Here is a 57,472-nt window from a genome sequence, read left to right on the forward strand (position 1 = left end):
CGATGGTAGTTGGGGGCTTCCCCCTGTTAGAGTAGGACGTTGCCGGGCAAAAATTAAGCACTGTTGAGAAATCAGCGGTGCTTTTTTGTTTTGTCCAAAGATGAAAATGACGTGATATGGAAGTAAATCGTGTCGGACCGCAACTAAATTCCCGATCACCGCAACTAAATCATGTCGAAGCGCAAGTAAGAGAGGCCAACCCGCAACTAAATCAGGTCGAACCGCAAGTATCCTAGCCACCAGGGGATCAGCAGAGCCTCAAATCCTCGAACCCTCCCGCGTTCCAGCTTTGCCCTCACCAAAAAACCCCTAATTAGTCCTTTTTCTTTCCAAGTATCTTCTCCAAAGAGAGTAAACGGACCACAAAAGAGCATCAACTTAATAAAAAACCCCCTAATTAGTCTCCTTATTTTTTAAAAACCCACTAAAATGGGAGGCAAAGTTGCCCCATCGTCTCTTGTATATATTCAATTTTCTTTTTGGTTAATAAGCTGTATAATCATAGAGGCGGAGGCGAAAGAAACCCTTATTTATCAAGGGATAGGGAGATATCCTCATTAAATGAATGGGTTTGTCGAATTACATACTATATGATAGTATAAGCATGAAAGCGCTTTAATTTGAAAGCAGGGAGGACAACATGAAATGAAGCAAAAAGAGGAACTTCATCGTGGATTGGAATCAAGACATATTACGCTAATGTCACTGGGCGCCGCAATTGGTGTCGGGTTATTTTTGGGTTCAGCCAGTGCGATTAAGCTCGCTGGTCCGGCCATTCTTGTAGCCTATACCATTGCAGGAGCCGTTATGTTTCTTATTATGCGTGCACTTGGGGAGATGGCAATTCACAACCCGGTTGCCGGTTCTTTCAGCCGATATGCGAAGGATCACCTCGGGCCGCTCTCCGGCTATATCACCGGGTGGAATTACTGGTTCCTATGGGTCGTTACCTGTATGGCCGAGATTACGGCTGTGGGGATCTATATGGAGAAGTGGTTCCCGAACGTGCCGAATTGGATTTGGGCACTTGCAGCCCTCGTTATTATGGCTGCGGTAAACTTAATTACCGCCAAAGCATATGGTGAATTTGAATTCTGGTTTGCCATGATTAAGATTGTTGCCATTATCGCTTTGATTATTTCTGGTTTGGGTATTATTTTCTTTGGGTTTGGAAATCACGGAATTGCGACTGGAATCAGCAACCTCTGGTCACATGGAGGTTTTGCGCCAAACGGCTTTAAAGGTATCTTGATGTCCATGCAAATGGTCATGTTCGCCTTCCTGGGAATTGAGATGATCGGTGTAACCGCCGGGGAAGTCAAGAATCCGAAAAAGGTATTGGCACGGGCCATTAACACCGTGTTCTGGAGAATTTTATTATTCTACGTGGGTGCTTTGTTTGTCATCATGTCCATTTATCCATGGAATGAAATTGGGACAACAGGAAGCCCGTTTGTGCTTACATTTGAGAAAATTGGTATCGCTCAAGCAGCAGGTATTATCAACTTTGTAGTGTTAACAGCCGCCCTCTCCAGCTGTAACAGCGGTATTTTCAGTACGGGACGCATGCTGTTTAACCTGGCACAGCAGGAGCAGGCACCTAAAGGGCTGAAAAAGATCAGCTCCAAAGGTGTTCCATCAAAGGCCATTTTGCTTTCCGCAGGGGCTTTGCTCATTGGGGTAGTGCTTAACTACTTGTTCCCGGGTTCAGCCGTTTTTGTATGGATCACAAGTATCTCTACATTCGGTGCAATCTGGACATGGGGAACGATTCTTCTTTCTCAAATGAAGTTCAGAAGGTCATTGTCAGCGGACGAGCTTAAGGAATTGAAGTTCAAGACGCCATTCTGGCCTTACGGTTCGTATATTGCTTTAGCCTTCTTGCTGATGGTACTCGGAATCATGGGATATTTCAAAGATACACGTATTGCGCTCATCGTCGGTCCAATTTGGATCTTGGGGCTTGTAGCCTTTTATTATGGAAAAGGGCTTCATAAAAAGAATAAAGATGAGACGAAAGTGGCATAATAAGAATCAGTTGTATGCCAGCGATTACGCTGGCGTGCAACTTCCTTAAAAAAAGGGAAAAAAGGGTTGCATGAAAACGAATTCCATGATATAGTTATTATTGTCGACTCGGACATACAAATGAATTACTTTTTATCATCGCGGGGTGGAGCAGTCTGGTAGCTCGTTGGGCTCATAACCCAAAGGTCGCAGGTTCAAATCCTGTCCCCGCAACCAATTTTAATTTCTGGCATCACAGTCAAGAAATATAGCCAATGGACTCGTGGTGTAGCGGTTAACATGCCTGCCTGTCACGCAGGAGATCGCCGGTTCGATCCCGGTCGGGTCCGCCATCTTTTAAACGTAAACGAAACAATTTGTTTCGTGTTTTTTTATGTAAAAATAGGTTTTTTCGGTGAAATAAGATAAACTAATAAAAGACACATAACCCTTAGGATCTCAGATGCCTAGGGTTTTTTCATAAGTTAAAAATGTTCAAATCAAATTCGCAAAGGAAAGGTACATACGATGCGGGATGAGTTTGAGTGGATTAAAACAATCAGTCCGGCTGGCCACCGCCAGTCGTCTGTCATACAGGGAATCGGCGATGATGCGGCCCTTGTTCAAGGTTCATCGTGGGATCAGATTGTATGCCTGGACACGATGGTGGAAGGTATCCATTTCACGAGTGAGACGATGACCCCTTATCATGTGGGCTATAAGTCACTGGCTGCCAACATCAGTGATATTGCGGCCATGGGCGGTGTTCCGCTCTACTATCTGGTTTCCATTGCGATTCCGTCTAGCTGGGAGGAAGAGGACCTTTCTCAGGTTTATAAAGGGATGGCTGACTTAGCAGAAGCCTACGATATGGACCTGATTGGCGGGGACACGGTTTCGACCAAAGGGCCGCTTGTTTTGTCGGTTACCATCATGGGGCAAGTGGAGCCCGGCAGAAAACTGCTGAGAAGCAATGCCAGGCCGGGTGACGTGGTGTTTTTATCCGGGCCTGTCGGTGATTCGGCAGGCGGCCTGGATCTGTTGTTGAAACGGTCGTTAACAGGTCCCTTTACCGCGGAAGAAAAACAACTCGTAAAAGCGCACCAGCTTCCCGAGCCGCATGTGGGGCAGGGACGGATCTTGGCTGCCTCCGACAAACGGGTGTCGCTGAATGACATTAGTGACGGTGTGGCAAGCGAGGCGAATGAGATTGCCGAAGCGAGCGGTGCAGTTCTTACCCTCTTTCATGACAAGCTTCCCAGGAGTCCGGTTCTCCAGATGTACCCCGAGGATCAACAGGATCAATGGATCTTTTTCGGCGGAGAGGACTATAAGCTGATTGGGACGATGTCTCCAAACGACTTTGCACAGGCAGAAGCTGCTTGTAAGAAGGGGGGATATACGTTAACCGTCATCGGCGAGGTTTCCAGCGGGGAGCCCGGTGTGCGGCTTAAAAAGGGATCACACGTGGAACCACTATTGAAGGCGGGATACAATCATTTTTCGTAATAGAGGTGCATCACATGGAACAGTTAATAATAAGTACAACCTCTCCTGAAGAGACGGCGGAACTGGCGGAAAAGCTCGGAACCCTGCTTCAGGCCGGTGATGTTCTGACACTCGAAGGAGATTTGGGTGCGGGCAAAACGACCTTTACCAAGGGTTTGGCCAAGGGTCTCGGAGTTAAACGGGTCGTCAATTCGCCAACCTTCACGATCATTAAAGAATACAATGGGCGCGTGCCTTTTTATCATATGGATGTGTACCGGCTGGAAGACAGTGACGAGGATCTCGGATTTGAGGAGTATTTTGAAGGCGAAGGAGTAACGGTGGTCGAGTGGGCACAGTTCATTGCCGACCGTCTTCCGGAAGAACGATTAACTATTGATATCCGGCGTACGGGAGATGAGACAAGGGAATTAAAGTTTACTCCTGACGGTGAACGGTTTATTAAGGTATGTAAGGAGTTAGAAGAATGAAAGCTCTGGCGATCGACACCTCCAACCTCGTAATGGGAATTGCGGTGCTGGATGGCGAAAAAGTGATCGGTGAATATATTACTAATTTAAAAAAAAATCATTCTGTTCGGGTGATGCCGGCGATTCATGACGTCATGAAAGAAGCCAACGTAAAGCCGGCCGAGCTGGACCGGATTATTACAGCGAAAGGGCCGGGCTCCTATACCGGTGTAAGAATCGGGGTAACCATCGCCAAAACGATGGCCTGGACGCTGAAAAAAGAACTAGTCGGGGTCTCAAGCCTGGAAGTGGTCGCGCAAAACGGCAAGTATTTTGGCGGGTATGTCTGTCCGCTGTTTGATGCCAGACGCGCCCAGCTGTATACAGGGCTGTATGGCAAAAAAGACGGACAGTTCCAAACGGTAAAGGAGGATCGTCTGGTGTTGCGGGAGAACTGGTTAAACGAGCTGAAAAAGCTGGATCAGCCGGTTCTGTTTTTAGGGAATGACCTTGATCTACACAAGGAACGGATTTCCGAGGAGCTTGGCGAACAGGCGGTGTTTGGAAGCGCTGCGGACCACAATCCACGCCCGTCCGAATTGGGTAGAATCGGTATGGAACGCGAGCCGGAACCGGTTCATCATTTTGTGCCGAGTTACCTTCAGCTTGCAGAAGCGGAAGCCAATTGGCTGGCAGCTCAGAAAAAGTAGGTGCGAAACATGGAGGAGACGTTCACATACAGGTTGGCAACGGTTCATGATCTTCAGGATATTATAGAGATTGAACATGCTTCCTTTACGCTGCCCTGGACGCAGGAGGCGTTTTACAACGAGATTGTGCATAATCAATTTGCCTATTATCTTTTGATCGAGGCAGACGGCAGGACGGTTGGTTACTGCGGTGTCTGGGTGATCATTGATGATGCGCATATCACCAATGTGGCGATCCGTCCCGAATACCGGGGCAGAAAGCTCGGAGAAGCGATTATGCGCCAGGCGATGCATCTGGCCGGAAGGTATGGTGCAGCAAGGCTGAGCCTTGAGGTTAGAGTGACCAATTATGTGGCACAGAATTTATACCGCAAGCTCGGTTTCCAGGATGGCGGTATCCGAAAAAATTATTACAGCGACAACGGGGAAGACGCGTTAGTCATGTGGGTGATGCTTTAATGAAACTAGATGAAATCATATTATCAATTGAAACGAGCTGTGACGAAACAGCTGTGGCACTGATCAAAAACGGCACCGAGATTCTCGCAAATGTTGTGGCTTCACAGATTGAAAGCCATAAACGGTTCGGCGGGGTGGTTCCGGAAATAGCTTCACGCCATCATGTGGAACAGATGACGGTCGTGACGGAGGAAGCATTACAGCAGGCAGGGCTGACGATGGACGACGTGACCGCTGTGGCGGTAACGGAAGGTCCGGGGCTTGTCGGAGCGCTTTTGATCGGAGTGAACGCAGCCAAGGCGCTGGCGTTTGCTCATGGTCTGCCGCTGGTGCCGGTGCATCATATTGCGGGTCATATCTATGCTAACCGCCTGATCACTGAAATGAAGTTTCCACTCTTGGCCCTTGTAGTTTCAGGAGGGCATACCGAACTTGTTCTGATGAAAGAGCACGGATCATTTGAGGTGATTGGCGAGACGCGGGACGACGCAGCGGGAGAAGCCTATGACAAAGTAGCTCGTACGCTCAACCTTCCGTATCCGGGAGGTCCGCATATCGATAAGCTCGCACAAAACGGGGAACCGGTGCTGAAGCTTCCTCGGGCCTGGCTTGAGCCGGATTCGTATGACTTCAGCTTCAGCGGACTTAAATCGGCTGTGATCAATACGGTTCATAATGCCGCCCAGCGCGGAGAAACTATCCGACCAGAAGACCTGGCCGCAAGTTTCCAGGCTTCCGTCGTCGAAGTGCTTGTGGAAAAAACCGCACGTGCCGCACGGGAATATGACGTCAAGCAAGTGTTGCTGGCTGGTGGTGTAGCGGCGAACCAGGGACTGCGCAAGGCGCTGGCAGAGCGTTTCTCGGATCTTCCACAGGAGCTTGTCGTTCCGCCGCTTTACTTATGCACAGATAACGCAGCGATGATTGGTGCTGCGGGCAGTGTAGCTTATCAAAAAGGCAAAAGAGCCGACTGGGCGCTCAATGGCGTGCCGGGCCTGGATCTGGAAGCTCAATAAATCGAGAAAATCCCTTCTTATCAACAGGTAAGAAGGGATTTTATTGTTCTTTGCTCCTCATTGTGGATGTGGACAAACTTATCCACAGGTCAGACGAATTTGTGTGTAAATAAAATGAAAGCAGAAAAACCACGAATTCCAGCTGTGTATAAAATTCTGTGGATAACTATCAATCGACCTGTGGATAATGTGCATAAGTGTGTGAATTGTGGATTTTTCTCCTGTTTTTATGTGTATAAGTATGTGGATACTGTGAATTGTTTAAAAAATAAAACAATGGCACTTGGCCATTGTTTTAATTCTCTTCTTGAAGTTGTTCCCATTCTTCCATCAACTGTTCCATCTCGGCGCTCAGTGCCTCGATCTGCTCATTGTGATCCTGCGTTTTTTCATAGTCCTGAAAGATCTCAGGATCGCACAAGGCTTCTTCGTGCTCGGCCTGGCGTGCTTCAAGGGTTTCAAGAAGGCCTTCAATTTCTTCAATCCTTCTCAGGCGTTTCCGGTCTTCCCGTTTGGCGGCTTTATCCTGACGATAGCTGCCGATGGGTGGTTCATCTGTTTTGGCGGAAGGGGCAGAGGCTTCCTGGCTTTTTTTCAGGTATTCTTCCCGTTCTCTCGTTTCTGTTTTCTTATCCACATAATAATCGTAGTCACCGAGATAGTTTGTGATTTGGGTGCGCGACAGTTCGGCGACCTTTGTTGCGATCCTGTTGATAAAGTAACGGTCATGGGAAACAAAGACGATCGTTCCCGGATAATTGATCAATGCCTGCTCGAGGACTTCCTTGCTGTCGAGGTCCAGGTGGTTCGTCGGTTCGTCCAGAAGAAGCAGATTCGCTTTTTGCATCATCAGCTTGGCAAGAGCGAGCCGTGCTTTTTGGCCGCCGCTCAGCTCGTTGACAAGCTTTAGTACATCGTCACCGCTAAACAGAAAGTTTCCGAGAACGGTGCGAATCTCTTTTTCCGTTTTGTCCGGATATTCATCCCACAGCTCGTTCAGCAGGGTTTTCCGGGAGTTCAGGTTGGCCTGCTCCTGCTCGTAATGGCCGATCTTCACATTGGCTCCGTACCGGATGGTGCCGTCAAGGAGTGGCAGCTGTTTTAAAACGGCCTTCAGCAGGGTGGACTTGCCGATACCGTTCGGCCCGACAAGCGCTACCGCATCCTGACGGGATACATCGTAATTGATGTTGGTGATGAGCGGCACTCCGTCCTCATAGCCCGTGGCCACATGTTCAAGCTTCAGCACGTCATTCCCGCTCTGCCGCTCAATATCAAACATGAAGGAAGCCGACTTCTCATCACCGAGCGGCCTGTCCATCACTTCCATACGCTCGAGCTGTTTTCTTCGGCTTTGCGCACGTTTGGTGGTGGAGGCACGAACCAGGTTTTTCTGGACAAAGTCCTGCAGCTTGGCGATTTCGTCCTGCTGCTTTTCGTACGCCTTCATGTCGAGCGCGAGCCGCTCGGCCTTCTGCTCCAGAAACTGCGTGTAGTTTCCTTTGTATTTGAAGGAGCGATGCCGGGTAATTTCATAGACCGTCGTTACGATTTTGTCCAGGAAATAACGGTCATGGGATACGAGCAGAATGGCGCCCGGATAGGACTGCAGGTATTGCTCCAGCCAGGAAAGCGTCTCGATGTCCAGATGGTTGGTCGGCTCATCAAGGATCAAAAGATCCGGCTTGGTAAGGAGCAGCTTGGCCAGGGCCAGCCGTGTTTTCTGTCCGCCGCTTAAGGTTGCGACAGGTGTTGCAGGGTCAAAGTCTGCGAACTGAAACCCGTGGAGGACGGTCCGCATTTCCGCTTCGTACTGATAGCCTCCCGCTTCTTTAAATGTGATCTGCAGCTCGTCATACTCCTTTAGGAGTTTATTGTAGCTGTTTTCGTCTTCAATCAGCGCAGGGTCGCCCATGCGGCTTTCCATGCTGCGCAGCTGTCTTTCCATTTTACGAAGCGGTTCAAACACACTCAGCATCTCATCCCAGATAGAGAGGCTTGATTCAAGGCCGGTGTGCTGTGCGAGATAGCCCACCTTGACTCCTTTTGGCATAATAAGCTGTCCGGAGTCATAGGACAGGTCGCCCGTTATGATCTTCAACAGCGTGGATTTGCCCGCTCCGTTTCTTCCAACAAGCGCGATTCTGTCGCGTGTTTGGACTTCGAGCTTAATATTCGATAAAATAGGGTCAGCCCCAAACGATTTTGTTAAGTCATTCACTTGCAAAATAATCACTGTACGTCACCTCAAATTCCTGTCAACAAAACATCAGGAAACAGACGGGGTGCAAACGACAAAAAATGCACGGGGTTACGCCTGTTTTGCTGTAATCTGTCTACTCTTAGTGTAGCCTACAAAAGCAAAGCCGGGCAACTAATCAATGTTCAACATATTGTTATATATTGAGAGAAGAAGCAACTGCCATTCTATAATAAGATCGTGTATATTTTAGGAAGAAGGAGTAGGATATGGGATCTTTTACGCATTTTAACGAACAGGGACGAGCAAAAATGGTGGATATTTCGGACAAGGATGTGACGGTCCGCACCGCTGTGGCCCACAGCTCGATTTTTGTGAATCCGGAAATCTACACAAAGATCACCGAAGGTTCCTTCAAAAAAGGAGATGTGCTCGCTGTGGCACAGGTGGCCGGCATCATGGCGGCCAAAAAAACCTCCGACTGGATTCCGATGTGCCATCCGCTCGCTCTTACGGGTGTGGATATTTCCTTTCAGTGGGAAAAAGAGGACGAGGGATACCGGCTGCATATTGAAGCAGCGGTGAAAACAAAGGGCAATACCGGGGTTGAAATGGAAGCCTTGACGGCGGCAAGTGCTGCTGCTCTGACCGTTTATGATATGTGCAAGGCGGTTGATAAAGGAATGGTCATTGGACCGACTTATCTTCAGAGTAAAACCGGGGGAAAAAACGGGGATTTTCAACGTTCCAAGTAAAAAATATGATAAACTATAGATAAGCTTTCTGAATTGTGGAGGCTACAAAATGACTCAAGAACAGATAAAGATACCGCAAGCAACCGCGAAGAGACTGCCGCTGTATTACCGCTTTTTAAAGAACCTTTCCATTTCCGGAAAGCAGCGTGTATCCTCGGCAGAGCTAAGCGAAGCAGTAAAAGTAGATTCAGCAACCATCCGAAGGGATTTTTCCTATTTTGGCGCACTTGGAAAAAAAGGATATGGCTATAACGTGAATTACCTGTTATCCTTTTTCCGGAAAACGCTTAATCAGGATGAAGTGACGAAGGTTGCCTTGATTGGCGTCGGGAATTTAGGTACCGCTTTCCTTCACTATAACTTTATTAAAAACAACAATACGGTCATCCAGGTCGCATTTGACGTGGATCCGGACAAGGTTGGTAAGGAAGTAGCGGGAGTTCCGGTTCATTCGATCGACAATATGGTCGATGAGCTCCGGGAAAGTGATGTGGAGGTGGCCATTTTGACCGTACCGGTCGGTGTTGCCCAGCATACGGCGGACAAGCTGGCTGATGCGGGGATTAAAGGCCTGTTAAATTTCACGCCGGCGCGCCTGACCTTGCCTCCTGAAATCAGGGTGCACCATATTGACCTGGCTGTGGAATTACAGTCATTGATTTATTTTATGAAGCATTATCCGTCAGATGAAATATAGAAGTTCAAATTACTTGAAGGAGGAACTGGGATGATTGGAACAGGCAGTGCAATTGTGATTGCAGCGGCAGCATTAGTCATGTTTGGACCGAAAAAGCTTCCGGAACTCGGACGTGCAGCAGGAAGAACGCTAAGAGAGTTCAAGAATGCCACACAAGGGCTCATGGACGATGATGATAAGAAAGAGAAAGAGTCTTCTAAAACGCACGAACAGAAGTAGCAGTTAGGATGAACATCATGACAGAAAAAAACATGTCGGTCTATGATCATCTGGGAGAATTAAGAAACCGCATCATCATCACGGCGGCTTTCTTTTTTATCTTTATGGTTGTAGGTCTCTTTTTTGCCAAACCCGTCATTGTATACTTGCAAAGTGATCCTGTGGCACAAGACATTCAAATGAACGCCTTCAATCTAACGGACCCGCTGAAAGTGTATTTTGATTTTTCATTTATCATTGCACTTCTGCTCACACTTCCTGTAGGGCTCTACCAAATCTGGGCCTTCATTAGCCCGGGTCTATTTGAGAATGAAAGAAAGGTCACGCTCTCGTACATTCCTATTTCGTTCCTATTGTTCGCGGCCGGCCTGTCTTTTGCCTATTTCATTCTTTTCCCGATGGTGGTTCACTTCATGTCGAACATTGCCGATTCCCTGAACGTCGAAGGGGAGTACGGGATCAACGAATACTTTTCTTTTTTATTTGGGCTTATCCTGCCGTTCGGGCTGCTGTTTCAGTTCCCGGTCCTCATCATGTTCCTGACGAGGCTCGGTCTGATCACCCCACAGTTCCTGAGGAAGATCAGGAAGTTTTCGTATTTCGGCATTCTTGTTATTGCCGGGATCATCAGCCCGCCTGAATTGATTTCACATTTAACCATTACCGTTCCACTGATCATTCTGTACGAAATCAGCATCATGATCTCAGCCAACGCCTACAAAAAGAGGCTGAGAGCGGAAGAAGAAGCCAGACTTGATTTGGAGCTGAATGAAACACATCCCGACTAAAGGGTGTGTTTTTTTGTTTTGGTGATCATTGGTGCCTTTGAGGGTAGTTGATATCCGTGGGCGGGCGCTGAGCCTTACCGGCGTAAACGCCTCCCTTACCGGCGTAAACGCCTCCCTTACCGGCGTAAACGCCTCCCTTACCGGCGTAAACGCCTACCTTACCGGCGTAAACGCCTACCTTACCGGCGTAAACGCCTACCTTACCGGCGTAAACGCCTACCTGGTCTCATCTGTACCGTTTTTACTGCTGGACAAGGAACGCCTCGGCAGCGATCCATCGCACGAAGAAAATGTGGTGTTCATTTTCGAGGAGTCTCGCACCTTGCACTTCAATCAACCGCATGGGGGCATTTTACCAATCCAAAACTCCTCGCTGTAAAATAGGATAGAGAAGTGAACGTGTCGATCATGGTCGAAAAGGGAATACTTAGAAAATAGCCCTTATAAATGGACACCTAGAGCGGGTTTACTGATAATGAAAGATAAATCAGAAGAAGAGAAGGAGATAGGATGACACAAGAAAAAGTAAATGCAGTCGGGTGGAAGTTGGAAAATACTTACGCTGAATTGCCGAAAGCATTTTTCTCCATCATCAAGGTAAAACCGGTGGATTCACCTGAGATGGTTGTTTTGAACCACTCGCTGGCGGAGTCTCTCGGTTTAAACGCCAAGGTGGTTGAGGGCGAGGAAGGGGTTCAGGTATTTGCCGGAAATGAGGTTCCAGAAGGATCAGTGCCGCTGGCTCAAGCTTATGCCGGGCATCAGTTTGGGAATTTTACGATGCTTGGGGACGGACGGGCTCTCCTGATCGGAGAACAAATGACGCCAGACGGGAAGCGATATGATATCCAGCTGAAGGGTTCCGGACGGACGCCCTACTCCCGGGGAGGCGATGGACGGGCCGCGCTTGGGCCGATGCTTCGTGAATATATCATTTCGGAAGCGATGCACGGGCTTGGCATCCCGACGACCCGCAGTTTGGCGGTTGTTACGTCGGGAGAGCCGATTTACCGTGAAAGCCAATTGACCGGAGCGATTATGACCCGCGTAGCAGCATCTCATCTTCGGGTAGGAACGTTCGAATACGGTGCGAATTTTGCCGAAAAGGAAGATTTGAAAGCGTTGGCCGATTATGCGATTGAACGGCACTATCCGGAAATCAAAAAAGATAAAAATCCGTATGTGTCTCTGCTTCGTGAAGTGCAGAAGCGCCAAGCGGCACTCATCGCCAAATGGCAGATGATCGGATTTATTCACGGGGTGATGAATACCGATAACATGACGATCAGCGGGGAGACGATTGATTACGGCCCATGCGCGTTTATGGATACGTATAATCCGGCAACCGTCTTCAGTTCAATCGATGTGCAGGGCCGCTACGCGTACGGCAATCAGCCGCCGATCGCCGGTTGGAACATTACCCGCTTTGCGGAAGCTCTTTTGCCGTTGTTCCACGACAACCAGGAGAAGGCGATTCAGCTCGCACAGGACGTGCTTTCGGAATATCCTCTCGCGTTTAATACCGCTTGGGTGAAGGGGATGAGGTGCAAGCTTGGTTTGTTTAATGAAGAGGAAGCGGATGAAGCTTTGATTCTCGATCTGCTGAAAATCATGCACAAAGAAAAGGCAGATTATACGAACACATTCCGCGCCCTTACTCTTGATGACCGAAAGTTCTCTCTGTTTGTGTACCAGGACTTTCAGGAATGGGAGAAGCGCTGGCAAGAGCGGCGCAAAAGGCAGCCGGAATCCCAAAAAGAATCGAAAGACCTGATGTGCAAGCATAACCCTGCCATCATTCCACGAAATCATAGGGTGGAAGAGGCGCTTAAAGCGGCAGAAGAAGGAAATCTGAGTGTAATGGAGAAATTAGTATCTGTACTGAAAGATCCGTATGCTTATTCGAAAGAGCAGGAAGAATACAGTGCACCGCCGCCTCCATCCGAGGCCATGAGTTACCAAACGTTTTGCGGAACATGAAGATAAAAAAATCCGGCTGAGAAATGAACGTCCAGCCGGATTTCTTTTTACTTCTTGTATTTTTTTATGTGACGGTGCAGCCGGTAGTATTTGATCGCGTTGGCGAAATCAAATGTGGCCACGAGCATGGTAATGAGTGTCCAGATTCCGGTGACGCCGTATTCCGACGAATAGTGGATGGCGAGCCAGGTGAATAGGACACCCATAACCGTGTACAACCCGCTCATAAAAAATGGTGATGTTCTCATTAGAAAAGTCCCCCAATAATCATCTGCATTTTCTCGGCCTTATCCTGTAAGTCATTGATCTTGTCAGCGAATATCACCTGCACAAGCATCACGAGTGTATTCATGGAGACATGGGCGACAATGGGAACAAGCAACCGTTTTGTTTTTACATACAAAAAAGCAAAGACAAAGCCCATGGCTGTATAAACGAGCAGGTGGGTAAAGTCGAAGTGAACAGCTGCGAAAATTAGGGAGCTAATGATAGCAGCAATGACAAAGTTAAACCGTCTATACAGACTGCCAAAAATAATCTTACGGAAAATAATTTCTTCCAAAATCGGTCCAGCAATGGACGTTACGATCATAAAGTAGGGAGTCGCCTTGGCAATCTTGACAAGCATCTCGGTGTTCTCCGATCCCTGCTTGATGCCAAACACATTGATTTCAATGATGCCGGCAACAATCTGTGCGCCGTAGGCGAGGAAAATCCCCCCGATGGCCCACCCGACTGCTGATGCCCCTGAAACGCGGCCGCCCCGAAGCGCCGGGTCTTTCATGTCAGGAATGAGCAGCAAGAGCACAATTACGAGGGCAACGAGAAAGCTGATGGTTCCCCAAAGGCCGGCCCAGTGTTCCCGCGGAACGTTCAGCGAGTTTAAGATCGGGTAGCCGACGTAGCCCGAAAGCTGCATCAGGATATAAGTCAGTACGATCCATAAATAGCGCTTCGTCAATGTAGAATTTCTCCTTTAATCAAGTTCAGTTGGGTCATGTTTTCAGCATGCCCATGTATCTCTTTATTCTAACATAGATTGCTTGAAAACATGGCATGATACCCCTTTCAGAAAATTTTCGAGAATTTTTAAGGTCATGCTTGCAAAGTGGAAAAAAATTATTTAATATAGGAAATGGAGTTAGCACTCAGTAAATCAGAGTGCTAATAATAATAAAACTTTCTAATATTTTGAGGAGGGTGTTTCACTTGTTAAAGCCACTAGGTGATCGCATTGTGATTGAGCTTGTAGAAGGTGAAGAAAAGACTGCAAGCGGGATCGTACTACCAGACTCTGCAAAGGAAAAGCCGCAAGAAGGCAAAGTTGTTGCAGTAGGTACAGGCCGCGTAACTGAGCAAGGAGAACGCGTAGCACTAGAAGTCTCTCAAGGAGATTCTATCATCTTTTCAAAATACGCAGGAACTGAAGTGAAGTATCAAGGTAAAGAGTACCTTATCCTTCGTGAAACGGATGTATTGGCTGTAATCGGCTAATACCGGCATAACAACAGAACAGCTACATAGGTAGCTTTTAAAAATTCAACTATTTATAGGAGGGTTTAACTCATGGCTAAAGACATTAAGTTCAGTGAAGACGCTCGCCGCGCAATGCTTCGCGGTGTAGACGCACTTGCAAACGCAGTTAAAGTAACGCTTGGACCAAAAGGACGCAACGTCGTTCTTGAGAAGAAATTCGGTTCACCTCTTATTACTAACGATGGTGTAACGATCGCAAAAGAAATCGAGCTTGAAGATGCATTCGAAAACATGGGTGCAAAGCTTGTTGCTGAAGTAGCAAGCAAAACAAACGATGTTGCCGGTGACGGAACTACAACAGCGACTGTTCTTGCTCAGGCAATGATCCGTGAAGGATTGAAAAACGTAACTTCCGGTGCAAACCCAATGGTTCTTCGCAAAGGAATCGAAAAAGCAACTGCAGTTGCTGTTCAAGAGCTTCAAAAGATCTCCAAGCCGATCGAAGGCAAAGAGTCCATCGCTCAAGTTGCTGCAATCTCTGCTGCTGACGATGAAGTTGGCCAATTGATTGCTGAAGCTATGGAGCGCGTAGGTAACGACGGCGTTATCACGATCGAAGAATCCAAAGGATTCACAACTGAGCTTGAAGTGGTTGAAGGTATGCAGTTCGACCGTGGGTATGCATCTCCATACATGGTAACCAACTCTGACAAGATGGAAGCGGTTCTTGAAAATCCTTACATCTTGATCACGGACAAGAAGATCACTAACATCCAGGAAATCCTTCCTGTACTAGAGCAAGTGGTTCAACAAGGCAAGCCATTGCTTCTCGTAGCTGAAGATGTTGAAGGTGAAGCTCTTGCTACATTAGTAGTAAACAAACTTCGCGGAACATTCAACGCTGTAGCTGTTAAAGCTCCAGGATTCGGTGACCGTCGTAAAGCTATGCTTGAAGACATCGCGATCCTTACTGGCGGTGAAGTCATCACTGAAGAACTAGGTCTTGACCTTAAGACGGCAAACATTGGACAGCTTGGAACAGCTTCTAAAGTGGTTGTTACTAAAGAAAACACAACCATCGTTGAAGGTGCTGGCGAGTCTGACAAAATTGCAGGCCGCGTAACTCAAATCCGTGCTCAATTGGAAGAAACAACTTCCGAGTTCGATAAAGAAAAACTTCAAGAGCGTCTTGCTAAGCTTGCTGGCGGCGTAGCGGTCATCAAAGTTGGTGCAGCTACTGAAACTGAGCTTAAAGAGCGCAAGCTTCGCATTGAAGATGCCCTTAACTCTACGCGTGCAGCAGTAGAAGAAGGAATCGTATCCGGTGGTGGTACTGCCCTAGTAAACGTGGTTCGTGCCCTTTCTTCTCTTGAAGCAGCTGGAGACGAAAAAACTGGTGTGAAACTTGTACTTCGTGCACTTGAAGAGCCAATTCGTCAAATCGCACACAACGCTGGTCTTGAAGGATCTGTTGTGGTTGAGCGCTTGAAAAACGAAGAAATCGGCATTGGTTTCAACGCGGCAACTGGCGAATGGGTAAACATGTTCGAAGCGGGTATCGTTGACCCAACTAAAGTAACTCGTTCTGCACTTCAAAACGCAGCATCCGTATCAGCTATGTTCCTAACAACAGAAGCTGTTATCGCTGACAAGCCAGAAGAAAACGCTGGCGGCGCAGGCATGCCTGACATGGGCGGCATGGGCATGGGCGGAATGGGCGGCATGATGTAATAAACATCTTAAAGCCCTGATATTTGAGGGGTTTGAAGGTGTTAAATTGCAAATGCTCATACTTTTGCTCATAGCAGCATGAATACAAAGTTTTTAGAGAAGGTCTTTCATCAGTTTGCTAAACTGGTGGGAGGCCTTTTCTTCCATATTAGAGGTCATATGGGCGTAAATATTCATTGTGGTGTTTATATCGGTATGCCCTAAGCGATTTTGAATCTCCTTTACTCCGACACCAGCTTCAATTAATAATGAAGTATGTGTGTGTCTAAATGAGTGAGGAGTGATATTTTTTGTGATGCCTGCTTTTTTTAATAAACGCTTTAACCGAATTTCCACAACTTTTCTAAGTTGAGGATGACCGTCATTTCGTGCAAATATAAATTGATTATCAACATATACGGAGCCATATTGTAATTTCATTTCTTTTTGTTGGATTTCATGGCGTTTAAGCATTTTTACGAGTCGATCATCAATCCGAATTGTACGAATTGAACCTACCGTTTTGGGCGAAAGTAATTGATATTTAGTTATATTATTACTCGGATTATATAGTGTTTTGGTTACTCGAAGGGCTCCTTTTTCATAATTAACATCATTCCATTTTAAAGCAAGCAATTCGCTTATACGTAATCCTGTTTAGGAGAGGGTGGTAAATATTAAAGAATCCAAATCCAAACCTTCCATATCACAAAGGCGCAGGAACAGCGCAAGTTCTTCTTTCTCTAAAAACTTCATCTCTTTTTCTTGATTCTCAATTTCCTCTACTTCTATACGCTGCTTTGGTAACTGAATATTTTCTGTAGGATTAATCTTGATAAATTCTAACGCAACAGCATGCTTAAATATCAAACGGCCGCACGCATGGATGCCACTTAAATAATTTTTGCTGTACTGCTCGGAAAGTTCGATTATCCGTTTTTGATAATCCCTTCTTGTTATCTTGTTAAGCGGATATGGCCCCCATACTGAAGTGAAGTGCTTCAATTCTTTACTGCGTGCTCTTACGCTGCTTACTTTGGCATTTTGACCATAAGCCTTTATCCAATCATCAGTAAAAGATTGAAACGTCATTTTTGATTCCTTTATATATGTTCCAGCCTCTACCTCCGCTTCCAAAGCCCGTGCAGCAGAGACTGCTTCCTTTTTGGTGGGAAATCCTGATTTTGTCTTCTGTTTTTGAACTTTGGTCAATGGATCGATACCGAGGGAAATCGTATATGACCACTTGCCGTTACTACTTTTTCGAAAATATGCCATGCTATTTATCTCCTTTTTTCCGTTTTTCTTTCTTTAACCTATTATTATATGCCATCTCACAACTAGAACGTTTACGACCTGGGAGGGCTGAACAAAAACGCTGTCTCTGATGGGTGACTTCAAAGGGATGACCATAATTTTCGCAAATTTTCATCTCCGCTTTATTCTCCATGAATAGATTTAAATAAAAATAAGCTGCATCAAATAAATCCATAAATACTGTTATAGGAATGTTGCTTTTCATCTTATAGGAGAAGAGCGATTTTTCTTCTGTTTTTTCATGCAACATTCGTCTTGCATGGTCATCCACAAATTCTCCCTTTCTGGGAGCCGTTGGTAGTGTCGAATAATCATCTGTAAGAAGCGCTTTTAGGTAAGAAAATACTTTTTGAAACTGGTGGACTTCGTGAAAAAAATCTTGAAGGGACATCCACATGATATTGATATCTACCTTTTGTGGTTTTTCCTCCAAGATAGATTGAGTTATTCCAGTCGGAAGACCCCACGTATTACAAAAGTTCATTATATCTGAGAAAGTTGAAAAAGGGTTTTTTGCTAACTCTGTGTAAAGCGTTCTTCCATATGACTTCAAATCATATTCTGTAGTCAATAATCCATTGGAGAAAATTTGCTTATTGAAATCTTCGGTTGTTTTTAATTTTGATACTGCCTTTTTTGCAACTATAAAAGACGCTTTGTTTTTAAAGACTTTTAGATTATCCTCAGCGTTAATCTTTTCAATTAGTCCATTTTTATTTTCACCGTACAACGCTTTACTATTAAAGAAAGTATGATCCTTTAAAAGTGGAATTATGATTTCATTAGAAAAGCTACTGGAACAACTTTTGTGGCCATCACTGGTGAAGTAGTAAAAAATCATTTGTTCCCACTCCCTCCACTCGCTGAACAAAGACGAATTGTGGAGAAGATTGAACAATTATTACCTTATACAAAACAATTGGTAAAAAAGGTGACCGCGTCCGGGTAACACGTGAAAAATCGCATAATTCGATAGGGGGGTACCCCTAAAATGCCCAAATAAAGCCGCATAGCCTTGTAAACCTTGATATTTAAGGGTTTGCGGGTTGTGTGGCTATTTTTATTTTGTCTAAAAGTATAGGTTTTTGATATAAATATCATTTTAAATTTTTATCTATAGAAAATGACAAAATTTATTCATTTTTTCAAGCAATCAGAGAGGAACGTTTTGAGAACTGGAATTCAACATTAATAATCTAATTAGATCAATCAGTAATACAATGATATGTCTAAATGAGTGTCATGAGAGTGTAGTAATTTTTTAGTCTAAATTTGAAAAAACAACAGACTTACTATATGAATGGTATAATTAGGAATAAATAAGGAGGATTATATGGTTAACTTTAAAAAGCGACTTACTAAACAAAAAATTGAAAAGAAAATCCGTCCTGATGAAATTTATTCTACTCTTGATAGATCTAGCGATAAAGGGCCATTACGTCCAGTACAGGAAAAAATACTTGACAAGTGGTTTACGGATTTTCAAGGCAAAAAAGATGTTATATTGAAGTTACATACAGGTCAAGGTAAAACGTTAGTTGGGTTACTTATGCTTCAATCAAAGTTAAATCAAGAAAAAGGTCCTGCTTTATACCTTTGCCATAATAATCAATTAGTAGAACAAACTTGTAAACAGGCTGAAAGTTTTGGAATTGGTTATACAACTGTTGATAGGGAAATTCCTGATGAATTCATAGATGGAAAGACTATTTTAATAACATCAGTTCAAAAGCTTTTCAATGGTGAAACCAAATTTGGTCTGGGTAACAAATCAATCTCTGTCTCTACTGTATTAATGGATGATGCACATGCATGTATAGAGGTAATAAAAAATGCCTGTAAAATTGTATTAAAGCAAGACTCGCATGCTTATCATGAAATTTTCTCATTGTTTTCCACGGAATTACAGAACCAAGGGGCGGGAACATATGCTGATATTACTCGAAAAAGTTATGATTCACTAACAGCTGTCCCTTATTGGGTTTGGCAAGATATGCATACAGAGGTATCTGACATATTGTCAAAATACAGTAACCAAAAAGATATTAGGTTTACATGGCCGATAATTAAGGACATGATTAAAGATTGCCAATGTATTATTTCAGGACAAAGCTTGGAAATTATTCCTTATGTAACTCCACTATATATGTTCGGGTCTTACCATAAAGCTGAACATAGAATTTTTATGTCTGCAACAATTACCGATGATTCTTTCTTTATTAAAGGGCTAGGAATATCATCAGATACAATTCGTAATCCTTTGGTATTACCAGACGAAGGGTGGTCTGGTGAGAAAATGATATTAATTCCATCTTTAATTGATTCCTCATTAAATAGAACGGAGATAGTCAACATTTTTGCAAAACCATCAAAGAAGAGAAAATTCGGGGTTGTAGCCTTAGTACCAAGTTTTAATTCAACTAAAGACTGGAAGGAATACGGAGCTACCATAGCTACAAGAGAGATTATTGTTGATGAAATAGGAAAGCTCAAAGAAAAGAATTTCGAAAAAACCTTAGTAATAGCTAATAGATACGATGGAATTGATTTACCTGACAGTTCCTGCAGAGTGTTAGTGTTTGATTCAAGGCCATATTTTGAGTCGTTATATGACAGGTATCTTGAGGAATGCCGTGGAAATAGTGATATTGTTTCAATAAAGCTTGCTCAGACAATTGAACAAGGACTTGGTAGAGCTGTCAGAGGAGAAAAGGATTATTGTGCAATAATTATTACTGGTACTGAGTTAGTTCGTGCAATTCGTAGTAAGAAATCAAGGGGATATTTTTCACTACAAACAAGGACACAAATAGAAATCGGCCTCGAAATAGCTGAATTTTCCAAAGAAGAGATAAGAGAAGGTGATGAGCCTAAAAAATCATTTTTAGGACTTTTAAAACAGTCACTGGGACGAGATGAAGGGTGGAAGGAATTTTATACTGAAAAAATGGATGAGATTCAACCTGATAGTAAAACCTCTAATATGTTAGAAATAATAGAGTTTGAAAATTTAGCTGAAGAAAAATATTCAAGAGGAGATTTCCAAGGGGCTGTTCAAACAATCCAGAAATTAATCGATAACCATGTTACAACCGATGAGGAAAGAGGATGGTATTTACAAGAAATGGCTAGACTTATATACCCTTCTTCAAAAATGACTTCAAATAAATTTCAAGTTAGTGCGCACAGGAAAAATACATTTCTTTTAAAACCAAAGGAAGGTATGGAGGTTCAAAAAATATCATCCATTAGTTTAAAGAGAATAGAAAATATATCTCAATGGATTCACTCATTTGATAATTTTGATGAACTTTATCTGGAATTGGATGATATTCTAAGTAAATTGAAATTTGGAGTGAATGCCGATCGGTTTGAGCAGGCATTTGATGAGCTTGCAAAAGTCTTGGGATTTCCAAGTCAAAGGCCTGACAAAGAATGGAAAGAAGGACCAGATAATATATGGAAAACAGGGGATAACAAATACCTTCTGGTCGAATGTAAGAATAATGTGGACGTAACAAGAAATGAAATTAATAAAGATGAAACGGGACAAATTAACAATGCTTGTGCATGGTTTGAAAAGGTATATGGGGACGTACTTGTTAAAAATATTATTATAATTTCGACTAAAAACGTTTCTAAGGCTGCGGGATTCAATAAATCAGTACAAGTGATGAGAGAAAATAAATTAAGATTATTAACCGATAATGTTAGGAAGTTTTACCTAGAATTTAAGGGACTAGACCTAGATAATTTATCTGAAAAGAGAATTCAGGAATTATTGGTTAGGTTTAAATTGACAAGTGATGATTTAATGTCCGATGTATATTCAGAGGAGCCAAGACTACATTAAACAATCATATTAGAACCGGCTGCTTATGCAGCCTTTTTTTACTATTTTAGGAAATTTGGAGATGGTTACATGGAATCAACAATCTATTCCCCATTTGAAGATTTGCACTTTGATTATGATAAATGTTTTCTGTGTGGAGGAGAACCAGATTCACAAGAGCATGTTTATCCAAAATGGCTGCAGAGAAAGTATGATCTTTGGAATAAAAGAATTTATTTCCGAAATAGAACTAGTATACAATATAAAGATTTAAAAATCCCTTGTTGTAAAAACTGCAATAATAAATCTTTATCTCAATTAGAAAATAAAATTAATGAAGCAGTTAATGGAGGATATGAAAAGTTTAAGAACTTAGACGAATTAACAATAATGCAATGGGTTTCGAAAGTATACTACGGAAAGTTATTTAAAAAGTTGAATCTATTAATTGACAGAAAAAATAAAGACTTTGGGACAATGGTAAATAAAGAACAAATTTTTTCTTATAGGGGCTTACATGAATTTTTACAATCATTACGTAAGCCAATAGAATTTACTGGCGATATTCCTTGGTCTGTACAGGTTTTTCAAGTACATAATGACTCCAGACTTGAAGATTATGAATATATAGATACGATTTTTATAACAGGCTGTATTCGTATAGGGGATATTGGAATTGTATATAGTTTTGGAGACTGGGGATATGCAAAGTTAGGTAATAGTAAAATACTAAATGACTTCATAGATTTAATAATTCATCCTATACAGCTACAAGAAATAGCGGCAAGGTTTTCATATGCTCGTTCAAAGGTGAATTTTGAAAATCTTTCCCTCATAGTTATGGATGAATCAAGACTCACATATATTGGAACAAAACCAAATATACAACTTACATTCAATCATAAAGAGTATTTTATGTTTTTGCAATTTTTCTTTGTTAATTTCGGAAATTCTGTGAAATTGATTTATGATGAAACACAAGAGTCTATAACTAGTTTTCTCTTTGAAAATAACCAAGCAAGAGTATTAGATGAAAATGGCCAGCTAAAATGTTACAAAAGAACATAATCTGATAAACATTTAATTCCACTTTTCACTAAACGATTAGAAGTGTTGTAAATTAATAAATAAAATGATTTAGAGGATAAAGGATGAATAGTGCAATTCTAGTTGCTAATGATACTAAGGCAGTTTATTGTAATAATTGGCCTTTTTCCATATTCTAAAAAATAGTTCTCGCTTAATTTATCCATCGGATATATAATAAATATGCTCGTGGTGTAATGGCAGCATTCTCGACTACGAATTGAGAGGTGACGGTTCGAATCCGTTCGGGTCCACTCAAGGTGGTAAAAAGCACAGTCACTGACTGGGCTTTTTTTATGCAAAATACTTTTTTTTTGAATACAACCATGTGGATCTCCTTTATTAAGGCTATTTTTGTTAGATGTTTGTCCTCCTGATATTTTCTTTTTATTAGAAATTATTAATGTCAAACTAAAAAAGTATCGGTATTGTACTCATTATTGGATTGCTTCTCGGGGGATCAAGGTAAAAAGGTCAAATCTGTTTGAAAAGGTATGTAGAGGGATAAGAATTGGTCTTTTTCAACAGTGAAGGAGTTCATTTGCGGGAGAAGAGGGGCGACGAGAGGAAGTTGTGATTCATTAAAATGCTCATAATTTTGCTCATTGAATTTTTTTGTTTGGTTAAGGATTATTTTAGAAGAACGCTATGAACCCTTCTTATCAAGGCTTTTTATGATGCTATCTTTGCCCATTTCATCTCCTGATGAATGGGCGGCATGATGTAATTTAACGCTCGAAAACCTTGTTATATCAGGGCTTAAGCGTGTTACATTAGGTCTTTCACCTAAAAAAATCACATTTTAATAACATTTATTTTGAATTCCCCATTTTGAGGATGTTTCCGAAAGTCTGATGGACTTTTTGAGAAGCATCCTCTTTCATTTTATCTGTTACATGGGTGTAAATCTTCATGGTCGTTTTCATGTCATCGTGACCAACTCTTCTCATGATGGTGGTAATGTCGACTCCAGCTTCAGCTAACATACTTATATGTGTGTGTCTGAATATATGAGGTGTTGCATGTTTCTTTATGGATGTCTTCTCTAAAAGGATTGATAAAGTAATTAATCAAGAAATAAAGCATACTAAAGATGAAGGTATGAGTACAGAAGCTATGACTAGAGATAATGCTATCATACGAGTTTATGATGGTGGGAAGTATATTCAATTGGCTTTTTATATGGATGATCCAGATCGTGAACTTACTCCATATTATTATTATGAAAAGTTTGGAGATTCGTATGAAGAAATGAGTGGGATGCCAGGAAGTGGAGAAGGTGATCGTTTGGGATTTTATAAGAAAGCACCAGATTATGAAGAAGTTAAGGGAAAAGAAACAAAGTTAAAAGAGTAGACCAAATGTTGTCTACTCTCTTATTGTTTTTATGCTGTTAAATGATAATAAAGTTAATTAAAATCGCAAACACACTCAATTGTCAAGGATGGTTGTAAAGCACGATCTCTGTTATGACCATAAGAAGACTTTTCTTGAAATCAAATAGCCATCACAAACCTTTTTCAACATTATTCTTTATCGGAGGCATCCAGTTAACAGTGGCAAATAATGAATACCGTTTTAGATATTTGATTATTAAACGCTAATCTTGCGATTAAATGTGTGAAGTCAAGGGTTTGGCTTATTGTCTTGTTTCCCCAGCACTGTTTTGAATTAAATCCTGCTTTTTAATAAGGTAATTCTTATATTTAAAATAAGGGCTATTAATTTGGGGAGATTCTGGAGCTTTTTCTTGTTCTCGAATTAGGATAATAGAAACTAAATAAGACATTAAAAAACCGATGTATGTTGTATTGAAAATAATTCCAACAATGTATTCAATAAAAGGTATATAGGTCAACGGTTGATCCAATACAACAGTTTGTAATGAATAAAACGGTGTTAATCCTTTATAGGTAACAAAAATAAACTGGAATAACATATCGTCATCTTGCATTAACTGAGTGTGTTCATGGTCTGTAAAAAATTTAAAAACATCGTTATGCTCAAAGTAAAAAGACCCAAAAGAAAAGCCTAGAAAGAACAGGACTAAAATTAAGAGACCGATAAAATTTAAAATTTGAAATGATATCGATTTAAAACTATCCATTGTATGCTTCATTAAGACAAAGGATAATAACAAAGGCGTTAAGACACAAAATATTAACACAATAATATTGCTTTTTGTTTCAAATAATAGGCTTATAAATAGTGCAAAAAAATAAACTATTATGTAAACCTTACAAATGTAGAAAAATGATCGTGCTAAGATTCCTCCAGGTGTAGGCTTTGTTAGAAATAAACACACTCCATAAATTAAAATAAAAATTACAGTTAGAGCCCCAAATCGCCCTAAAGAATGATGTTTTTCGGGCAAAAAAACCATGCATGCTAATGTTATTAAAAACACCAATAGAATGAATTGATTCCTTGAACGAATTAGTAACAACTTACGATAAGTATTGGGTTGTTTCAAAGAGATAACCAATGGATCTTTTTTTAAACTATAGTTGCCAAACGAAAATTTCTGAATTTTTTTATTTTTAACTTTCTTACTTTGACATACAGTGTATAAATCATTGAAATCAATGAAAATACTCCCATGATTCCAATCAATAAGTACAGCAGCATACTAACCCTCCAAATTTGTGAAGTTCTAAAAATTACTTACAGCACATGTTAAGGAAAAATATTTTAGATATAACTATTTAACCCTTTCTAATAAGAAAAATCTTTAAAAAATATTTTGGCATGCAGCTGTAAACGCTAGAATATAGTTGACAGATTCTGCTACGAGATCAAGCCATTCATCTGGAAAGTCATTTTGAAGAATGGCACTAGCGTGTCTCCATTTATGAACTACATAGTTATCCAAAATAAATTTGGGAAAATTTTCAATTGCCCTTTTGCTATTCACCTCCTTTGCACGTAGGATTATTTTACCATATATCCATTGTATGGAAAGCAATTTAGCAAGCTGTTTTCTGAGTAAAATACGTTTTTGAAAGTCATATCAAATAGGAATACCTTGGTTTATAATTAATGTAATATCTTGTTATAAAAGGGGGTTGGTAGACATAAACTTTAAGGAAATTAAAAGGTAAAAGTTAAATAATGATAAAGGAGATATAAAACCCTGTTCCAAAAATTCACCTGAATATTATGAAGTAGAACTTTTTAAAGAAATGACCAATGTCATGCGGCAGTATCTAAAAAAGAAGCTAATAGTATTGTAATGTATGTGCTGGAAAAGGATTGTTTACTTAATAGATGTGTTTAAATTTTATTGAAAATTCATGAAATTTTAATAATATCCACCTGATTTTAACTTTTTATGGTATCATTTACTAAAATGATAAAAAGTGGGTGGGGATGAGATTAAATGGTGAGAATTGAGGAAATAATTAATCCAGATACAAAACTTTATCATGCTACAACTAGTAATTACGTAAAATCGTTGTTTGATGGTATTCAAATTAGTAAATGTGATACCCAAACCGATTTTGGGCAAGGATTTTATTTAACTACAAACTTGAAGCAAGCAAAAAAGTGGGCATTTACAAAAGAAAATGAGCATAATAGAACTGAAGAAAAAAAGCAAATAAAGCAAAGAACTTCATACGCTAATTATGTTAAAGGCGTGATTGTAGTTTATAATATGCGACTACAGGGAATTACACCCTTCGAATTTAATACTCATGTGTTCCCAACAGCTGATTTAAGATGGGGAGATTTTGTTTACCGAAACCGATCATTCATCGACCATCCGCAATTTAACAATAGAAATAAAGATATAGATATCGTATATGGCCCTTTAGCAGACGGCAACGGACTTATGGGAATGATAGATGATGTCGATAACGGCGAAATGGAAGTGCCGGATTTTTACAATAATATATTGAGTGAACATTACGTGCTTAATGGTTTTGACCAGTTATCAGTTCACACCCCTCGAGCTATTGAAACTTTATTATGGAAAGAGGTGATCTTACCACATGAGCTTAGACGAAAACAAAAAACAAGAATACGTGGATAGATTTACTGAAAAAATATTAGAAATATTAATTTACGAACATGGTGTTAAAAAAGAAGAAGCCATCGAACTTCTTGATGATTCAATTTATTTCGAAATGTTAGATGATAACTTCAATTTCGTTTTGCACCATTCACCAAAATATTGGGCTAAAAAAGCCTTGGAATTTCAGAGGCAAGTAGAATATGCATAGAGCATAATACTTTAGTTTCAGCTACTTTTAAACTAAACACTCTTACTATTCTGCTTAGAGGCCTCATCCCACTGTTCATAGTATTTTTGATAATTCCCATATAAGCTATGAAGAGCGCCTTGAAGTTCCGCTGGGAGATTCGGCTCACCAGCTATCTGATGAGTGGACGGCACATGTGTAATTAAAGTTATTAAAGTAATGACTTCTTACACTGTTAACAGTTCAAATAGAGAATATGTCAAAGGAGCTTGGAATTTACCAAGCTCCTTAATTTATATCCTATTTGGCTAAACCATTATAAAAAATTAATCATCAAGGTATTTCCACCTATCTGCTTCTTCTGCATCACTTTGTAACATTCGTCTTTTAAGGTTATATTTCTTAGATTTTATAAATTTTTTTCTTGATTCATCCCATTCACAAAGTTCTATGTCAATACCCACCTTAATGTATCTCCACCATGGATTTTGAGTTTCATCAAACCAGAAGTGGTCTGGAAGCTTCTCTTTCAACCCGGCATCTCTTAATTTCTTATCTTCCTAGTTAGTAATAACCGCTCCAATAAGTTTATCAATCATATGTTCATGGATATATTTAACATATGGTTCTTGTCTATAATCGAGGAATCTTATAAATTGCTTGATAGGCACTACATGCTCATGAACAAGTATATTTGATAGTTTTTTTCAGGTATAGATTTTCCATTATTACTTACAACCATGTTTGTATACAATGTTATGGCTTCTTTAGACCAGAATTGACATCCTTTGTATTTACCAAGGTCTTTGGTCCAATCTCTTGCTACAGTTTCAAAGAGGTCCCGTTTTGCTTTGGGGGTTAATCCACTGGCGGCTAAGGTGTGAGAAACATCTTTAATCATATCATCTCTACTTCTTTTATTTTCTACTACTGAGATCCCACCATTAGCCAATTGAACCCCTGTATATTCCCATTCATCAAGTTCATCTTCTTCATTTATTATTAAATCTTGATTTTCAATTTCTTTATCCATAAACATCCTCCGAAATTTTCCTTTTTTAATACAAGATGATAACCACCCTATATTTCTAAAATTCTAAATTAAATGAGGAGATTATCGAAAGAGAACAGGTTGAATATGTCTTCGATTGTTGTGTTATCCTCAAAACAATATTAGGGTCATTTATCTCTAAGTACGTTTTATTGCCCATCTTTCTTCTATTATATATCGAAATGAATGGGCGGCATGATTGTAATAACCGCTAGTTCATAAGGAGTTGTGCTCTGAATGAGAAATTTAAATGACTATCTCCTTAAAGGAATTAGATTTTTATTATTGGTTTGTTTGAAATTTAACTTTTGTGATTTTCTTTCAGCTTAATTAGTTGAAAAAATTTTATGGAATTTTCCTTTTTTACTCATAGCTCCTGAATGAAATACATAGGAATATGGTGAATTATTTATTTCATTATTGATAGAATATCTATAGTTTATGTAACTGCATCCTAAACCAATCATTCCACCTACAGTCGTTCCAACTAAAGGTGATAATTCCTTTAAATTTGAGTATATATTTCCAACAAGAGTAAATAAGACTGGATCTTTTAAGTTAATCAATGATTTTAATGAATCAAATTTAAATAAAATCTTTTTCTCTTTTAGTAATCGACTAATTAGAAGAATATTCAATTCAATATCTTCTTTAAACTCTTGAATAACTTCTTCTAATTCATAATTTGTTTCCGTCTGACTAACTCTTGTTGTGTAATCTCTTAATATGGATTTAAATCTAAGTAATTCTTCTTTTCTTTCCTTTTTAAAGGAGATAATTTCGTTTATTGAAACATCAGAGGTAGGGACAGGAAGACAATTTAGTAATCTTAACTCTCCAACTTTTTTTCTATCCTCTTTAGATTTTAATCCATATATTAACCTTTCTTGAGTTACATAGTTGGTTGCTGGAATGTAAGATTTATCTATAGCCATGTGTTTTGCTAAGATTCCGAGATAACAATCACTTACTATCTTAGGGATTTCATACCATTTATCCCCTTTTATTCTATCCAATCCATTCTGTTGAAAGAATTCCTCGATTACATGACTGAATTTTGAGGAATATACTTCTGACGTTCGAACAGTTCGATTCATTTTAAGTTGAAATTGTTTAGAGGATAATAAATTAATTACTTCTTCTTCAAACAAATTTTTATTCGTACTCTCAGAAAAGAATCTCTCAGGTGAAAGCATTTCATATTCATTATTTTCCTCTAATTGTTGAATTATATAATCTTTTTTATTTATTAAATCATAAGGGACAATTGATGCTATTTTTTCTGAGTAAAGCAACATTTTTTTCAGCCAATTATCATTAGGCAAAGAAATTGAAGGATAGTACAAATATTTAAAACTCATAAAATCCTCTCCTTATATATCTTAAATCTAGTATATAGGTAATTGTTGGTAATGGCTATGTGATTTAGTTCACTTTTTGTAATAATGAGCAAAATTAATGGTTCTAGTTGTTCTTTTGCACTTTCGTCCTTGCCATCCCTTAAGTGTCAAGGCCGGTTATAACTTGGTTTTACGTAATTTTGGTGATTATTCACAGATGGTTTGTGTATTTAAAATATCTTTATTATAGCTGATAAATGTCAATAAAAAGAGACAATGCTAAAATACGTGTATATGATGACGGTAAGTATATTTGCTTATTATTCTTCATATTACTCTCATAAACCATCTTATAATTATTACCAAAAGTGGGGGATTCTTATAAGAGTATGAGCGGAATGCCAAGCAGTGGGAAGGATGATGTATTAGGATTGTCTAAAAAGAAACCTGATTATGAAGAACAAAAAGGAAAAGAAGTAGATATTGAAGTCTTTCCTGTTCCATTTTCACCGATGAATATCTTTACTTCTTGATCAAGGTGTATTTTTAGACTTTTGTAACCAAATAATCCCTTAATCTCAACTGATAAAATCGCATCTCTTTGCATAAACATCCCCCTTAATGCAAATGGTTTATAACGGTTAAAAATGCTAAGTTTTTAAGGCTTAAAGAAGTGAAGTATCCAAGTCTTTACTAGTTACTATTTCTATTTTCAAACAAGTGTAGCAAACCTCAGTAAAGGGCTGCTTACGATTAATTGTTCAACTCAATAAAAGAGTGCTAACTTTTATCGCTTCCCATTGAATAAAGCCCCTTTTTTCATTGAAAATACACCTTTTATGTAATAACTATATAAAAGGGTTTTCTCATTGTCTCGTTTTAAGGAGTCTGATTATTATGTTAGGTCTTTTATGTCCAAGAAAATGAAGGTCGTAGTTGTGTAATGGGGAAAATTTTTTAACTGTATCCTTTTTAGAGTACAGGAACGAAAAACAGCAAAATCCAACTAAAAGATGGGCGGCATGATGTAATTAAGGTTTTAAAACCTTGTTATACCAACGTCTAAAATGAATATATGCTTTTCTTGTCCTCGTTTTATAAAAAACAAGGCATCCTATGACAAAAAAATAACTAAAGAGAAGGTCTTTCATCAGTTTACTACACTGTTGGGAGGCCTTTTCTTCCATATTGGCGGTCATATGGGCGTAAATGTTCATTGTTGTATTGATATCTGTATGACCTAATCGCTGCTGGACTTCTTTAATTCACACCCCGGCTTCTATTAATAAAGAAGTATGAGTATGTCTGAAGGAATGGGGAGTTATGTTTTTTTCTATACCTGATTTTCTTCAGCAGTCGTTAGAGCCTAGTTTCAATTACTTTTCTTAATTGTGGATGTCCATCATCCCTGGCAAATATAAACCCATTATCATAGTAAATGTGGTTGTTTTTCAATTTAATCTCATTTTGTTTTATCCGGTGCTTTTTTAATAAATTCACTAGGGTTCATCAATCTTAAGACTTCGGACGGATCCCTTTGTTTTGGGAGTAAGTTATTGGAGCTTTCAAAATTATTATTTGGATTATATAAAGTTTTAGTAACCCTTAAAGTTCCTTTTTTATCGTTTTATTTAAAACCTAAAGACGGAAAAGCAATCGCTTCATATAAAAATACAAGGCTGATGCTACACATAGTGTAAATTTTAACTAACAAAAGGTTATTGTGTTTTTATGTAGTGTAACCTAATTAAGACTTTTTCTAGAAAGGATGATCATCATGGCTATGAACACAACAGAACAATCTCTATCGGTACAACAAGCAATTGAAACACGCCATAGCATTCGCAAATATAAGCAGGAGCCTATTCCTCAGCAAGACCTAAATAAGATTTTTGAGTTGGTCCGCTTATCCCCAAGTGCATGGAACCTTCAACCATGGCGTTTCCATGTAGTGACGGATAACGATCTAAAGGAAAAGTTGGAAGCAGCAGCTTATGGTCAAAAACAAGTGACTTCAGCACCCGCGGTTGTTGTGGTTACAAGTGATATGGAGGATGTACTTGCAAATATTGCTGACACTGTACATCCGGGACTTCCTCCAGAGCGCAAGCAGGAAGAAGTGGCCAATCTGTCAGGATTTTTCAATGGTATGACGGTGGAAGATCGTGCTCAATGGGGATTAACCCAAACAAATATTGCTTTCGGGTTCTTAATGCTTGCCGTTCAAGGATATGGATATTCAAGCAACCCTATGCTGGGCTTTGATCAGGATAAAGTAAGAGAGCTCCTGAATCTTCCCGGGCATGTCAAATTGGCAGGCATTCTACCCATTGGTAAAGCAGATTCTGAAGGATATCCGCATCATCGTTTTGACTTAGAAAAAATCGCTACATTCCATTAACTATACAGGATGCACTGGAGGGCTATAAAGTCCTCCTTTTTTATTTCAAGACATCGACCGTCACGCCACTAAAGAAGTAACGCCAGTCGACTCTTAAATGCCTAATAGTGTGCTTTTATTAACAAGCTAAACAGCCTTGTAGTAGTAAGTACGGAGTACCAGGTTTCTTCAACAAAAGGACTCTGACCCATTGCGTTAACATAACTGGCCTCCACCCTTGGATAGGCATAACGAAGGAATGAGAGGGCATTGACCCGTTGAGACATGGGATGGAAAGCCTCCCGAGGAGGCGTGGAGATGTACATTACATGGTAGAATATGGATAAGGAAACTTACTCAAAGGTGCCTGAACTGATCCGAAATTAAAATTAGAGGCTTCTCATTAGTTGAGCAAACTTTTGGGAAGCTTCTTTTTTTCTGTCTTTGGGAATGTGTAAATAAACCTGTGTTGTAGTTTCATCTTCTGTATGACCAAGTCGATAGAATCAGGAAAATAAAAATGCCTATGGACATTCTTGTGCTTTAGCTAAACAGACGGTCAAGATATGTATGATTATTTAAAAAATGACCACTCCTCTATAACAAGGAAGTGGTCATTATTTTTTTGAAACAAAAATATAGACTTTTTGCTCAAAAGAAACAATGTTCTTTAGTAATGTACGGTAAACCGCACCATAAATAACGGTAAACTCCAAGCATGTTTACTAATTATCCCCAGGACTATTCAAAGAAAAATCACATGCAGTTTTGGTGATACAGAATATAAAAACGGTGATACGAAGCGTCTTTACTATCTCGGGCTGATAAAGCTTCATCCATATCTAAAGAAAACGGGCGGAATCAGGTAATCTAAACAAAAAAGCGGCTATCGAAAAAAGATAGCCCTTTTTGTTTGAATTTTTTCTTAAGAATTAGCTTAATTTATATACTCGCAACCGAACCGCCATCTACCCGAAGGTTTACACCATTAATAAAGGAAGCCTGTTCGGAAGCAAGATAAACAACAGCAGACGCTGCTTCATCAACTGTTCCAGGCCGTTTTACTTCGACATGTGGACGGTTTTCCTTTAAAAATTGTTGAGTAGCTTCTTCATAGGTTATATTCAGCTGCTTCGCATTATCTTTTAATAGATTTTCCAGCATTGGTGTCATGATAAATGCTGGTGATACAGTATTCACCAGAATTCCCTGTGCGGCATACGCCTTTGATAAGCTCTTTGAAAAATTGATAATGGCTGCCTTTGAAGCATTATAATGAGGCATAAACGAATCAGGCTGAAGCCCAGATTCCGATGAAATATTAATGATGCGTCCATATCCGGTTTTTTTCATAAAAGGGATAACTGCTTTGGTTACGCGGACCGTCCCAAATACATTCACATCAAAAATATGCTGCCAGGCCTCTATATCTAATGTTTCAAAATCATCAAATCCACTGGCTATTCCTGCATTATTTACGAGTATATCGATTGATTTGAAACGGTCGATTGCAGAGGAGACCAGATGTTCCACATCAGATTGTTTCGTCAAATCCGCCTGAACGGCAAGCACATTGCCTCCCAGCTTTTCAATTTCCGCTGCTGTTTCTCTTAATGCTCCTTCACCGCGGCCACAAATTACAACATTGGTGCCTTCCTTGGCAAACGCTATGGCAATTGCTTTTCCGATACCTTTACTGCCGCCTGTCACGATTGCCGTTTTATCTTTTAATCCCAGGTTCACTTTAAATCAAATCCTTTCTATGGGCGTCTATTGTTGATTATATATTAACAATAACTTCTAGTCATAAACAAATGAACTTGCTTATTTCCTGCTCTAATACTCAATAAAAGAGGGAAACCACTAAGAGGGTTTCCCTTTAAAAGTTCTTTATTTCAACTCCAGAACGGAAGGTAAATGGTTTAAAAGCAGCTTCATATTTTGGATTCATCTTTGTTTACATCAAGTTGGTTAAAGGGTTTTGCTATTTAGCAAATGGATAACATAGACACATTATAAGCTTGCCATAGGGATCGGCCAGTTTTGACCTATTTTCACTGAGTAATTTCTGCCAATATTTCATAGGAATGGAGGCGTGCCTTATGATCGTAAACCTGGGCGATTGCCATGATTTCATCGGCTTGACTTTCAGCCAGAAACTTTTCCAGCTTTTCTTTTACGATTTGAGGACTGCCGACAATCGAAGTTCCTAATTGATTCTCAAGGGCAGCTATTTCATAGTCGCTCGCTATATCATTAATATTATCCACTGGCGGCGGCAATGGGACGTCCTTTCCGCGCATCAAATTCAAGAACTGCTGCTGCAATGTTGTAGCGAGCCGCTCAGCTTCTTGATCTGTGTCGGCCGCAATGATGTTTAGCCCTACCATTGCATGCGGCTTGTCCAGTACTTTAGAAGGCTTAAATGAACGGCGGTACAGCTGGATAGCCGGGAGTGTGTTATGCGGCGAGAAATGGCTCGCAAATGCAAACGGCAGTCCAAGCTCTCCTGCCAGCTGGGCACTGTATCCGCTCGAACCTAACAGCCAAATAGGTATGTTTAATCCCTCACCCGGAATTGCTTTAACATGACTATATTCTTGTGCAAGGGAAGGGTCAAAATAATTCCGGAGCTCAGCCAACTGCTCAGGGAAATCTTCTCCTGAACTTCTCAAGTCACGTCTTAATGCATGTGCGGTAAGCTGATCAGTGCCTGGTGCACGGCCCAAGCCAAGATCAATACGTCCTGGATATAATGACTCCAGAGTACCAAATTGCTCAGCAATAACAAGAGGTGCATGATTCGGCAGCATAATGCCGCCTGAACCTACCCGGATTTTTGATGTACCTGCTGCAACATGGGAAATCACTACCGATGTTGCAGAGCTGGCGATAAAAGGCATATTATGATGCTCAGCGAGCCAATATCGGTTAAACCCCAGCTTTTCAGCGAGCCGGGCCAGCTCCAAAGTATTGCGAAAAGAATCAGCCGGCGTACTTCCATCTGCAATTGGAGAGAGATCCAGGACCGAGAATGGAATATCCGTAATTTGTTTTATATCATTTTCAGGCATATGCTCATCTTCTTTCTTTAAAAATTTCGGTTCAAACCTATAAAAGAATTTACAGGTTGTTTCTTTGTTTTCTTTTACTGTTTCAATCTAAATCACATTAATTTAACTGATTTAATATCTGCAGAAACTACATCTTTTATTAGACTAGACACTGTTTAATTTACTGCAGCCTGAGCCAAAATTTCATAAGAGCGCAGCCGTGCCTTATGATCAAAAATCTCTGTATGAGCCATAATTTCATCAGCATCAGTCTTTTCTATTAACTCATGGAGCTGCTGCTTCACACCTGCAGGGTCCCCGATGATGGAAGTGAAAAGCTGTTCTTCAACCGCCCTGCGTTCATTATCGTTCCAAAGCTCGTCCATATTATCAACAGGTGGCAAAATTGGCGAAGGCTGTCCGCGGGTTAACAAAAGAAATTTTTGATACATCGAAGTGGCAAGCCTTTGTGCTTCCTGTTTCTCATCTGCAGCCACCACTTGAACGGCTAACAGTACATAAGGCTCCTCCAAAAATTGAGAGGGACGAAAATAATCCCGGTACAGTTTTATGGCCTCCATCATGTTACCTGGAGCAAAATGTCCCGCGAAAGAGAATGGTAACCCAAGTATTCCAGCCAATTGTGCACTATATAACCCTGAACCTAGCAGCCAAATTGGCACATTTGTTTTTTCGCCGGGTATGGCGTGAAAGCGAAATGAACCATTCTTAGTTGCTGTTCCTGTACCATAAAGATAGGCGATAAGCTCTTCAAGCCTGGCATCAAATTCAGGTTCACCGGCAACCCGCTGCCGCAATACATTTGCTGTATATTGGTCGGTGCCAGGTGCCCGTCCCAATCCAAGGTCGATCCGGCCAGGGAAGAAGGTTTCTAATGTACCAAATTGCTCAGCCACGGAAAGAGGAGAATAATGGGAAAGCAGCATTGCGCCTGATCCAATACGCATTTTTTCCGTGACAGAGGCTACTCGTCCAATTACGATCGGGGATGCTGAACTCGCCATTCCTGCCCAATTATGATGTTCAGCAAGCCAAAACCGTTTATATCCCCACTGCTCTGTTTTCTTTGCTAGATCAAGCGTGTTTTGAAGGGAAAGTTCGGCTGATCCTCCCTCGACAATTGGGGAGGGATCTAGTACTGAAAGTTCTATTTTCTTTGTCATCATTCTTCCTCCTTTTATACAATTTAATTTTTTAAAGCTGGCCTGTACCTTTATGGGTTGGAAAGTGGGGTAAAACAAATTCTCCAAGTTCCTGGATTACTTCCTCTGGAGGGCGATTGGAAAAATACAGAACAAACGCCAAATGGTTGACCCCAATCGATTGAAACTGTTGAAGTAGATCAACTAAACGGTTTCTTCCCACGGAATAGCCTAAGGGTATGGGGACAGGCATTTCATCGGGATTATCCGATAAATCGATAAACAAGCTTTGAGAGAAGGGTTTAAAATCTCCTTCAGTTAAAGCACGATAATCCTGGATAAGCTGCGCCTGTTGAATAATGCTCCTAGGGTATTGAAGCCACCCATCCCCATTCCTGGCTATCCAATTGATAGACTGTTTGCTAAATCCAGTCACCATGGTCGGAATCGAAGATACAGGCTTTGGGATTAACCCATATCTGTACCATCGATCAGCCCGGCGTGGCTGTGGATTGTCGGCTGATCCTCTTTTAACAGCCGGTCGAGAATTTCGAAATTTTCTTTAAATAACGGACCGCTTTCTTGCTTAGATATCCCTAAAGCTGTAAAGTCTTTTTCCCTGTCCCCTGATCCCACTCCCATAATCAATCGGCCTGGAAACAATTGATCGATTGATGCCGCTTCCTTGGCTACCCTGACGGGGTGGCGCAAAGGGAGAACTACACTTCCTGTCACTAACGCAATGTGCTTCGTATAGGCGGCAAGATACGTCAAATAAATCCATAAATCGTACTTTTGGCCGTTATCATCAATATTCAAATTCTGCATCGTAATATCACGGAGCCATAATGAAGCAAAGCCATATTCCTCAATTTTACGGGCAAGCTCCAGCTGATTCTCCATAATCGGATTTTTAGACATCCTGGCAGTCGGGAGGACAAATCCAAGTGTCATTTTGTCTTTTTGGTACATGCTGCAATAGGCACGATGATTTTGAAAACTCACTCTTGGTCCTCCTTAAAAAGGTTATATTTTTAAGCCTATATACTTTTCAAACTGTTTAATGGTTTCCTCATTGCGTCGATAATAAGTCCATTGTCCGATTCGTTTCATTTCAACCAGACCGCTTTGCAATAGGATAGACAAATACTGGGAGGTAGTGGATTGTGATAGTCCTACTTTGCTGCGAATATCACTAACACAAACCCCGCCATCAAAGCCTTTTTCTTTGATGACATGGGCCTGCGGGGAAAAATTATTATTAGGTTCTTTCAACATTTGCAGAATATTTACTCTTATTTGATTTGACAGAGCCTTGAAAATTTCAACTGCCTGTTCGTCATTTATCATATTTGATTCCCGATTCAACGGTGCCCGCCCCTTTCTGATCTTATTAAAATCTATTTTGCTTAAGATGTGTTTAAACTAATCGAACAAAAGGATATTGATAATTTGCAATATCTCTATATTATTTTCCTTTATACCCAAAATCAAACTTTATGCTTTAGACAGCGCTAGAAAACGGCTTTAAAGGAACTACACAAATTAGCTTAGAGAACAGGTGGCGGAGAGATGAGGATTATTTTGCCCATCTTTTAAATGGAGTGGGTTGGTATATAGCTTTGGAAAATCAAGACTTTAGAAGGGGATAGGTGAAGAAACTTCTGATGATGATGTTATAGATGACGATACAATTTCTATGGATTCTGTTACTTCGTTTTGGGATCCTTGTAAACAAGGTTTTGATGCAGTCCGCTTCGACCTCATTTTTTAAAAGATAAAGACATTTTGTGAACTAGTTGTAATTTAACAACTTATAATAAGAGCATTCCTTGTAATGAGAAATGCTTTTTAATTTTGCCAAAAATAAAAAATATAATAATTAGTAATAATGTAATTAAATTTCGATATTAATTTATTGTAAAACGATAAATTAAGTGTTAAAGTCATTTTATTATAAAGTCAGTGAGGTGTATTTTTGTGAAACAAGTTACGACCTTCTTTTTAAAGTTAGCTGTTATTTTTATCGGAATCCCAGTTCTTGCATTGTGTATATTTTTGGTGCCTAAGTTTGGGAATTTTGCAGGAGAATTATATCCTAATATTGCTTTTATGAAAACTCTCGTTTTAATCGATATGTACGCGGCAGCGATACCTTTTTACTTCGCTCTGTATCAAACTTTTAAACTTCTTAGCTATATTGATAAGAGCCAAGCTTTCTCGGAATTATCGGTAAAGGCTTTAAAGAAGATAAAATATTGTGCCATCACAATCAGTGCATTGTACCTGCTAGGTATGCCACTCTACTATCTCGTGGCGAAAAGAGTTGACCCTCCAAGTATCATGCCAATCGGATTGGTTATTATTTTCTCTTCTATGGTTATCGCCGTTTTTGCTGCTGTTCTGCAAAGTCTTTTACAAGAAGCTATTAATATAAAATCAGAAAATGATTTAACGGTTTAAGGTGTGGAAAATGGCAATTATTATTAATATTGATGTTATGTTAGCAAAACGAAAAATGACCGTAACGGAGCTTGCAGAGAGGGTTGGAATGACCATGGCGAATATTTCCATTCTGAAAAATGGGAAAGCAAAAGCAGTTCGTTTTTCAACATTAGAAGCGATATGTAAGACGTTGGATTGTCAGCCAGGTGATATTTTGGAATACAAAAGCGACGAAGCCACTCATTAACAACAGACAACAAATTTGTTTAAAGAGTTTTTTCGAATAAAGAAAAATAGACCATCAAATAGATTGCCATTTGATGGTCATTTTTATATGCATTTTTAAGTTTTATGAAAGAACCAATTACCTAAGGAATTGGTTCTTTGTCGTTGTTTATGTTGACTTATCTTCCAATTGCCGCTTGGCTCTGATAAACGCAATAAATTGCTGCAGTTCTTCTTTAGAAAGGGAGAGGCCATCGACAGACAGATTTAAAGCAGACAGATCCGTTAATTCCATGCATGTGACAGATGAATCCTCATCCAACTGAGGATCTTGGTGATCGACTCTGCCCAGAATGTAATCAGTGGAGGTGTCAAATAAGTCAGCTATTAATGCGAGGGCTTCCAATGAAGGGCGGCGGTGCCCCGATTCGTAGCCTGCATATGTACTTTTGGCAATGCCGAGCCGATCAGCCGTATACTGCAGCGACCATTTTTTGCCCTTCCGTAATGTCGTTAATCTAGTTAAAATCATCGTTTAACTCCCTAACTCCTCTATGATTTCGTTTATTATAGCACAGTTAAAAATAAAAAGTACGCGTAATGCGTAAAATGGTATTGATTTCCCACGTAATCATTACTATAATTGCGTATGTAGTACGCGAAACGCATATTAAAGAAGAAGTTAAACACTCGTTTAATTTTCATAGAAATGGCTTTAAGGAGGGGTTATATTGAAGAAGTTGATGCTGCTTACGACTGGCGGGACCATTGCCTCGCTCGAAGGGGAGAATGGGCTGGTTCCTGAGATGACAGCCGACGATATTTTAAGTCATTTGCCGGGATTCAATTTACTCTGCCAGATTGATAGTAAGGCTTTGATTAATATTGATAGTACCAATATGCAGCCGGAATATTGGGTTGAAATGGCAAAGGCGGTTTATGAGCATTACGAGGAGTATGACGGTTTTGTGATCACGCATGGCACAGACACCATGGCATATACTTCAGCTGCACTCTCCTATATGCTGCAAGATCTCGAAAAACCAGTGGTGGTTACCGGGTCCCAAATCCCGATTTCTTTTAAGAAAACCGACGCGAAACGAAATATTGCGGATGCCGTGCGCTTTGCTTGTGAGGAGATCGGTGGCGTATATGTGGTTTTTGACGGAAGAGTCATTCAGGGAACAAGGGCCATCAAGTTGAGAACGAAGAGCTATGATTCGTTTGAAAGTATTAACTATCCTTATATTGCTTCTATCTATAAAGATCATATTGAGTACAGCAAGCCTGTTCATTCATTAGAAAATAAGAAAATTAAGCTGGATACTTCTCTTTGCACAGATGTTTCGTTGGTTAAGTTATTTCCTGGAATTAAGCCGGAATTCTTTGATTGCCTGAAAAATCAATGTCAGGGGATTGTGATCGAAAGTTATGGAAGCGGTGGCATTCCCTTTCAGGGAAGAAACATATTGGAAAAATTGGACGAGCTGATTGAGTGTGGGATCTCTGTTGTCATTACGACACAGTGTTTAGAAGAAGGGGAGGATATTGAACTTTATGAAGTAGGGCGTAAAGTTAATCAAAATGTCATTATCCGTTCCCGGAATATGAATACAGAGGCCATCGTTCCCAAGCTGATGTGGGTACTCGGCAAGACGCAGGATCCGCAAAAGGTGAAGGAATTGATGGAAACACCCATTGCAGATGATATTACACTTTAAATCAATAAGGAGCAGGGTTAATGATAAAAAGCGAGATCGCATACCGAATTGAAAAAGACTTTCTCGGTGAGAAGGAAATTCCTGCAGATGTTTATTATGGAATCCAAACGTTACGCGCTGTAGATAATTTTCAAATCACTGGCTACAGAATTCATAAAGAAATGATTCATGCGCTGGCAATGGTGAAGAAAGCGGCCGCCCTGGCCAATATGGATGTTCATCGTCTATACGAAGGACTTGGCAAGCCAATCGTTCAAGCTTCTGATGAAATTTTGGAGGGACACTGGCACGAGTATTTTATCGTCGATCCGATCCAGGGTGGTGCCGGTACTTCGATGAACATGAATGCAAATGAAGTCATCGCCAACCGTGCGCTTGAACTGCTTGGTCATCATAAAGGTGACTATTTAAAACTAAGCCCGAACACTCATGTGAATATGTCGCAATCAACCAACGATGTATTTCCAACAGCCATTCATATTTCAACCCTTAAATTGCTGGAGAAGCTGCTTGTTACGATGAATGATATGCTGGAGGTCTTCAGGAAGAAAGCGGTACAGTTCGACCACGTGATAAAAATGGGGCGAACCCATCTGCAGGATGCCGTGCCAATTCGCCTTGGCCAGGAATTTGAAGCGTACAGCCGAGTATTGGAACGCGACATTAAGCGGATTAAACAGACGCGCGAGCATCTTTACGAAGTTAATATGGGAGCGACAGCTGTAGGGACAGGCTTAAATGCCGATCCACAGTATATAAAACATGTGGTAAGGCACCTTTCTGAAATTAGCGGACTGCCTCTTGTCGGGGCCGAGCACCTGGTGGATGCCACACAGAACACGGATGCTTACACAGAAGTTTCAGCCGCATTGAAGGTCTGCATGATGAATATGTCCAAAATTGCGAACGACTTACGCTTGATGGCCTCCGGCCCGCGTGCAGGACTTGGTGAAATTACTTTGCCGTCGCGTCAGCCCGGATCCTCCATTATGCCTGGAAAAGTGAACCCGGTTATGGCGGAGCTCATTAACCAAGTGGCTTTTCAGGTCATCGGTAACGACCATACAATTTGCTCGGCATCTGAAGCGGGACAGCTTGAATTAAACGTCATGGAGCCTGTGCTCGTTTTTAACCTTCTTCAGTCCATCAGCATCATGAACAATGCGTTCCGAAGCTTTACAGATTTTTGCCTGTCCGGAATTGAGGCAAATGAAGACCGGATGAAAGAATATGTGGAACGAAGCGTGGGAATCATTACAGCCGTAAATCCGCACTTGGGATACGAAGCTTGTGCGCGTATTGCACGGGAAGCCATTTTAAAAGGGAAATCCGTACGAGAGCTTTGCCTTCTGTATGATGTTCTAACAGAGGAAGAACTCGATTTGATTTTAAACCCGTATGAAATGACAAACCCTGGTATAGCCGGTGGTGCTCTTCTCGATAAAATCACTTGATCAAGTGGTTTACATTGATTTGAACAGTTGGTCATATAAAATCGTTGAATCCATTTTTAAAAAGAGAAGATGTACCAAAATAGATTCAACGATTCTGATTAAATTTATTTTTTTCAAAAGCTAGCTTTATTCCTAAAGACAGAATATCAATACGGAGATCTTCCTCTTCACTGAGAATTAAGTTCTTGTTGCGCTTACAGCTTTACTTTGAACGCTGGCTAAGACAGCTCCAAAAATGGTAATAAGGCCTCCTATGCATGTGAATCCAGATATTTGTTCCTGTAATAAAAGAACACCCAATAATACAGTCCAAACCGGAAGTAAGTTAATATAGGGTGCTGCACGACCTGCACCAATAATTTTCACACCTGCGTTCCACGCAAAATATGCGATGACAGACGCAAAGGTACTCACATAAATAATACAGATCCATGCATTTTTAGTCATATGAATCAAGCTTGAATCAACGGTGCCAATACAACTAATCGCACTAAAAAGAGTACCGTAAAAGGCAGATCCAGCAGTCAAAGTCAGCGCATCAATCTTTCTTCCGTATTTTTTACCCAGAACCGTATACATTCCCCAGGCTACACAGGATAAAAGGATTTCAATTTCTCCAAGAAGGGATCCTTCAGAAGATGTTGTTTGTCTGCCTTGAATCAGCAGAATAACGCCAATTATGGATATGATCGCTCCTATCCATGCTTTTGTTTTAATTTTTTCTTTAAGAAAAAATGGGGTAAAAACCAAGATGGTAATTGGAATACCAGCTGAGATCATTCCTGCTTGTGATGCACTAATGGATCTTAATCCCAAATAATTCAAGGTTGAAAAGGCGAATATACCTAAGAATCCTAATATCAAAAATTCCTTCCATCTCAAAAAGATAGGAAGTTTACTTTTATTAATAGCGAGTAATCCCCAAAGTATAAGGGTTGAAATTGCCCAGCGTATTGTATTCAATAACGTTGCTGGTAACGCTGAGCCTAAATAACGACCACAAATATAGTTGCCCGCCCAAAAAAAAGTAGCTACAACTAATAAGATAATTCCTTTTTTCATTATTTATATCCTTTCCCACTACTGTCCTGGCATAGAACGTTTTAAAAATTATTATGGAGAAGATATCAGTTGTTTGTCAATGACTTATATAGAATTGGCAAGATAGCTCCGCCTGACTTATAAACATCAGGCAGTGTATAAGGATTTGGAAAACCTTCAACCGTTTGTTTTTCATTTATCATGTTATTCACTTTGGCATTCTCAAAATTTAACGTGTCTTCCGCGTTGTTTGGAACGATTATTGGATGGCTGCGAAACGACATGCCCTAATCTCCACATTATGTAGCCAAGCAGTTTTATCAGTTGCTGCCGGGTAAAGGCGATAAAGGATAAATAGAAAGAGGCTTCCTAAAAGTTCGGTAACTTTTAACGAAGCCTCTTTTCTGAGGACGGGGAAGGATTACTGTTGTTATTTATCCAATTCAACCGTTTCATTAACATCTGCCGATTCAGCATTTTGCCCTGTTATTCGTTTAAACATAAACGCGATTCTCTTCGTTAAACTGCCGGTTTCCCAATATTCGGCTGCTTCTGTTTTAATTTTAATCAAGACAATGTTGGGATCATCATAAGTGGTTTGCATAATTTTGTCATAAGCGAATCCCCACAATTCCTTCTTCTTATCTAAATCCTCAACGATTTCCGCTCTTCCACGGATGGAAACATAGGATTTACCTGCATAAGCTACATTAACCTCTTGATTGTGTAGAATTTCATCATATTTATTCGTCTCTTTTTTAGTGAAAAACCATAGGTCACCATCAAACTCTACTTCTTGTGTTTTCATTGGCCGAGAAACAAGGCCTTCTTCCGTTAGCGTAGTCAGCATGGCCGTGTCTATGTCTTTGATTAATTCTCTTACGGTTTCCAGTTCTTTTTGGTCCATCATGTTAGACATTTCCCTCACCTCGTTAAAGTTTAATAGAGGTATATTACCCTTTACATCAACTTTTACTCTGGTATGGCCGATGACTAAAACCAACCCAAATATGAAACCAATTCCTATCCAACCTATTGTTATTCAGGCATTTTCCGCGCCGTAACTGCCAGCCTGTCCCAAGCGTTGATGACGACGATCTGCATAATGATTTCGGACATTTGCTTTTCATCAAAATATCGTGCAGCTTCCTTGTAGACATCATCAGGAACATGTGACTCTGCGACGTGGGTTACAGCTTCTGTCAAAGCAAGAACCGTCCGTTCTTCCCGAGTAAAATAGGGAGTCTCCCTCCAAGCATTTAATGCATAGATCCTTTGCTCAGACATAAAGTAAAATCAAAAAAGGATGATTTTATCTTTATGATGAATTTCAATAGCCTCTGTAATCAATATGGAAAAATATTTAATGAAAATGTTGAAGTGAAAAACGGGATATGTTCTGTATCTATAGCCAGGAATTTATATGTAACGATTCAAGGAAGACCAAGTAAGGGGGAGTTGCATGCCGGGTTCTCATTTGAATCATTGGATTTTGAAGGAAATGCGTTAAACTTGGGAGAAGTTGTGGTTTTGGAAGAAGAAATACCGGAGTTTACAAGGCAGCTTGTTAATAAAGGGTTTATCATTAGCGCTCTGCACAATCATTGGCTGTTTACCAAACCGACCATCCTTTATATTCACTTTCAATCGGTTGAACCGCCGTTGACTTTTGCGCAGAAAGCAGCGGAGGCACTTGCTGTTTTAAAGTAGTGAAGTCCAAAAGGACATGTAGAACAGGGTTAATGACCATAAGTTGTTACGTAATGGCTAAGAAGAACTTTTTGCTTCATGTTTGAGCTTTCTCTATCACCCATTTCTCTAATGACTTTTATACCCATCCGGCGATCAGCAGGACTGGAAAGAATGTGTGTGCAAAATATACAATAGCCCAACGTGTAAGCCGGGCTATTGTATATTTTTTTGTTACCTTACCGTAACCTCTTCATCCACAAAACGGGTACCAGTAAATGCACCTCTTTGGTCACTCGGTTTTTCTATGGTTGGGACATAATCCTCTGATTTCTTATTTGAGGCAATGATTCGTTTGCTGCCAAGAGTTTTATGTTCCATTTTTAGATTCCCCCAGTAATTTTTTTGAATAAACATTACCAAAAAGGCGGAAATATTGCATATTTTAGGTCGAATATCAAAAAGCCGATAATAAAACGTCCTATTGATTACCTGACTGTTGTTGCTGACCTTGTCCCTGCATCCCAGATCCCATTCCCATCATATTAGAAGCGAGGGGCACAATATTTTTCATTTTCCCACCATTCCCGCTCATCATTTGATAAGCAGCAATACCAACTCCAACGGAAGCAATAATGGGTAAGATACTGTTTAGATTTGTTTTCATCTACAACACCTCGTTTTGGGAATTAGTTCATTTCTGAACCAATACTATTTTGTCTTAAATAAATTGTTTAAATTAAGGAGATTGTTACCAAAGCCGTTTAACGAATTAGATTAAATCTCAATTGATGCATAATTTTATTGGAACTCCTCATCCTAAAAATGAAGGAAGGGAGTGAACGTATTGAATAAGAAACACAGATTTATTCAGCTCATGATGGTCATTATCTTGACAGCTGCTTTATCAGCCTGTATGAATCGAAACGATAATAATCAGCAGGGTATGGAGAATCGTAACAAAAGTATGAGGAACATAAGCACGAATGAAAATACAGGCGACAATGAGAACCGAGGCAACCGACTGGACATTGCAAATGAGGCAGCTGATGAAGTTGTCAAGCTGCCGGAAGTACGCCGGGCCAATGTAATCGTTACAGATAACAACGCTTATGTGGCAGCTGTTCTGGAGGATGGCACCAATGGCAAGCTGACAAAGGATACCGAGAAAAAAATAGCAGATAGAGTAAAAAGCACAGATCCGGATATCAACAACGTATTTGTGTCCACTAACCCTGACTTTGTGGACCGTGTTCAAAAGTACGTGGACGATGTTCAGGCCGGAAAACCGGTCAAAGGGTTCTTTGATGAATTCAGCGAGATGGTTCAAAGATTATTCCCAACCCAAAGATAAGTTTTTAAAAAGTTTGAATTACAAATGAGGACAAGAGCACAGCGCTCTTGCCTTTTTTTGTTAAATCTATTCTTTTGTCTTTGCAGCTTTACCAGCTTATATTTCATTGAGCATGAAATAAAAAAACCCTATAGAGCACCCTTTTTAAGGTGTTGCTCCATAGGATTTGTTGTCTGCTTTGATCTATATCACTCTCTGCTTGATCCTCGCCACAAGCGGCACAACAATAATACCAGCAATGACAACCTGCAGGAAGTTGCCTGGAATGGAACCAAACGGCTGGATCCAGTTGTGGTAAAGGATGACTTCGGCAAAATAGTAGCCGACGATTTTGATGACAAGGGCTGTGACAACTGCAAGTGTGTTGACCAGTACTTTGTTGCCGGGCACTTTTTCGGAGATGAGTCCCGCTACATAGCCCATCGCTCCTACGATCACGAAGGTGAACGGTGCCCATATCGTCCATGGAGAAAGCAAATCATATAAGCCCATTCCGAAGGCACCTGCAACGGCGCCTGTTTTTCTGCCAAACACAAAGGCGGCGATAAACAGTGGAACGTTGCCCAGGTGGATTAATCCACCGTTCCCCATGATGGGAAGCTTTATGTTAATAAACACGGTTGCCACATAGGTCAAACCGATGAAAAGTGCATTGATGACTAATGCTCTTGTTCTAGTCGCTCTTACTGCTGTAGTACTCACAATAGTAACCTCTTTCGTTGAACGAATATTCGTTATGAATTAGTATTACCCACTCATCTATTATATCCACCTGTGACGTTTTAGAAAATAGTGAAATGAAATAAACCATAAGTTTGTTAAAATAGAGACGTATGAAGGAGTTAATCACGCATTTTTAATAGAAAAGTTTTTACCAAAGGAGGGGGTTGCGCTGTTACAGCTGCTGCCTTTAATGCTTGAGCGGGCGGGGGTTCTCGTGATGGTGGCTTTTTTGCTTTCCAGATTGAGATCATTCCGGCAAATCGTTCACCAAGAGCATAATCGAAAAGAAAAGATGCTTCTGATCCTGATATTTGGCGCTTTTGGTGTCATCAGCAACTATACCGGGATTGAGATAAATAATGGAGCCATTGTGTCTCAGACCTGGCAGGCGGATGTGGATTATGACGCGGCCATTGCCAACACGCGCATCATGGGGGTGGCGATTGGCGGATTGCTGGGAGGGCCCATCGTCGGTCTGGGTGTTGGATTAATTGCCGGTCTCCACCGTTTGACGCTCGGCGGGTTTACGGCTGGAGCCTGTGCGATTTCCACCATTCTGGCAGGATTGATCACAGGTTGGCTTGGCCGCCGTTTTGGCATTATCGGCAGGAACCGCTCACCGTGGGGAGCTGTAGCGGTTGGGATTTTAATGGAGATCATCCAGATGGGCGTGATTCTGCTGATCGCAAGGCCGTTTGAAGCGGCGTCTCATTTGGTTGAGGTGATAGCCATACCGATGATTACGATCAATGGGCTTGGAACGCTGATTTTTATTATGATCATTCAAAGCATTTTAATGGAGGAAGAGCGTACGCGTGCGCTTCAAACCCATAATGCGCTTCAAATTGCTCAGCAAACGCTTCCTTTTTTCCGTCAGGGGTTAAATTTTCATTCCTGCGGGGAAGCAGCGAAAATTATTTTGAAAGCAACCAAGGCGGATGCCATATCGATCACAGATAAGGAACAGGTGCTGGCTCATACCGGAGCGGCGTCGGACCATCACCAGCCGGGTCAGAACATGGCAACCCTGTTGACGAAAAAGGTCATAGAAAACGGGAAGATCTTGATTGCCAGGTCAACAGAGGAAATCCAATGCTATCGTGAAAATTGTCCATTGCAGGCCGCGATCGTGGTTCCTTTACAGGTTCGGGATGAAACCGTGGGCTCACTGAAGCTGTACTTTGAGGACGCGGAAAAGCTAGATCAGGTGGAACAGGAGCTGGCAGAAGGCTTAAGTAAGCTGTTTTCCACTCAGCTGGAATTGGCCGAGGCAGAGTGGCAACAGAAGTTATTGAAGGATGCTGAGGTGAAAGCCTTGCAGGCGCAAGTGCACCCGCATTTTCTGTTTAATGCCATCAATACCATTTCAAGCCTTGTCCGGACGGATGCACCAAAAGCAAGGAAACTCTTAATTCAGCTTGGTGTGTTCTTTCGCAGTAACCTTCAGGGAGCACGGCATTTGTTGATTCCATTGGAAAAGGAAATTGAACATGTGGACGCCTATCTGTCGCTCGAGCAAGCGCGTTTTCCGGGCAAATACGAAGTGGAGTTTGATATCGAGCCACAGCTGAACCACGTATTAATCCCGCCATTTACGCTGCAGCCTTTGGTAGAGAATGCGATCCGCCATGCGTTTTCAAGCAAGAAACAGGGAAACGTAAAGGTTACCGCTTATATGGATCAAGACAAAATGATATTAACAACAGAAGACAATGGCAAGGGCATTCCTGCCGACCTGATCCAATCGCTCGGAAAGGAGTCGGTTCAATCCGCAGAGGGAACCGGGACCGCGCTTTGGAACATTCGGAAGCGGATCCAAGAGATCTACGGATTGGAGGGTTCTTTTTTGATTGAAAGTGAACAGGATGCAGGCACAAAGGTGACCATGACCCTGCCGTTAACCCAAAACAAGTGGAGTGAGAATGATGTTTAAGGCATTTATCGTTGATGATGAGCCGTTAGCCAGAGATGAACTGGAGTATCTATTAAAAAGGAGCAAGCAAGTTGAGATTGTGGGACAAGGAGATTCCATCGAAAGCTCGTTAAGACAACTTCAAGAACTGCCGGTTGATGTGATTTTTTTGGACATCCAGCTGGCGAATGAAAGCGGGCTGGATTTGGCAGAAAACATCATGGACCTTGATCCGCGTCCGGAAATTGTGTTTGCAACTGCGTATGATGAGTACGCGCTGAAAGCCTTTGATCTGCAAGCCATTGACTACATCATGAAGCCGTTTGATGAAACGAGGGTCCAAAAGACAGTGGAAAAAGTGGCTAAGGTGATCAAGGGGAAAGAAAACCGGACAAGCCCTTCTCCTGAGCAAGGGGGGACCACCGGAAAACAAACGGACAAGCTGGCAGTGACCGTTGATGAGCGGATCGTGCTGATTGCTGTTTCTGACATTGTATCGATCGGAGCGGTTGAAGGAAAAACGGTGATTGTCACCGATCAGCAACGGTACGAGGTGAATGAGCCGTTGGTCACCTATGAGAGAAAGCTGCAGCAGAACTCCATCATACGCGTGCATCGCGGATACCTGGTGAACCTGGATAAAATTGTGGAGATCCAGCCGTGGTTTAACTCCACCTATAACCTGATTATGAAGGACGGGGAGAAGATACCGGTCAGCCGGACGTTTACAAAGAATTTAAAAGAGCATTTTGGCTTTTAAGGATGCAATTCAGCGACTGGATCATGTCATTCAGCTCCTTGTTTTTGCATTTTAAAATGAAAACCCTCTGTGAACGCTTTCATTTAGTAAGATGAAGGATACATAAATGAAACGAGGCAGAGGGGGAGAAAAAATGAATGCGGTTTCAATTGTTATCGGATCCATTTGTATATTAATGATTGCATATCGGTTATATGGAACGTTCATGGCTGCAAAGGTCATGAAATTAAATGATGCTACGCCTACCCCGGCACACGAATTAAATGATGGTAAGGATTATATTCCAACCAATAAATGGGTAACGTTCGGACATCACTTTGCAGCGATTGCAGCTGCCGGACCACTGGTTGGCCCTATTCTTGCGGCACAATTCGGCTACCTTCCAGGGTTGCTTTGGCTATTGATTGGTGCGGTACTGGGCGGAGCTGTCCATGATGTGGTAGTATTATTTGCTTCCATGCGCAAAAAAGGGAAATCGCTTTCGGAAGTGGCCAAAGATGAACTCGGTCCTGTAGCTGGTTTTTGTACAGGCCTTGCGATGCTCTTTATCATTACAATCACAATGGCAGGACTGTCCATGGTGGTTCTTCATGCGCTTGAAAACAACCCATGGGGCACGTTTGCTGTCGGCATCACCATTCCCATCGCGATGGGAGTAGGGATTGTTTATAAGAAAACCGGCAACTTGAAAGTCACGTCAACGATCGGATTTATTTTACTGATGGCCGGTGTCTTTATGGGCCCTCAAATCCAAGAGACCGCCCTGGGCGATTGGCTGACACTTGATACGAAAGTATTGGCGATCATTTTGCCGATCTATGCTTTCTTTGCGGCAGCACTGCCGGTATGGCTGCTGCTTGCACCACGGGATTACTTGAGCAGTTTTATGAAAATTGGTGTATTCATTGCCTTGATTATCGGTGTCTTTATTATTAATCCATCGATTGAGTTTCCGGCTTTTACAAAGTTCATTGATGGCGGTGGCCCGATTTTAGCGGGTCCGGTGTGGCCGTTTATCTCGATTACGATTGCTTGCGGAGCGATCTCCGGATTTCACGCGTTTGTCGGCTCAGGTACGACACCTAAGATGCTTGATAAATGGTCGGATATTAAGGTCGTTGGCTTTGGCGGAATGCTTGTGGAATGCCTGGTGGCCATCATGGCCTTGATCGCAGCAACTGCGCTTCACCCGGCGGACTATTTTGCGATCAACTCCACGCCTGAGGTATTTAAAACATTAGGAATGGATGTTGTGAATTTGCCAGAACTCAGCCGTGAAATCGGTCTGGATCTGGAAGGCAGAACAGGCGGAGCGGTAACGCTTGCGGTCGGGATGACCTATATCTTTACCGGAATTCCCTGGTTTGCCAAGCTGTCCGCTTATTTCTTTCAGTTCGTGGTTATGTTTGAAGCGGTATTCATCTTAACAGCAATTGATGCAGGAACACGTGTCTCCCGCTACTTGATCCAGGATTTCTTTGGTGAATTTTATAAGCCGCTGAAGAAGACAGACTGGCTTCCGGGTTCCATTATCGCCAGTGCTCTTGCCTGCTTCATGTGGGGCTATCTTCTGTACTCCGGAGATATTGGCTCGATTTGGGCACTCTTCGGGGTATCCAACCAGATGATGGCCTCCATTGGATTGATTATTGGAGGAACCGTTATTTTGAAAGTAGCCGACAAGAGACGATACATGCTCACGTGCCTTGTTCCACTGGCCTATCTCTTTGTTACCGTCAATTATGCCGGTTACTGGATGGTCAAAAATGTTTACCTTAACCCGGATAACCCGGGCTACAATATGCTGAATGCTGTACTTTCTGTGATCATGCTGATCCTCGGAGTTATCATTATGGTGGCAGCGATTAAAAAATGGCTGGAGATGTGGAACTCCCCAAGCCGACAGCTGGAGGATGCCAAATCGGCATAGAATGTAAAATGATTGAAAGCCGCCAAAATTGTATGGCGGCTTTTAATTTTGGACTCAATAATCCCACACCATTGATAGATTTTTTCATAGATTAGTAGTAAGACCAATCAGGGAACACCCCTCCTTTGATTGGTCCCAAACGATTGTTGTCAACTATACGTACTGGTGGCTGTAATAGATAAAAAATGAAAGGGAAGAAATGCTCTTTTTTTACATAACTTGCAACAGGAATATGGTCATTTGATTCATAACCGTCTTGTCCTCCCATTCGCCTTCCCCCATTGTTAACGATTAAAAGATTAAAACCGCCGAAATTCGATTTGGTGGTTTTTTTATTATTTTTCAGAAAAAAATATAGTGAAGTCATGGTTAACTATTGATAATATATTGTTATAAGAGATGGGAAAAGGGGGTAAACGAATGATCAAGGAAAAGCGAATTAACAAGATAAAGAACTATGTTTCGAAGCATGACTCGGTTTCACTTGACGAGTTGGTTTCAATTTTTGACGTATCCAAAAATACAATCAGGCGTGATATTCAAGTGCTGGTTGACCGCGGAAAACTAAAAAAGGTATATGGCGGGGTGACTGTTAACCATAAGACACTTGAATCCATTCAGGATCGAAAAAAACGGAATAAAGATCAAAAAGCATCGATTGTTAAAGAGGCGTCAAGGTTTGTGGAAGACGGAGATAGTATTTTTATCGATTCAGGAACGACAACCATTGAAATGTTTGAATACATTAAGGACCGAAATCTGTTGATTTTTACAAACAGTATAGAGCTGGTGGTTCGTGCCCTGCCTTATAAGGAATTGAATGTCATGTTAATCGGAGGCATGCTGGATCGTAAAACCGACTCGTTCGGCGATCCGCGGAATCTGGATCTGTTGAGCAATTACAACATCAAGAAAGCCTTTATGGCCTCGACCGGAATCTCACTCTCCAACGGTGTAACGAATGCTTCGCCACTGGAAAGCCAATTGAAAAAGGAAATCGTGCATAGGAGCTCGGAAGTCTTCCTATTGGTTGATCATGATAAATTTGATAAGTACGGGCTGATTACCTACTGTGGGTTGGACGAGATCGATTATATCCTTACCGATGTAGCTCCCGATACAGCCTATACCGAGTACGCAGGCAAGAATAACATCCAACTTGTTGTTTCCCATTAAAATTCCTTAAAAAACCATGAAGTTTTGAGCATTTGTTGGTAATATATATTTAGAATGGTATGATGACATGTAAGCGATTAAAAAAGTACAGGTACGAATTTAAGGTGGAATGACATGATTAAAGATAAGCGAATAAAAAAGATCAAAGAATATGTCATGGAACATGAGTCTGCTTCTTTGGACGAATTGGTTACAGTTTTTGATGTGTCCAAAAACACGATCAGACGTGATGTACAGGAATTAGTGGATAACGGGGAGCTCAAAAAAGTGTATGGCGGGGTTTCTGCCATCCATAAAAAATTGGAGTCTTTCCAGGACAGGCAAGTCCGGAATCTGAAGGAAAAGGTACTTATCTCCGAAAAAGCATCCAGTTTTATTGAAGATGGTGACTTTATCTTTCTGGATTCCGGAACGACAACCATTGAAATGTTTAATTTTCTAAAGGAAAAAAACTTGACCATTTTTACGAACAGCATTGATTTTATCGTTCGTGCGCTTCCGTATGAGAATTTAAATGTCATCTCAATGGGGGGAATGGTGGACCGTAAAACCAATTCATTTGTTAACCCGCGAAATATGGACTTATTAAAAGATTACAACATCAAGAAAGCATTTATGGCATCCACCGGAATCTCACTATTAAATGGTGTGACCAATGCATCACCGAATGAAAGTGAATTGAAAAAAATCGTCGTGAACCGCAGCTCAGAGGTCTACTTATTGGTCGACCACAATAAATTCGATAAATACGGATTAATGACGTACTGTGGTTTGGATGAAGTTGATTATATCGTTACCGACAGGGCACCCGAAGAGAATTATCAAGAATTTGCGAAACAGAATAACATCCAATTTGTCATTGCCGATTAAGGATAGGAATCAGGAGACTCTAGTTTTCCTGATTTTTTTTGTGATGGGTTTGGTGTGTAACGATTCAAAAACGGTGAGTAAAGTTTGAATTTCGGTGAGTAATATCACCGAAATGGTGAGTAAGCAGCGTATTCCCGTGAATAAACGCTTTAGATTGGTGAGTAAGCTCCAAATCTCAGTTCAACAAATAAAAAAGTCTTGATTGAACATCCGTTTACTATTAATATGGATTTAAAGATAATCAAAAGTTAACCAACACATTATTAAATGTTGGTCTGACTTATCCAAATGCAAACAGAAAGCGCTTCCGGTTTTTTTAAATAAGGATATGCTTTTTGCCTACCAAAGAAAGGGGAATTTTTGAATGCGTTTAGCTTATGATCCGTCACACTACCGTGATAACACCAATTTAAAAGATACGATTGATGCAGTGGCCCGATTAGGGTACGAATGGGTAGAGTTATCTCCGCGCAAAGATTTTATTTGGTTTTATGAATATCCGAAGGTAGACAAGCAGCTGATTAAAGACCTGAAACGATACTGCTCGGATGCAGGTGTGAAAATCTCTTCCGTACTTCCTGTACAGCAATGGTCTTCACCAAACGAAGAAGAGCGCCAGGTGGCCGTGAGAAATTGGAAGCGCTGTATTGAAATCACTTCTGACTTGGGCGTCGATTTAATGAACACTGAATTTAGCGGAGACAAGAGCCGCCCGGTTGAAAGTGAAGGCGCTTTTGTAAAGTCAATGTACGAGTTAATGCCTTTTTTTGAAAAAGAGGGAATCAAGCTTAACTTACAATCTCATCCTCATGATTTTATTGAGCTGAACACCGAAGCCATCCGCATGATCCGTGCGCTTGATAAGGATTGGATTAAGCTGGTTTATTCTGTTGCTCACGCGTTCTTTTATGATGATGGAATTGGAGATGTTGAACAGCACCTGGAGGAAGCAGGCGGTTTGCTCGCCCATGTTCTTATTGCGGACACGCTTAATCACAAAGCGGCATTTGGATTGCGCTATATTATTAACCCGCCAAATGCGAATGTTACCATTCATCAGCACTTGAACCCTGGTCAGGGAGAAGTAAACTTTGACGCCTTATATCGTAAATTAAGAGAAATGAAGTTTGATGGCATTGTAACGAATTCCGTTTTTGCCTATCCTGATAAGCCTGAATGGTCGAACGAAATGACCTTAAAATCGATCAGAGAAGGATTACATATCTAATCTGACATTCAAGCCTTTCCTTTTTTAAAGGAAAGGTTTTTTATTGTTATTCCGTGATCAAAGTTATTGACGAAGTTATCAAATAATATTAAAGTATAATCATAATATAACCAAAATGTACTCAAAATTATGATGGTCTACTAAAACAGGAGGTTAGAAAACATGCCGTTAGTTCGATTCGATGTAATAGAAGGCCGGGATGATCAAGCGTTAAAACAGTTATTGGATGCTTCCCATAAAGCGATGGTTCAAGCGTTTGGTGTACCTGAACGGGACCGCTATCAGATTGTCGCCCAGCATTCTCCCAATGAAATGATCATTGAAGATACGGGATTGGGATTTGAAAGAAGCTGTGATGTGGTGGTTGTCAGTATGACCAGCAGCCAAAGAAGCGATAAGCAAAAGAAAGCTTTTTATGACCTTTTGGTAAAGGAACTGGGAGAAAGCTGCGGAATTGCACCAAATGACATTATGGTTTCCATTGTGACGAACGGAGCGGCGGACTGGAGCTTTGGCTTTGGAGAGGCTCAGTTTTTAACCGGAAGATTATAACCGTCTAAATTATCAAAAAACAACACCGAAAACGGTTGACTGAAAGCGCTTTTAGTATTAACATTGAATCAAAGATAACCAAAATATCACCAACAGATGATAATAATGTGATTTTGATTTACCCTTAAAAGGCAAATCACACTCTCAGGAGTGATAATAGAGGAGGAAAAAGCATGGCTGAAGTATTAACACAAGTAGAAAAGTTGAAAAACTACATAAACGGGGAGTGGGTGGAAAGCAAAGCCACTCAATACGAGGATGTATACGATCCTGCTAAAAAAGAAGTAATTGCCCGGGTTCCTATTTCTACGAAAGAAGAGGTTGATCACGCAATCGAAGTGGCTGCCGAAGCTTTTCAAAGCTGGAAGGCAGTTCCGGTGCAAAAGCGTGCACGCATTCTTTTTAACTTCCAACAGCTGCTTCAAAAAAATAAAGATGAGCTGGCTCGAATCATCACCATTGAAAATGGTAAGAACCTGACCGAAGCACTCGGTGAAGTAGGACGAGGAATTGAGAACGTGGAATTTGCAGCTGGCGCTCCGACACTCATGATGGGTGATTCACTTGCAACGATCGCAGTCGATGTGGAAATCACAAATTATCGTTATCCAATTGGGGTTGTTGGAGGAATTACACCTTTTAACTTCCCGATGATGGTGCCATGCTGGATGTTCCCAATGGCGATTGCTGTAGGTAACACTTTTGTACTAAAGCCGTCTGAAAGAACTCCACTGCTTGCTAATCGTTTAGCAGAGTTGTTTGAAGAAGCAGGGCTTCCAAAGGGCGTGTTCAACATCGTCCACGGTGCGCATGATGTGGTAAATGGTTTGCTGGATCATCCAGAAGTAAAGGCCATTTCTTTCGTAGGCTCCCAGCCTGTCGGCGAGTATGTCTACAAGCGCGGAAGCGAAAAGCTTAAGCGTGTTCAAGCTCTAACCGGTGCGAAGAACCACTCTGTTGTATTAAATGATGCAGATCTTGAGCTTGCGGCATCCAACGTGTTTGCTTCCGCTTTTGGCTCTGCCGGTGAGCGCTGCATGGCGTGTTCAGTCGTAACGGTAGAAGAAGGAATTGCGGATGCTTTCCTCGATAAATTGGTTGAAAAAGCAAAAACCGTTAAAATCGGCCACGGCCTGGATGAAGAAGTATTCCTTGGACCAGTGATCCGTGAACAAAATCAACAGCGTACATTAGGCTATATCCAAAAAGGTGTTGAAGAGGGTGCAAAGCTCGTATGCGATGGCCGCAATAATGCACCTGAAGAAGGATATTTTGTTGGGCCAACGATTTTTGATGATGTAACAACGGATATGTCCATCTGGAAAGATGAAATTTTTGCTCCGGTATTGTCCATTGTCCGTGTGAAGAACTTGAAGGAAGCAGTGGAAACGGCCAACCAATCCGAGTTTGCCAACGGTGCCTGTCTCTACACATCCAATGCTTCAGCAATCCGTTACTTCCGTGAAAACATCGACGCAGGTATGCTTGGAATTAACCTGGGCGTGCCAGCTCCAATGGCATTCTTCCCATTCTCAGGATGGAAGTCTTCCTTCTACGGAACACTTCCTGCCAATGGAAAAGACAGCGTTGAGTTTTACACACGCAAAAAAGTAGTGACTGCCAATTATAAAGCACCATCATTTGAATGAGATCCAACCATTAGATAACAGCGATTATCCTGATGTCCCCTGCATCAGGATAATGGTTTTACATAGACAGGAGGAGATGGCAAAGTGAGTCAATTGCTTCGTAAACCACAGCAAAAAGAGATATCAGAAGGAGTTACTGTCGTTCAGGAAGTCAACAGTGAAACCTCTCAATTGGAATATGTTGGTGTGAAAGTCGTAGACCTTGCTCCAGGACGTTCCTATAAGGAAAACTTGAGCAACACTGAATGCTGCATTGTTGCCTTAACAGGAAAAATAAATGTTTCTGATTCCGAGCAGGTTTTTGAAAATCTGGGTACGAGAGAAAGTGTCTTTGAAAAGAAACCGACCGACAGCGTCTATGTATCCAATGACCGTACATTTGAAGTAATGGCTGTAACGCAGGCCCGCATCGTTCTTTGCTACTCGCCTTCCAGCCAGTCCTTGCCGACAAAGCTCATTAAGGCAGATGACAACAGTATAGAAAATCGTGGAAAATACAGCAATAAACGTCTGGTGCATAATATTCTGCCCGATTCCGACCCATCCGCAAACAGCCTTTTGGTTGTAGAAGTCTATACGGAAAGCGGAAACTGGTCGAGTTATCCTCCGCATAAACATGATCAGGACAATTTGCCTCATGAATCCTTTTTGGAAGAGACCTACTACCATGAAATGAATCCAAGACAAGGATTTGTATTCCAGCGTGTTTATACCGATGATCGCTCCATTGATGAAACGATGGCTGCAGAGAATGGTGATGTTGTCGTTGTACCGGCCGGCTACCATCCAGTTGGGGTGCCCGATGGTTATGAATCGTATTACTTAAATGTGATGGCAGGGCCATCCCGTTCGTGGAAGTTCCATAACGAACCAGCACATGAGTGGATTTTAAACCGTAAATAAGAGGAGCTGTGGCAGAGATGAATATTCAATTTAATCCGGATCGGGAATTTGATCTTATTGCGATTGGCCGTGCCTGCATCGATTTGAACGCAGTGGAGTACAACCGGGCAATGGAAGAAACGATGACATTCAAGAAGTACGTTGGGGGATCACCGGCAAACATTGCGATCGGATCTTCCAAGCTTGGACTAAAGGCCGGATTTATCGGCAAGCTTGCGGACGATCAGCATGGCCGTTTTATTGAACAATATATGCGCAGTCTTGGCGTTGACACCTCCAACATGGTGGTGGATGAGGAAGGCCATAAAACAGGGCTGGCTTTTACAGAGATTAAGAGTCCGGAAGAATGCAGCATTCTTATGTATCGTGATGATGTAGCGGACCTTTACCTGGAGCCATCAGAGGTATCCGAAGACTATATTAAAAAGGCAAAAGTGCTCT

The 57,472-nt window shown here is 41.2% G+C and carries 60 protein-coding genes, 3 tRNA genes and 3 pseudogenes (1 of these 66 cut by a window edge); 40 read left to right on the plus strand and 26 right to left on the minus strand.

Annotated features, from left to right (window positions below):
• Nucleotides 1–645 precede the first annotated feature (645 nt).
• The 8 genes from AS030_RS20970 (at nt 646) to tsaD (ending at nt 6,150) form a co-directional block, all read left to right on the plus strand.
• Complete coding sequence (locus AS030_RS20970; protein WP_061975406.1) at nt 646–2,028, plus strand: amino acid permease; 1,383 nt, start codon at nt 646–648, stop codon at nt 2,026–2,028.
• Nucleotides 2,029–2,167: 139 nt separating this feature from the next.
• Nucleotides 2,168–2,244, plus strand: a tRNA-Met gene (locus AS030_RS20975).
• A gap of 40 nt (nt 2,245–2,284) precedes the next feature.
• A tRNA-Asp gene (locus AS030_RS20980) sits at nt 2,285–2,360 on the plus strand.
• A gap of 175 nt (nt 2,361–2,535) precedes the next feature.
• Nucleotides 2,536–3,516, plus strand: a complete 981-nt coding sequence (gene thiL, locus AS030_RS20985) for a thiamine-phosphate kinase (RefSeq protein WP_061975408.1) — start codon at nt 2,536–2,538, stop codon at nt 3,514–3,516.
• A 14-nt stretch (nt 3,517–3,530) separates the two neighbouring features.
• Complete coding sequence (tsaE, locus tag AS030_RS20990) at nt 3,531–3,986, plus strand: tRNA (adenosine(37)-N6)-threonylcarbamoyltransferase complex ATPase subunit type 1 TsaE (RefSeq protein WP_061975410.1); 456 nt, start codon at nt 3,531–3,533, stop codon at nt 3,984–3,986.
• Entirely contained in the window at nt 3,983–4,675 is a 693-nt protein-coding gene (tsaB, locus tag AS030_RS20995) for a tRNA (adenosine(37)-N6)-threonylcarbamoyltransferase complex dimerization subunit type 1 TsaB (RefSeq protein WP_061975412.1), read from the plus strand. Before tsaE ends, tsaB begins: the two co-directional genes overlap by 4 nt.
• A gap of 9 nt (nt 4,676–4,684) precedes the next feature.
• Nucleotides 4,685–5,134, plus strand: coding sequence for a ribosomal protein S18-alanine N-acetyltransferase (rimI, locus tag AS030_RS21000; RefSeq protein WP_061975414.1), 450 nt, complete (start codon nt 4,685–4,687; stop codon nt 5,132–5,134).
• Entirely contained in the window at nt 5,134–6,150 is a 1,017-nt protein-coding gene (gene tsaD / locus AS030_RS21005; RefSeq protein WP_061975417.1) for a tRNA (adenosine(37)-N6)-threonylcarbamoyltransferase complex transferase subunit TsaD, read from the plus strand. The genes rimI and tsaD overlap by 1 nt, the downstream gene beginning before the upstream one ends.
• Nucleotides 6,151–6,445: 295 nt before the next feature.
• Here the strand turns inward: tsaD and AS030_RS21010 are convergent, their stop codons facing one another.
• Nucleotides 6,446–8,386, minus strand: coding sequence for an ABC-F family ATP-binding cassette domain-containing protein (locus AS030_RS21010; RefSeq protein WP_061975419.1), 1,941 nt, complete (start codon nt 8,384–8,386; stop codon nt 6,446–6,448).
• A gap of 233 nt (nt 8,387–8,619) precedes the next feature.
• Here AS030_RS21010 and moaC point away from each other — a divergent pair, with 233 nt between their 5' ends.
• The 6 genes from moaC (at nt 8,620) to AS030_RS21040 (ending at nt 12,789) form a co-directional block, all read left to right on the plus strand.
• The gene (gene moaC, locus AS030_RS21015) at nt 8,620–9,105 is read left to right on the plus strand and encodes a cyclic pyranopterin monophosphate synthase MoaC (protein WP_061975421.1); all 486 of its coding nucleotides are present in this window, start codon (nt 8,620–8,622) and stop codon (nt 9,103–9,105) included.
• 49 nt (nt 9,106–9,154) lie between these two features.
• The gene (locus tag AS030_RS21020) at nt 9,155–9,802 is read left to right on the plus strand and encodes a redox-sensing transcriptional repressor Rex (protein ID WP_061975423.1); all 648 of its coding nucleotides are present in this window, start codon (nt 9,155–9,157) and stop codon (nt 9,800–9,802) included.
• A 30-nt stretch (nt 9,803–9,832) separates the two neighbouring features.
• Nucleotides 9,833–10,021 carry a twin-arginine translocase TatA/TatE family subunit gene (locus AS030_RS21025; RefSeq protein ID WP_061975425.1) on the plus strand — a complete coding sequence of 63 codons (189 nt, stop codon included), beginning with the start codon at nt 9,833–9,835 and terminating at the stop codon, nt 10,019–10,021.
• Nucleotides 10,022–10,038: 17 nt separating this feature from the next.
• The gene (tatC, locus tag AS030_RS21030) at nt 10,039–10,809 is read left to right on the plus strand and encodes a twin-arginine translocase subunit TatC (protein ID WP_061975427.1); all 771 of its coding nucleotides are present in this window, start codon (nt 10,039–10,041) and stop codon (nt 10,807–10,809) included.
• 31 nt (nt 10,810–10,840) lie between these two features.
• Nucleotides 10,841–11,188 (plus strand): hypothetical protein, encoded by a 348-nt coding sequence (locus AS030_RS21035; protein WP_061975429.1) that lies wholly within the window; start codon nt 10,841–10,843, stop codon nt 11,186–11,188.
• 131 nt (nt 11,189–11,319) lie between these two features.
• On the plus strand, nt 11,320–12,789 hold the full coding sequence (locus AS030_RS21040; RefSeq protein ID WP_061975431.1) for a protein adenylyltransferase SelO: 1,470 nt from the start codon (nt 11,320–11,322) through the stop codon (nt 12,787–12,789).
• Between the two features lie 47 nt (nt 12,790–12,836).
• Here AS030_RS21040 and AS030_RS21045 read toward each other — a convergent pair whose 3' ends face one another.
• Both AS030_RS21045 and AS030_RS21050 read right to left on the minus strand, forming a co-directional pair.
• Nucleotides 12,837–13,037, minus strand: coding sequence for a DUF4305 domain-containing protein (locus AS030_RS21045; RefSeq protein WP_061975433.1), 201 nt, complete (start codon nt 13,035–13,037; stop codon nt 12,837–12,839).
• On the minus strand, nt 13,037–13,750 hold the full coding sequence (locus tag AS030_RS21050) for a CPBP family intramembrane glutamic endopeptidase (protein WP_061975435.1): 714 nt from the start codon (nt 13,748–13,750) through the stop codon (nt 13,037–13,039). The genes AS030_RS21045 and AS030_RS21050 overlap by 1 nt, the downstream gene beginning before the upstream one ends.
• Nucleotides 13,751–13,998: 248 nt before the next feature.
• Here AS030_RS21050 and groES point away from each other — a divergent pair, with 248 nt between their 5' ends.
• Both groES and groL read left to right on the plus strand, forming a co-directional pair.
• Complete coding sequence (groES, locus tag AS030_RS21055; RefSeq protein ID WP_061975437.1) at nt 13,999–14,283, plus strand: co-chaperone GroES; 285 nt, start codon at nt 13,999–14,001, stop codon at nt 14,281–14,283.
• A gap of 72 nt (nt 14,284–14,355) precedes the next feature.
• On the plus strand, nt 14,356–15,996 hold the full coding sequence (gene groL / locus AS030_RS21060) for a chaperonin GroEL (protein ID WP_061975438.1): 1,641 nt from the start codon (nt 14,356–14,358) through the stop codon (nt 15,994–15,996).
• Between the two features lie 93 nt (nt 15,997–16,089).
• Here groL and AS030_RS24460 read toward each other — a convergent pair whose 3' ends face one another.
• From AS030_RS24460 to AS030_RS21070, 3 genes are read right to left on the minus strand one after another with little or no spacing between them, the layout of a single operon-like run.
• Nucleotides 16,090–16,620 (minus strand): site-specific integrase, encoded by a 531-nt coding sequence (locus tag AS030_RS24460; protein WP_276203877.1) that lies wholly within the window; start codon nt 16,618–16,620, stop codon nt 16,090–16,092.
• Between the two features lie 12 nt (nt 16,621–16,632).
• Entirely contained in the window at nt 16,633–17,253 is a 621-nt protein-coding gene (locus AS030_RS24465) for an Arm DNA-binding domain-containing protein (RefSeq protein WP_240482450.1), read from the minus strand.
• Between the two features lies 1 nt (nt 17,254).
• Nucleotides 17,255–18,133, minus strand: coding sequence for a hypothetical protein (locus AS030_RS21070; protein WP_061975440.1), 879 nt, complete (start codon nt 18,131–18,133; stop codon nt 17,255–17,257).
• Between AS030_RS21070 and AS030_RS24880 the strand changes: the two genes are divergently transcribed.
• From AS030_RS24880 to AS030_RS21085, 4 genes are all read left to right on the plus strand, one after another.
• On the plus strand, nt 18,101–18,241 hold the full coding sequence (locus tag AS030_RS24880; protein ID WP_205728281.1) for a restriction endonuclease subunit S domain-containing protein: 141 nt from the start codon (nt 18,101–18,103) through the stop codon (nt 18,239–18,241). The genes AS030_RS21070 and AS030_RS24880 overlap by 33 nt on opposite strands.
• A gap of 384 nt (nt 18,242–18,625) precedes the next feature.
• Entirely contained in the window at nt 18,626–21,145 is a 2,520-nt protein-coding gene (locus AS030_RS21075) for a DEAD/DEAH box helicase (RefSeq protein WP_061975442.1), read from the plus strand.
• Nucleotides 21,146–21,214: 69 nt separating this feature from the next.
• Complete coding sequence (locus AS030_RS21080; RefSeq protein WP_061975444.1) at nt 21,215–22,192, plus strand: hypothetical protein; 978 nt, start codon at nt 21,215–21,217, stop codon at nt 22,190–22,192.
• 207 nt (nt 22,193–22,399) lie between these two features.
• A tRNA-Arg gene (locus tag AS030_RS21085) sits at nt 22,400–22,464 on the plus strand.
• Between the two features lie 558 nt (nt 22,465–23,022).
• On the opposite strand, the pseudogene AS030_RS23245 reads toward AS030_RS21085, so the two are convergent.
• A pseudogene (locus AS030_RS23245) lies at nt 23,023–23,262 on the minus strand (tyrosine-type recombinase/integrase); the annotation flags it as partial.
• Between AS030_RS23245 and AS030_RS21090 the strand changes: the two are divergent.
• A complete protein-coding gene (locus AS030_RS21090; protein ID WP_074440638.1) occupies nt 23,243–23,566 on the plus strand; it encodes a cystatin-like fold lipoprotein in 324 nt (107 codons plus the stop codon). The pseudogene AS030_RS23245 and the gene AS030_RS21090 overlap by 20 nt on opposite strands.
• Before the next feature lie 283 nt (nt 23,567–23,849).
• On the opposite strand, the gene AS030_RS21095 is transcribed toward AS030_RS21090, so the two are convergent.
• The gene (locus AS030_RS21095) at nt 23,850–24,317 is read right to left on the minus strand and encodes a hypothetical protein (protein ID WP_061975446.1); all 468 of its coding nucleotides are present in this window, start codon (nt 24,315–24,317) and stop codon (nt 23,850–23,852) included.
• 1,272 nt (nt 24,318–25,589) lie between these two features.
• Here AS030_RS21095 and AS030_RS21105 point away from each other — a divergent pair.
• Both AS030_RS21105 and AS030_RS21110 read left to right on the plus strand, forming a co-directional pair.
• Complete coding sequence (locus AS030_RS21105) at nt 25,590–26,243, plus strand: DUF3990 domain-containing protein (RefSeq protein ID WP_061975449.1); 654 nt, start codon at nt 25,590–25,592, stop codon at nt 26,241–26,243.
• Complete coding sequence (locus AS030_RS21110) at nt 26,203–26,433, plus strand: hypothetical protein (protein WP_061975451.1); 231 nt, start codon at nt 26,203–26,205, stop codon at nt 26,431–26,433. Before AS030_RS21105 ends, AS030_RS21110 begins: the two co-directional genes overlap by 41 nt.
• Nucleotides 26,434–26,738: 305 nt before the next feature.
• Here the strand turns inward: AS030_RS21110 and AS030_RS21115 are convergent, their stop codons facing one another.
• The 4 genes from AS030_RS21115 to AS030_RS23840 form a co-directional block, all read right to left on the minus strand.
• Entirely contained in the window at nt 26,739–26,945 is a 207-nt protein-coding gene (locus AS030_RS21115; protein ID WP_061975453.1) for a hypothetical protein, read from the minus strand.
• A 137-nt stretch (nt 26,946–27,082) separates the two neighbouring features.
• Nucleotides 27,083–27,445, minus strand: coding sequence for a hypothetical protein (locus AS030_RS21120; protein WP_061975455.1), 363 nt, complete (start codon nt 27,443–27,445; stop codon nt 27,083–27,085).
• A gap of 344 nt (nt 27,446–27,789) precedes the next feature.
• Nucleotides 27,790–28,824: a DUF6236 family protein gene (locus AS030_RS21125; RefSeq protein WP_061975457.1), complete on the minus strand. Its 1,035-nt coding sequence runs from the start codon at nt 28,822–28,824 to the stop codon at nt 27,790–27,792.
• Between the two features lie 430 nt (nt 28,825–29,254).
• Complete coding sequence (locus tag AS030_RS23840; RefSeq protein ID WP_156412600.1) at nt 29,255–29,410, minus strand: AAA family ATPase; 156 nt, start codon at nt 29,408–29,410, stop codon at nt 29,255–29,257.
• Between the two features lie 1,170 nt (nt 29,411–30,580).
• On the opposite strand from AS030_RS23840, the gene AS030_RS21130 reads away from it, so the two are divergent.
• Nucleotides 30,581–31,204, plus strand: coding sequence for a nitroreductase family protein (locus AS030_RS21130; protein WP_240482457.1), 624 nt, complete (start codon nt 30,581–30,583; stop codon nt 31,202–31,204).
• A 921-nt stretch (nt 31,205–32,125) separates the two neighbouring features.
• On the opposite strand, the gene AS030_RS21135 is transcribed toward AS030_RS21130, so the two are convergent.
• From AS030_RS21135 to AS030_RS21155, 5 genes and pseudogenes are all read right to left on the minus strand, one after another.
• Nucleotides 32,126–32,926, minus strand: coding sequence for an SDR family NAD(P)-dependent oxidoreductase (locus tag AS030_RS21135; RefSeq protein WP_061975459.1), 801 nt, complete (start codon nt 32,924–32,926; stop codon nt 32,126–32,128).
• Nucleotides 32,927–33,237: 311 nt separating this feature from the next.
• Nucleotides 33,238–34,257 carry an LLM class flavin-dependent oxidoreductase gene (locus AS030_RS21140; RefSeq protein ID WP_061975461.1) on the minus strand — a complete coding sequence of 340 codons (1,020 nt, stop codon included), beginning with the start codon at nt 34,255–34,257 and terminating at the stop codon, nt 33,238–33,240.
• Between the two features lie 155 nt (nt 34,258–34,412).
• Nucleotides 34,413–35,420: an LLM class flavin-dependent oxidoreductase gene (locus tag AS030_RS21145; protein WP_061975463.1), complete on the minus strand. Its 1,008-nt coding sequence runs from the start codon at nt 35,418–35,420 to the stop codon at nt 34,413–34,415.
• A gap of 31 nt (nt 35,421–35,451) precedes the next feature.
• Nucleotides 35,452–36,404 (minus strand): annotated as a pseudogene (locus tag AS030_RS21150) (TIGR03571 family LLM class oxidoreductase).
• A gap of 21 nt (nt 36,405–36,425) precedes the next feature.
• Nucleotides 36,426–36,749 (minus strand): ArsR/SmtB family transcription factor, encoded by a 324-nt coding sequence (locus tag AS030_RS21155; RefSeq protein WP_061975600.1) that lies wholly within the window; start codon nt 36,747–36,749, stop codon nt 36,426–36,428.
• Between the two features lie 630 nt (nt 36,750–37,379).
• On the opposite strand from AS030_RS21155, the gene AS030_RS21160 reads away from it, so the two are divergent.
• Entirely contained in the window at nt 37,380–37,862 is a 483-nt protein-coding gene (locus tag AS030_RS21160) for a DUF2975 domain-containing protein (protein WP_061975465.1), read from the plus strand.
• A 10-nt stretch (nt 37,863–37,872) separates the two neighbouring features.
• A complete protein-coding gene (locus AS030_RS21165) occupies nt 37,873–38,091 on the plus strand; it encodes a helix-turn-helix domain-containing protein (protein WP_061975467.1) in 219 nt (72 codons plus the stop codon).
• Between the two features lie 147 nt (nt 38,092–38,238).
• Here AS030_RS21165 and AS030_RS21170 read toward each other — a convergent pair whose 3' ends face one another.
• Complete coding sequence (locus tag AS030_RS21170; RefSeq protein ID WP_061975469.1) at nt 38,239–38,601, minus strand: helix-turn-helix domain-containing protein; 363 nt, start codon at nt 38,599–38,601, stop codon at nt 38,239–38,241.
• A gap of 199 nt (nt 38,602–38,800) precedes the next feature.
• Between AS030_RS21170 and AS030_RS21175 the strand changes: the two genes are divergently transcribed.
• Both AS030_RS21175 and aspA read left to right on the plus strand, forming a co-directional pair.
• Nucleotides 38,801–39,790 carry an asparaginase gene (locus AS030_RS21175; RefSeq protein ID WP_061975472.1) on the plus strand — a complete coding sequence of 330 codons (990 nt, stop codon included), beginning with the start codon at nt 38,801–38,803 and terminating at the stop codon, nt 39,788–39,790.
• 20 nt (nt 39,791–39,810) lie between these two features.
• Nucleotides 39,811–41,244 carry an aspartate ammonia-lyase gene (gene aspA / locus AS030_RS21180; protein WP_061975474.1) on the plus strand — a complete coding sequence of 478 codons (1,434 nt, stop codon included), beginning with the start codon at nt 39,811–39,813 and terminating at the stop codon, nt 41,242–41,244.
• A 177-nt stretch (nt 41,245–41,421) separates the two neighbouring features.
• On the opposite strand, the gene AS030_RS21185 is transcribed toward aspA, so the two are convergent.
• The 4 genes and pseudogenes from AS030_RS21185 to AS030_RS21200 form a co-directional block, all read right to left on the minus strand.
• Nucleotides 41,422–42,306 carry a DMT family transporter gene (locus AS030_RS21185; RefSeq protein WP_061975476.1) on the minus strand — a complete coding sequence of 295 codons (885 nt, stop codon included), beginning with the start codon at nt 42,304–42,306 and terminating at the stop codon, nt 41,422–41,424.
• Between the two features lie 65 nt (nt 42,307–42,371).
• Nucleotides 42,372–42,569 (minus strand): hypothetical protein, encoded by a 198-nt coding sequence (locus AS030_RS21190; protein ID WP_061975478.1) that lies wholly within the window; start codon nt 42,567–42,569, stop codon nt 42,372–42,374.
• A gap of 146 nt (nt 42,570–42,715) precedes the next feature.
• Nucleotides 42,716–43,204 carry a pyridoxamine 5'-phosphate oxidase family protein gene (locus tag AS030_RS21195; RefSeq protein ID WP_061975480.1) on the minus strand — a complete coding sequence of 163 codons (489 nt, stop codon included), beginning with the start codon at nt 43,202–43,204 and terminating at the stop codon, nt 42,716–42,718.
• Nucleotides 43,205–43,323: 119 nt separating this feature from the next.
• A pseudogene (locus AS030_RS21200) lies at nt 43,324–43,569 on the minus strand (carboxymuconolactone decarboxylase family protein); the annotation flags it as partial.
• Between the two features lie 36 nt (nt 43,570–43,605).
• Between AS030_RS21200 and AS030_RS21205 the strand changes: the two are divergent.
• Nucleotides 43,606–43,995: a DUF1259 domain-containing protein gene (locus AS030_RS21205; RefSeq protein ID WP_061975482.1), complete on the plus strand. Its 390-nt coding sequence runs from the start codon at nt 43,606–43,608 to the stop codon at nt 43,993–43,995.
• 213 nt (nt 43,996–44,208) lie between these two features.
• On the opposite strand, the gene AS030_RS23855 is transcribed toward AS030_RS21205, so the two are convergent.
• Both AS030_RS23855 and AS030_RS21210 read right to left on the minus strand, forming a co-directional pair.
• Nucleotides 44,209–44,355 (minus strand): hypothetical protein, encoded by a 147-nt coding sequence (locus tag AS030_RS23855; RefSeq protein WP_156412602.1) that lies wholly within the window; start codon nt 44,353–44,355, stop codon nt 44,209–44,211.
• Nucleotides 44,356–44,455: 100 nt separating this feature from the next.
• Nucleotides 44,456–44,641, minus strand: coding sequence for a hypothetical protein (locus AS030_RS21210; protein ID WP_061975484.1), 186 nt, complete (start codon nt 44,639–44,641; stop codon nt 44,456–44,458).
• A 180-nt stretch (nt 44,642–44,821) separates the two neighbouring features.
• Between AS030_RS21210 and AS030_RS21215 the strand changes: the two genes are divergently transcribed.
• Complete coding sequence (locus AS030_RS21215) at nt 44,822–45,328, plus strand: YhcN/YlaJ family sporulation lipoprotein (protein ID WP_240482460.1); 507 nt, start codon at nt 44,822–44,824, stop codon at nt 45,326–45,328.
• 183 nt (nt 45,329–45,511) lie between these two features.
• Here AS030_RS21215 and AS030_RS21220 read toward each other — a convergent pair whose 3' ends face one another.
• Nucleotides 45,512–46,033 carry an ECF transporter S component gene (locus AS030_RS21220; protein ID WP_061975486.1) on the minus strand — a complete coding sequence of 174 codons (522 nt, stop codon included), beginning with the start codon at nt 46,031–46,033 and terminating at the stop codon, nt 45,512–45,514.
• A gap of 187 nt (nt 46,034–46,220) precedes the next feature.
• Here AS030_RS21220 and AS030_RS21225 point away from each other — a divergent pair, with 187 nt between their 5' ends.
• The 3 genes from AS030_RS21225 to cstA all read left to right on the plus strand — a co-directional run bounded on the left by AS030_RS21225 (nt 46,221) and on the right by cstA (nt 50,653).
• On the plus strand, nt 46,221–47,984 hold the full coding sequence (locus tag AS030_RS21225) for a sensor histidine kinase (RefSeq protein ID WP_141687139.1): 1,764 nt from the start codon (nt 46,221–46,223) through the stop codon (nt 47,982–47,984).
• Nucleotides 47,974–48,723, plus strand: coding sequence for a LytR/AlgR family response regulator transcription factor (locus tag AS030_RS21230; protein WP_338082344.1), 750 nt, complete (start codon nt 47,974–47,976; stop codon nt 48,721–48,723). Before AS030_RS21225 ends, AS030_RS21230 begins: the two co-directional genes overlap by 11 nt.
• Before the next feature lie 133 nt (nt 48,724–48,856).
• Nucleotides 48,857–50,653 carry a carbon starvation protein CstA gene (gene cstA / locus AS030_RS21235; RefSeq protein ID WP_061975492.1) on the plus strand — a complete coding sequence of 599 codons (1,797 nt, stop codon included), beginning with the start codon at nt 48,857–48,859 and terminating at the stop codon, nt 50,651–50,653.
• A 91-nt stretch (nt 50,654–50,744) separates the two neighbouring features.
• Here cstA and AS030_RS23860 read toward each other — a convergent pair whose 3' ends face one another.
• Entirely contained in the window at nt 50,745–50,921 is a 177-nt protein-coding gene (locus tag AS030_RS23860; protein ID WP_156412603.1) for a hypothetical protein, read from the minus strand.
• Nucleotides 50,922–51,073: 152 nt separating this feature from the next.
• On the opposite strand from AS030_RS23860, the gene AS030_RS21240 reads away from it, so the two are divergent.
• The 7 genes from AS030_RS21240 to iolC all read left to right on the plus strand — a co-directional run.
• Nucleotides 51,074–51,829: a DeoR/GlpR family DNA-binding transcription regulator gene (locus AS030_RS21240; RefSeq protein WP_061975494.1), complete on the plus strand. Its 756-nt coding sequence runs from the start codon at nt 51,074–51,076 to the stop codon at nt 51,827–51,829.
• A gap of 114 nt (nt 51,830–51,943) precedes the next feature.
• Nucleotides 51,944–52,699 carry a DeoR/GlpR family DNA-binding transcription regulator gene (locus AS030_RS21245; protein WP_061975496.1) on the plus strand — a complete coding sequence of 252 codons (756 nt, stop codon included), beginning with the start codon at nt 51,944–51,946 and terminating at the stop codon, nt 52,697–52,699.
• A gap of 364 nt (nt 52,700–53,063) precedes the next feature.
• On the plus strand, nt 53,064–53,927 hold the full coding sequence (locus AS030_RS21250) for a sugar phosphate isomerase/epimerase family protein (protein WP_061975498.1): 864 nt from the start codon (nt 53,064–53,066) through the stop codon (nt 53,925–53,927).
• Nucleotides 53,928–54,089: 162 nt separating this feature from the next.
• Complete coding sequence (locus AS030_RS21255; RefSeq protein WP_061975500.1) at nt 54,090–54,479, plus strand: tautomerase family protein; 390 nt, start codon at nt 54,090–54,092, stop codon at nt 54,477–54,479.
• Nucleotides 54,480–54,652: 173 nt separating this feature from the next.
• Entirely contained in the window at nt 54,653–56,128 is a 1,476-nt protein-coding gene (locus tag AS030_RS21260) for a CoA-acylating methylmalonate-semialdehyde dehydrogenase (RefSeq protein WP_061975502.1), read from the plus strand.
• A gap of 84 nt (nt 56,129–56,212) precedes the next feature.
• Complete coding sequence (gene iolB / locus AS030_RS21265) at nt 56,213–57,031, plus strand: 5-deoxy-glucuronate isomerase (protein WP_061975504.1); 819 nt, start codon at nt 56,213–56,215, stop codon at nt 57,029–57,031.
• A 17-nt stretch (nt 57,032–57,048) separates the two neighbouring features.
• On the plus strand, nt 57,049–57,472 hold the start of the coding sequence (gene iolC, locus AS030_RS21270; protein ID WP_061975506.1) for a 5-dehydro-2-deoxygluconokinase. Its footprint extends 575 nt past the window's final position; the window shows 424 of its 999 coding nt (coding positions 1–424); it begins with the start codon at nt 57,049–57,051; the stop codon falls past the right edge of the window.

The sequence above is a fragment of the Fictibacillus enclensis genome, from assembly GCF_001457035.1.
GTDB classification, from domain to species: Bacteria; Bacillota; Bacilli; order Bacillales; family Fictibacillaceae; genus Fictibacillus_C; species Fictibacillus_C enclensis.

Bases quoted from the DNA above. Each gene is read 5' to 3' on its own strand.
- tatC (WP_061975427.1), top strand. From the start codon at position 10,039: ATGACAGAAAAAAACATGTCGGTCTATGATCATCTGGGAGAATTAAGA.
- AS030_RS21140 (WP_061975461.1), bottom strand. From the start codon at position 34,257: ATGCCTGAAAATGATATAAAACAAATTACGGATATTCCATTCTCGGTC.
- AS030_RS21185 (WP_061975476.1), bottom strand. From the start codon at position 42,306: ATGAAAAAAGGAATTATCTTATTAGTTGTAGCTACTTTTTTTTGGGCG.
- AS030_RS21170 (WP_061975469.1), bottom strand. From the start codon at position 38,601: ATGATTTTAACTAGATTAACGACATTACGGAAGGGCAAAAAATGGTCG.
- AS030_RS21210 (WP_061975484.1), bottom strand. From the start codon at position 44,641: ATGAAAACAAATCTAAACAGTATCTTACCCATTATTGCTTCCGTTGGA.
- AS030_RS21095 (WP_061975446.1), bottom strand. From the start codon at position 24,317: ATGGATAGTTTTAAATCGATATCATTTCAAATTTTAAATTTTATCGGT.
- AS030_RS23860 (WP_156412603.1), bottom strand. From the start codon at position 50,921: ATGGGAGGACAAGACGGTTATGAATCAAATGACCATATTCCTGTTGCA.
- AS030_RS24465 (WP_240482450.1), bottom strand. From the start codon at position 17,253: ATGGCATATTTTCGAAAAAGTAGTAACGGCAAGTGGTCATATACGATT.
- tsaB (WP_061975412.1), top strand. From the start codon at position 3,983: ATGAAAGCTCTGGCGATCGACACCTCCAACCTCGTAATGGGAATTGCG.
- AS030_RS21040 (WP_061975431.1), top strand. From the start codon at position 11,320: ATGACACAAGAAAAAGTAAATGCAGTCGGGTGGAAGTTGGAAAATACT.
- AS030_RS21255 (WP_061975500.1), top strand. From the start codon at position 54,090: ATGCCGTTAGTTCGATTCGATGTAATAGAAGGCCGGGATGATCAAGCG.
- AS030_RS21205 (WP_061975482.1), top strand. From the start codon at position 43,606: ATGATGAATTTCAATAGCCTCTGTAATCAATATGGAAAAATATTTAAT.
- AS030_RS21025 (WP_061975425.1), top strand. From the start codon at position 9,833: ATGATTGGAACAGGCAGTGCAATTGTGATTGCAGCGGCAGCATTAGTC.
- groL (WP_061975438.1), top strand. From the start codon at position 14,356: ATGGCTAAAGACATTAAGTTCAGTGAAGACGCTCGCCGCGCAATGCTT.
- AS030_RS21110 (WP_061975451.1), top strand. From the start codon at position 26,203: ATGAGCTTAGACGAAAACAAAAAACAAGAATACGTGGATAGATTTACT.
- rimI (WP_061975414.1), top strand. From the start codon at position 4,685: ATGGAGGAGACGTTCACATACAGGTTGGCAACGGTTCATGATCTTCAG.
- AS030_RS21240 (WP_061975494.1), top strand. From the start codon at position 51,074: ATGATCAAGGAAAAGCGAATTAACAAGATAAAGAACTATGTTTCGAAG.
- AS030_RS21190 (WP_061975478.1), bottom strand. From the start codon at position 42,569: ATGTCGTTTCGCAGCCATCCAATAATCGTTCCAAACAACGCGGAAGAC.
- tsaE (WP_061975410.1), top strand. From the start codon at position 3,531: ATGGAACAGTTAATAATAAGTACAACCTCTCCTGAAGAGACGGCGGAA.
- AS030_RS21260 (WP_061975502.1), top strand. From the start codon at position 54,653: ATGGCTGAAGTATTAACACAAGTAGAAAAGTTGAAAAACTACATAAAC.
- AS030_RS20970 (WP_061975406.1), top strand. From the start codon at position 646: ATGAAGCAAAAAGAGGAACTTCATCGTGGATTGGAATCAAGACATATT.
- AS030_RS21145 (WP_061975463.1), bottom strand. From the start codon at position 35,420: ATGACAAAGAAAATAGAACTTTCAGTACTAGATCCCTCCCCAATTGTC.
- AS030_RS21250 (WP_061975498.1), top strand. From the start codon at position 53,064: ATGCGTTTAGCTTATGATCCGTCACACTACCGTGATAACACCAATTTA.
- AS030_RS21245 (WP_061975496.1), top strand. From the start codon at position 51,944: ATGATTAAAGATAAGCGAATAAAAAAGATCAAAGAATATGTCATGGAA.
- AS030_RS21075 (WP_061975442.1), top strand. From the start codon at position 18,626: ATGGTTAACTTTAAAAAGCGACTTACTAAACAAAAAATTGAAAAGAAA.
- aspA (WP_061975474.1), top strand. From the start codon at position 39,811: ATGATAAAAAGCGAGATCGCATACCGAATTGAAAAAGACTTTCTCGGT.
- moaC (WP_061975421.1), top strand. From the start codon at position 8,620: ATGGGATCTTTTACGCATTTTAACGAACAGGGACGAGCAAAAATGGTG.
- AS030_RS21195 (WP_061975480.1), bottom strand. From the start codon at position 43,204: ATGTCTAACATGATGGACCAAAAAGAACTGGAAACCGTAAGAGAATTA.
- AS030_RS21090 (WP_074440638.1), top strand. From the start codon at position 23,243: ATGGATGTCTTCTCTAAAAGGATTGATAAAGTAATTAATCAAGAAATA.
- AS030_RS21230 (WP_338082344.1), top strand. From the start codon at position 47,974: ATGATGTTTAAGGCATTTATCGTTGATGATGAGCCGTTAGCCAGAGAT.
- tsaD (WP_061975417.1), top strand. From the start codon at position 5,134: ATGAAACTAGATGAAATCATATTATCAATTGAAACGAGCTGTGACGAA.
- AS030_RS21080 (WP_061975444.1), top strand. From the start codon at position 21,215: ATGGAATCAACAATCTATTCCCCATTTGAAGATTTGCACTTTGATTAT.
- AS030_RS21020 (WP_061975423.1), top strand. From the start codon at position 9,155: ATGACTCAAGAACAGATAAAGATACCGCAAGCAACCGCGAAGAGACTG.
- AS030_RS23840 (WP_156412600.1), bottom strand. From the start codon at position 29,410: ATGCAAAGAGATGCGATTTTATCAGTTGAGATTAAGGGATTATTTGGT.
- AS030_RS21165 (WP_061975467.1), top strand. From the start codon at position 37,873: ATGGCAATTATTATTAATATTGATGTTATGTTAGCAAAACGAAAAATG.
- AS030_RS21125 (WP_061975457.1), bottom strand. From the start codon at position 28,824: ATGAGTTTTAAATATTTGTACTATCCTTCAATTTCTTTGCCTAATGAT.
- AS030_RS21155 (WP_061975600.1), bottom strand. From the start codon at position 36,749: ATGATAAATGACGAACAGGCAGTTGAAATTTTCAAGGCTCTGTCAAAT.
- AS030_RS23855 (WP_156412602.1), bottom strand. From the start codon at position 44,355: ATGGAACATAAAACTCTTGGCAGCAAACGAATCATTGCCTCAAATAAG.
- cstA (WP_061975492.1), top strand. From the start codon at position 48,857: ATGAATGCGGTTTCAATTGTTATCGGATCCATTTGTATATTAATGATT.
- AS030_RS21105 (WP_061975449.1), top strand. From the start codon at position 25,590: ATGGTGAGAATTGAGGAAATAATTAATCCAGATACAAAACTTTATCAT.
- thiL (WP_061975408.1), top strand. From the start codon at position 2,536: ATGCGGGATGAGTTTGAGTGGATTAAAACAATCAGTCCGGCTGGCCAC.
- AS030_RS21120 (WP_061975455.1), bottom strand. From the start codon at position 27,445: ATGGATAAAGAAATTGAAAATCAAGATTTAATAATAAATGAAGAAGAT.
- AS030_RS21130 (WP_240482457.1), top strand. From the start codon at position 30,581: ATGGCTATGAACACAACAGAACAATCTCTATCGGTACAACAAGCAATT.
- AS030_RS21070 (WP_061975440.1), bottom strand. From the start codon at position 18,133: ATGATTTTTTACTACTTCACCAGTGATGGCCACAAAAGTTGTTCCAGT.
- AS030_RS21045 (WP_061975433.1), bottom strand. From the start codon at position 13,037: ATGAGAACATCACCATTTTTTATGAGCGGGTTGTACACGGTTATGGGT.